This window comes from Bradyrhizobium sp. 22 (assembly GCF_000482425.1).
Classification (GTDB): Bacteria; Pseudomonadota; Alphaproteobacteria; order Rhizobiales; family Xanthobacteraceae; genus Bradyrhizobium; species Bradyrhizobium japonicum_B.
The window spans coordinates 56028-113698 of sequence record NZ_AXVG01000029.1 but is presented as its reverse complement, the minus strand read 5'-3'; the positions used below and the strand labels follow the sequence as shown (position 1 = coordinate 113698).

Genomic DNA, 57671 nt, shown 5'->3' with positions numbered 1-57671 from the left:
CGTGAAGGCGCCACCCCCGGCTGCGTTCGACCCATGGGATATCGCGTTCGGCAGCGCAATCATGAATGATTATATCTTCCGTGGCGTGACGCAGTCCAACCATAAGCCCTCGGTGGCCGCCTATTTCGAGCCTCGATTCAACGTCACGAAAGACCTGCAACTCTACGTCGGTCTGGCCGGAGAGAGCATCTCGTTCACAAACCGTCCTGCCGCGGAAATTGACATCTATGGCGGTATCCGCCCAACGTTCGGAGCCTTTGCCTTTGATTTCGGCGTTTGGGGCTATCTGTATCCTGGCGGTACCTGCGTTTACGGCGCTGCCGCGGATTTCGCGGGAAATCCCCTTGGTGCCGAATGCGCCGCCAACTTCGTACCTAATGGCAATGTGATGAAGAAGGATGTCAGCTTTTTCGAAGTTTATGGCAAGGTCAACTACACGGTTAACGATAACTGGCAATTCGGTCTGAACGAATATTACAGTCCTAGCTTTTTGAACTCCGGCGCATGGGGCAACTATACCTCGATCATCGGCAAGTACACCGCCCCGAGCACGATCTTCGGCAGCAGTGGCGTCGGCATGTATGTGTCCGGCGAGTTCGGGCGGCAATGGTTCGGAACGACCGATTCATTCTACGGGGTGCCAGCTTCTCCCTTGGGGATCCACTATGCCGACTACAATACCTGGAACATAGGTGTTGGCTTCACCTACAAGGTCTTTACGCTCGACCTGCGTTACTCCGACACCAACCTGTCCAAAGGCAACTGTAATGCCTTCACTGGGGATTACACGGCCAAGTTTGATGGCAGCTTCACCCCGATCAATCCGACCGGAGTTGGCTCGAATTGGTGCGGCGCCGCAGGCATTGTCAAGCTCTCGGCTGACCTGACGGCAATTACGAATCTGAAGTAAGCATCCGACTCTGACAGGATCGAAGGGCGGGAGAGAGATCTGTCGCCCTTCTTCATCTTGCGATGCGCGAATTGGGAAAATTGTGCCCTTCGTCGGTCCGCCCCCCCTTCACGACCAACAAAGCCTCAGATGAGGCGTGCTCTTTTTGGACCGCCGGACAAACGCGGCGGCTATCGGCTCCCATAAGCAAATGGTGGGAATCTACGCCACGCGCCTCTCACATTGCCCTACTCAGGGGCGCTTAGGTTGAGTCGAGGTTCCGCTCAGTCGTTCCGCGCGAGGTTGCTGAAAGGGTCTCTCTAATCTGCTCTGGCGGGCCCCGCCCGGCAAGAAACTTGGCCGCCATTTGCTGGACAACGACCGGGACCTCACCATGAGACGCCCGACCTCTTTGGCCTTGCACCCGTGGGCATGACCGCGGGGGGGGGGGGGGTACGCCGTGGGATGGATTTGGAAAAACTGATTGATCTGCGTCAAAAGCGCGTTTGATGATTGATCTAACTTGTTACCTCGTACTGAATTGAACGAGTTCTGGATCAGAGTATGACATCGGGGCTGCTCCGTCGCTCTGATGCCAGCTGACAAATGCGGGCGCATTGTCGTTCGCTCCTTCTCTGGCCCCACTCGTGAAATGCGCGGAGGACAGAACATGCGCGTGTTACTCGTGGTATCTTTTGTATTGGCTTCGTTGGCCCATGCACACGCTCAAGAAGCGATCAAGAAATCTGACTCGTGCAGCTACGAACTAAAGGACGGGCATTCGTACGCGGTACCTGTTGGAGAGGCCCTTTGCTGGCGCGTGCCACCTCCGTTTTCCAAGGACGAGTACACCTTGCTTCGTTGTGATCCCCCGTTTCGGGAAATTGTCCGGGTGCGACGAGGCGACCATCGCTGCACCCAATACGAGGAGCGGCAGTAGATTTCGATTCGATAGTGCGCACCAAGCTCAATTGATTGCCGCTGCGGTTTTCGGATCGATTTGGGACGACGGGTGCGAATTCGATGTGCGTTCTAAGCTAAAGCTCCGCTCGCCGCAGCAATTGCGCGTTAATCGCCACGACTACCGTACTCGCCGACATGAGAATCGCGCCGACAGCGGGCGCGAGGAGAATTCCCGCCCAGGCGAGTACACCCGCCGCGAGAGGAATTGCGAAAATATTGTAGCCCGCCGCCCACCAAAGATTTTGCAGCATCTTGCGATAGCTCGCCCGGCTGAGCCTGACAATGCGCGGGATGTCGCGAGGGTCACTCCGAACCAGCACGACGTCGCCTGCCTCAACTGCAACATCGGTTCCCGCCCCGATGGCGATTCCGATGTCGGCAGTCACCAGTGCCGGCGCGTCATTGACTCCATCGCCAACCATGGCCACACGCTTGCCCTGCGCCTGCAGCTCCTTGATCTTCTCTGCCTTGTCCTCGGGCAGCACCTGAGCAAAGACGGTGTCGATCCTCAATTCCTTGGCCACGGTTCTGGCCACGGCTTCGGAATCGCCGGTGAGCATGGCGACCGCGATGCCCTCCCGGTGCAGCCGCTCAACCGCTTCGTATGATTCCGGGCGAATCGCATCGGCGATAGCAAAGGCAGCGACGACACCGTCACCCTCGATCAGATAGATGGCAGCCTGCCCCTTCTGCCCGAAACGCTCCGCGGCTTCGCGCAGCTCGGGCGCCGGCTGCACGCCCAGGCGTTTCAGCAGTGCAGGGCCGCCCATTTTTAGTTCGCGGCCGTCCACCATAGCCTGGACCCCGTGACCCGCCATGGCCTGAAAGTCCTCCGCGCGGGACACCTGGAGATTGCGCTCCTTCGCGCTCTTGACGAGTGCTTGCGCGATGGGATGCTCCGAGTCGTGCTCCACCGCTGCGGCTAGTCTCAAAGCCTCGTTTTCCTCAATTCCCGCCACCGTGACGGTTTCCACTACTCGGTGCTCTCCAAGCGTCAGCGTGCCGGTCTTGTCGAATACCACCGCGTTAAGATCGCGCGCCTCCTCCAATCCGCGCCGATCCCGGACAAGTAGGCCGGACTTTGCTCCCATAGTGGTGGAGATCGCGGTTACCAGCGGAACGGCAAGACCGAGCGCGTGTGGACAGGCAATCACCAGCACCGTCACCACTCGGGTGATGGTGAAATCAAGCGATGCCCCAAGTATTTGCCAGACTACTAGGGTGGCTCCGCCAGCCGCAATTGCCACAACCGTCAGGAGGAATGCTGCCCGGTCGGCAAGCGCCTGCGCCCGCGACCGCGAGGTCTGCGCCTCTTCCACCAAGCGCATGATTCCCGCGAGAGCGGTCTTCTCTCCGGTCCCTGTCACCTCGACACGCAGCGAACCTTCGCTGTTGACGGTACCGGCAATCACTCTGTCGCCTTCGCCTTTCGACACCAGGCGGGATTCGCCGGTAATCATCGATTCGTTCACCGAACTCTTGCCGGACTTGACAATGCCGTCGGCGGGAATGCTTGCGCCAGGGCGAATCAGAACGAGATCGCCGACGCGTAATTGGTCGACTGTAACCTCCTCCGTTTGGTCATCGTCGGTGAACCGCAGAGCCTTGTCGGGCAACAGCCTTGCAAGCTCCTTGAGCGCGCCTTGTGCCTGGAAGATCGAGCGCATCTCGATCCAGTGGCCGAGCAGCATGATTGTCACAAGAGTCGCTAGTTCCCACCACAGCGCGTGACCACGGAGACCGAGTGTGACGGCGGCGCTGTAGAGAAAAGCCACGCTGATAGCCAAGCTGATCAGGGTCATCATGCCTGGCAGCCGGGCCATCAATTCGCGGACCCCACCTTCGATGAAGATCCATCCACCATAGAAAAAGACAACTGTTCCGAAAATGGCAGGAACGTAAGCCGAGCCGGGGAACGCCGGAGCCCGAAAGCCAAACCAATCTTGGATCATCGGATCCCAGACCAGTGCCGGGATGGTCAGTGCAAAACAAACCCAAAACCTGTTGCGGAACATCTCGACGCTGTGGCCAGCGTGCTTGTCGTGGCCGCTATGATCGGTCTGCGCGCGACGGTGAGTATTGCCTATTTCCGCGTTCTGGGACGAGCGCTGCGGATCAGCCGAATCAGGCCTTGATCGCGTAAGATGCTCCGCGCCGTGGGGGCCATGCTTGCTTGAATTCACGATGGCATTTCCCGACCATATGACGGCATGGAGCCTGGCTTCAGGCGCCTATCATCCCAGTCTGCCGTCAGTAGGTTTTCAGAGCGACTGGGTTCCTTGTCACCTCAGTCCGGTCTATTGTGAGCATAAATCGAGTTCCCCGCAAGTCGCCGCTGGTAGACTGCCCGGGTCCGCGGCGAGAGGCCCGGCCTTCATAGCGGTTTTGCACGAGCTAATCGCACCAGGCTGACGCGGCGGCGCCTACGCTGGGCCGTGAGTGCGGACGCGGAGGGCCCGGAACGTATGGTCGAATAGTTCTTCGTCGAATCCTGGGGCGAGCAGCTTCATCACATATTCAAGGGAAGGCGCACAGGTACCGTTATGGCGAGCACGCGCCCAAGGTCTCGCGCTATCTTGGCGTCGGTCGGTTCCCGCCCTATGAATCACGACCCGACCACTTAGCGTCAGGAGGGGCGCGCGATCGCTTTGCGCGCCAGCTCTTTGTGCAGGCCAGGACCCGAAATTGATTTGGACGGCCGCACTGTGCTGATCACCGGCGCCGCACGGTGATCGGCCGCGCGACGGCGCTTGCCTTCCCAGCGGCGCGCGCTGCGGTCGTGATTGGCGACGTCGATCCGCGGGTAGAAGGCACCGCGCGTGATACAGCGGCCGTCGGCGGCAAGGCGGTCTTCCAAAAGACGGACGTTTCCGACAGCGGTCAGTTCGATCCCCTTCTGCCGATTAGCATCCGGCTCGATCAAGCTCGCGTCGACTGCGAACCTACACCGCGGACAGCCGCGCTTAGCGGACCTTTGCCATCGCCGCGGCTATGCACAGTTTGCTTCGTTGTGATCCCCCGTTTCCGGAAATTGTCCGGGTGCGACGAGGCGATCATCGCTGCACCCAATACGAGGAGCGGCAGAACACGCTGATCTAACTCGCACCTGTCGTCCCGAGTCGAGCCAAAAAACGCAGCGGCAATCAGTTGAGCTTGGTGCGCACTACGGAATCGAACTCTTGATGATTCAAGCTGTTCGCCGGGAGGCCGGCGGGCATGGCGAAACCGCTGTCGATGGACCTTCGCGAACGTCCTTGCCTGTATTGCAGGGGGCATTTCCGGCCGGCAGGGCTGCCGAGCGATTTGGGGCGAGGCGGCGAGCGTGAGCCGCTGGCGAACGCGCGAGCGGAAACAAGGTAGCCTAGAGCCCAAGGCGGCGATCGCAGGTCTCATCGGATCGATGCCGCCAAGCGGCGATCCTGGCAAATAAGGGCCGTAGCCGCGCTGTCAACTCTGCTGCCCTAAGGACGGAGGTGAATGCCGGATCTGACTTCAACAAGAATGGCAACAGCGGTTGCCCAGGCACGACGACGCGGCGCAGGTGAATCCGTAAACCAAACAGGTCAGCAGGTGGCTCGACGCAATCTCAATCGCCAGCCAACGCTGACGGTCCGTCCCGGCTTATCGTCAATCGCGACTTGATCCTGGAACCTTATCGAGTATGAACAATTTGGCACAACTTAAGCTTGAGGTGATTGTCGATGATAAATCTGTGAAGGTTCCCGTCAAAATAAGAACATCGATCAAACCATTGCGAGACGTGGTTGCCAGATGCGTGCGCCAGCGTTCGACTTCTGAGAGTTCAATACCAGGGTATCTCCACGAAACTCCAGCAACGAAGCTCCGAGGTTACAGCTGTAAGTGATGTGCAGAACCCGGCGGCGTGCGTAAGGCTTGCAAGCGCATCCAGTTGCTAAAGAATGGAGCGTGCTATGCGCAAGAAGTGCCGGCCGGTCGGTGTCGCTCGCACGCCATCTCTCGATCATTCGAATGTTGCCGCTCCAACTCTGTGTTCAAGCAATTGAATCGAGCGGCTGAGCGTTGACTGCTTGATTGACAGGACTTTTAGCTGCCCGTCGGAACACTGCCGTAGTCCGCAGCCGCGATGGCGTGTGAAGCTGATTTGGCGGTAGTTCCGAACGCGGACAAGCGCGGAATTTGGCGCAAAATGCTCGGTATTCATAACAGCAACTTTTGGAGATTTCAGCCAAATGTTTTTGCGCAGAAACTTGCGACATTTTTGGTTGCATTCTTGCAAAGGCGAACTGTTGAGGACGTTCACTCCTGCGAAGTAGCCTCTTGAGACATTGATCTGGATCAAAAGACCTCCTTCGGCCTTCAATAGCATCAGCTTCGCGAAGCCAGGAGAAACCGAGTTGGCGGCGGTTCAATGCAAGAGCTTTCGGACCATGTTGCTATCGTCGACGACGACGCGTCCACGCGAGTAGCTCTGGCGCGAGCGCTCGCGGCGGACAGTGTCGAGTGCCACACCTATTCCTCAGCTCGGGCCTTCTTAGCGGCGCTGCCCTTTGCAATGCCCGCATGCCTCATACTCGATGTAGATATGCCAGAAATGACAGGTCTCGATTTGCAGCGCGAACTGCTGAGACTGGGAATAAACATTCCGACTATTGTCGTGACCGGAGCCGACGACAAGGCCATCGCGAACAAAGCGGCCTCCCTTGGTGCGGCGGCATTCCTGCCAAAGCCGGTAAGCCGCGAAGTGCTGATTGCGATCATCGCTTCTGTCACGGAGAAACATGCATGACTGCGCGCGAGGAAATCGTTGGCGCGGCCGATATTCCACGAGGAGATCGACCCACAGCGGGGGTCCAAGCAGCGCAGTAGTCTCAGCGCAATCGCAGGATTTCTGTTCGATGTCGGTAGCGGGCGCTTTACCCCCTCGCCTCGGAGCAGGCGACTCTCCGCACTTTCGAAAGCACGGGAGACCGCGAAGCGGCTGGAAGGTCCGATCGAGGTCGCGCGCGAGAACGCCCTCACGCACACCGAATTCCAAGCTTGGCTCCGGGACCTAGGCTTGTCCCTCGGGTACAAGATCTGGATCGCCGCAGACGATAGAGGGCGGGCCCACGACGGTGCGACGTTGGCCGCCGGGTGCCTTGATCATCTTCCGCCGTTCGTCGAAGACGCCGCCAGCGCGGAGTCGATTCGATTGATCGACGCACTCTGGATTGACGGCGCGAGCAGCTGCGTGTCAGCCGCCTTCGAGGTCGAGCCGACGTTCATCTACTCCGGCATCGTTCGCATGCTCGATCTTGCGCTGAGCAGAGACCTGCATGCGCGGGGAGGACTGTTTCTGGTCGCTCCTGACGGCAGGGAGGAGGAGGTGCGAAACTAGCTTCGCCGGTCTGACTTCAGTCGTGTGGCAGACCTGCAGGTGCGTTTCTTGCTTTACGGTGAACTGGGAGCGCAACAAGGACGCGATCGCCCGTTTCGAAACGGGAATGAAGGGTATTCAGGGCATCGCGCGCCTGCTCTAAGCGGCGCGCGTCGGCCTCGTCCGCCTCCATCGCTTTCAGCCCGCATCTGCCGTACTTAGCGCGGGAAGCAAAGTCTTAAGGTGTCCCCCATTCTCACTTAGTGCTTCATGCTTCGTCCCGCCTCCTCACAGGCGCTCATGCATCGGCGGCACGCTTCTCCGCAGATTCGGCAGTGCTCATGCATCTGGGCGTGCTTTTCGCATTCCTCGGCGCAAAGCCGACACGCAGCAGCACAGGCGTCCAGCATCCTCCGGATCATCTCTTCGTCCGAACCGGTACGTCTGGTAGCGATCCGTCCCGTGATGTTGCAAATGTCGGCACAATCCAGGTTCAGCCGGATGCATTGGGTCAGCGATGTCACCTTCTCCTCGCCCAGGCACGCGTCAGCGCAGGACGTACATGCCTGCGCGCAGGAATAGCACTCCTCGATGCAGCGGATGAGCGCGTCATTCGTCTCTCCGCGAACGCGAGGGTGCGTGCTGATCATCTGATGTACATGCATTGGGAACTCCAAGAGCTGTGGACCAAAGCACACCAATTCCCGAGGAGCGGTAAGGTTCTTATGGGCAAATGGTTGGGAAATATTCACCGCGTCGTCCTTAGGGCGCCTGTGTCGCAGACTGAGGAACCATGATTGGCTGGCCGCTTTGTGGAAACGGATGTCGTTTTGGAAGGAGATGCGTTGTCAGCCGAGCGAACCAAGCCCACTCTTCACGATTTCGAGATTCCCGCGGACGGTTATGCCATCCTGGTAACTTGGCCTGAACTACGAGATGGGAAGCACGTGCAGGAGGTCTGGTACGCGCATCAGGGCGATCAACTCGAGGCTGTGAAAGCCGTACAGGAGGCGTGCGGAGCGCTGAATGATGCCAAGGTAGAGCTTCTTGGCAGCCTCTCCGCGTCCAGTTTGTTCGCGCACGGTGTTCCCAAGGGACGCGTGCGGCGGGCCACGCATTCCCCGATCACATCGTCTCCCTGACCAATTCCGACAGCAACCAGCGGGGCCAATTTCGCGATGCCGGCCTTGCGGTCATGCTCCGAATGCGGAACGCAAGCCAAAGCCAACGGCGCGCATGCTCCGACGTCAGATCCGCACCGTTCGCAGCCGCAGCGCGTTGCCAACCACGCTGGCGGTGGAGAGGGCCATCGCAGCCGCAGTAACGATCGACGACAGCAGCAATCCAAGCGTCGGGTAGAGCACGCCGGCCGCGATCGCGACTCCTGCCGCGTTGTAGGCGAACGCAAAGAAGAGGTTCTGTCTTATGTTCCTCATGGTGGCCTGCGATAGCCTCCGCGCCCGCACGAGGCCGGTGAGGCTCCCTTGAGCAGGGTGTCTCCGGCGCTCTCCATTGCCACGTCCGTGCCCGACCCATCGCGATACCATCTTCGGCGGCCGCAAATGCCGGCGCATCATTGACGCCGGCGCCCGCCGTTGCGACTTTTCGACCCTCCTTCTGTAGCTTGGAGACAACCGCGCTCTTTTGGTCAGGCAGAACCTCGGCTTCCACATGCGGGATACCAAGCCTCCGCGCCACCGCCTGAGCGGTCGTCCGATTGTCGCCGGTGAGCATGATGACCCTGACCCCTTTGACGGCTAGTTCGCGCAGCGCCTCGGGCAGTTGGCTGCTTAACCGGGTCGGCAATGGCCAAGATGCCTGCGAGGCTGCCATCGATGGCCATGTTGATGACGGTTGCGCCTTCGCCACGCTGGCGTTCGGCTTCCGCTTCCAGCGAGGAGGTGTCGACGCCCCGCGAGTACAGGAACGTCGCGTTTCCGAGAAGCACCTCGTTGCCTTCGACGGTTCCGAGGGGCCCCTTGCCGACTGGCGAGTCGAAATCCTTAACGTCGGTCGTCTGGATACTGCGATCCCTGGCCGCGCTGACGATCGCATCCGCCAACGGATGCTCGCTCGCGCGCTCGACGCTTGCAGCGCGCCTCAACACGGTTGCCCCCGAGTACTCGTTTGTGGGTACTTCTGCGACAACCTTTGGCCTGCCCTCTGTCAGCGTACCGACCTTGTCGACCACGAGCGTGTCAATCTTCTCCATGCGGTCCAGCGCCTCGCGTTCTTGATAAGGACGCCCGCATGTGCACCGCGCCCCACGCCCACCATGATCGACATTGGCGCCGCCAGGCCGAGCGCGCACGGATAGGCGATAATGAGAACGCTGCCGCTGCCACCAGGCCGAACGCGAGTCGTGGCTCCGGCCCGTAAACGGCCCAAGCGGCGAACGCCACAAACGCGACCATGGCGGACTCTATCTGCGCAGTTCGAAGCCAACAGGCCGACGGAAGACTTAATTGGCTTCCACGTCCAATTTGCCGGCGTCGTTTGCTAATGCTGCTGCCGGCGTTTGTCGAATCCCAGCAGGGGCCCGGTCGTCGGGTCCGGCGGCGGTGCCCGCCGATCATAGGCCGGATTTCCTGCCGGCAGAGCGGTCGACCGCAGCGGGCCAAGGCCTGCCAAGGAGGGCATGATCGAATCGTGCAAACGCCGCCGCTCGAGGGACCGGGCTATCGGCGGACCTGTTTGACAGGCGCGCTTCAAGCACAATATCGCCGATCAACCTACGTTAATCGGCCGCTCTTCCCGGGGTGCGGCTTGGACAGAACTAGGAACAAAGCTCCGGCGCGGGGGTTCGAAAGACCGGCAGAGCGTGGCCCGACGGGCCGATCGCTTTTCGTCGGGTTCGAACCGGGAGCAACCAAATGAGCAGGCGTTTCGAGGATCGGCATCATCACTCCGGAGACGACATTACCGTCCAGACCTTCGACGACTACCTCCTCTTCATCGGCGACCATCATTCGGACCGGTTGACGGGTGCCGACGAACAGATGAACATAGCCTTCGGCCGCGCCGGGAACGACCACCTCGTCGGTGGAGCGATGGACGACGATCTCATCGGCGGTTCCGGCAACGACCGTCTGATCGGCGGCGAAGGAAGCGACCATCTCGTCGGCGGCGCCGGCAACGACCAGCTGGTGGGTGGCGGCCAGGCCGACACGCTGATGGGCGGCGACGGCAACGACGTGCTGGATGAGGGAGGCGGCCACGGCGATCTCGACGGCGGGCGCGGCAACGACGTTCTGACCGGCGGCCCGGGCGCCGACGCGTTCATGATCTCTCCGGACAGCGGCAACGACGTCATCACCGACTTCCGCGCTGGCGTCGGGATGTTCGACCATCTCGCCGTCATGGACATCGAGCCCGAGCAGTTCCGCTTCAAGGACACGCAGGACGGCGTCCTAATCAGTTGGGACACGAACAAGGGCGACGGGTCGGTCTTGCTCGAAGGCGTGTTCAAGGCGGATCTCGCGCAGGACGACTTCATGTTCGTCGACGACCGCCACCTGATTGACCCGGCGAGCGCCCACGCGGACCGCGTCACCGCCGAGCACTTCGTCAAGGATGAGGGCAGCGAGAGCGCGCCGACGACGGCAGGCGAGACCCCCTCGCAATTCCAGCGCTCCGTCGACGGCAATCTCATCAAATACGGCAGCGATGGACAGAACGACGTCTTCCAGGCCACGGCCAAGAACGACTTCTACTTCGGTCTGAGAGGCGACGACCATCTGTACGGCGGAAGAGGCGACGACCACCTTGCGGGAGATGCCGGCAACGATGTTCTGGGCGGCGGAGACGGGCGGGACGATCTCCGCGGCGGCGACGGGAACGACCAGCTCTACGGCGCAGCCATGGCCGACAACCTGATGGGCGGAGCGGGCAACGATTATCTCAGCGCCGGCGCCGGGCACGACATGCTCGAAGGCGGGGCAGGAAACGACGTCTACAACGGCGGCGACGGCGCCGACGCTTTCATGGTCTCGCACGGCAGCGGCAACGACGTCGTGGTGGCGGGTTTCGACCCGGGGCCGGGCGCGTTCGACCACATCGCGTTCATGGACATTCTCCCCAATGAGGTAAGTGTCACCGATTCGCTATCCCCGCACGGCGACGGTCACACCGGCGTCCTGGTAAACTGGAGCGACGGCTCGATCTTTCTGGAAGGCATCCAAAAAAGCCAGTTGGCCCAGGACGACTTCATGTTCAACGCCGTCGAGGGTGGGGCTTTCGTACCCGACCCCTCGATCAGCACCGAAGGCAGCGAAATGATCTTCCAGGGAACCCACACCGAGTGGCATCTGGTCTAGGAGCGCCGACCGCTCGAAACGGCGCTGAAGTAGGCACCGGATTTCACCGTCTTGCCGCCAGTCGAACGAGATCAAACGGGTGGATGATCGCGTCCCTCGCAATCCACAGAAGGATCAGTGAATGTCCTAGGCCGCTTCGCCGCGATGATAGCCACCACCACAGTGATCATGTTCGGACTGATGTACCTGAACACGTTCGCTACGGATTACGTCTGGTACAGCCAGACCCGCACCTGGATGGCGCTCCTCATGGGCGCGGTGATGGCCATCATCATGCTGGGCTTCATGTGGGGCATGTACAAGAACCGCGCGGCCAATCTGGGCACGTGACCACGAGCGCCCTCCTTTTCGCAGGCGCGCTGTGGCTGGTGCGCAGCCAGCAGACCGTCGCGGACGTCTCCTACAGGAAAGCGATGATTCCGCACCATTCGATCGCGATCCTGACCAGCGAGCGGTTGCACATCAGGGATCCGCGCGTCCGAAAGCTGGCGGACGGGATCATCGAAGCGCAGGTCAGGGAGATCGGCGAGATGAAGAACTTGATCGCCGAACTCGAGCAGAAACCGGTCCCGGACGATGCGAAGGATCTGCCGCCGCGCGCGCCGCAGTAGGGGTTTGCTCGGTTCGGGCCATGGACCAAGCGCGGCGCGAGCGTCAGCCAAACTGCAGACTTGCCTAAAGCCTCGTCAAGTTTGTCATGCCACCATCATCGAAACGCCCTCGCTTACAGTTGTTCGGGAGCTGCACAACCGCCGTTCCATGACCGATCAATAGGGAAAGCTCAACGTGTGCTGTATACCCAAGACAGCACGGAACGTTTCTGATGAATTCGCGAACCCAACTCCGAAGCTTCCAGACACGACGGTCTGGGGAGTTAATTGATATCGTGCGCCAATTTCGGCCATGTTGGTGACGTCTCCGAGCCGTCGGGCCGTTTCGCCATACACGTCTGCGACTATGACGAGATCATTGATCACCGGCTGACTGTAGCCCAAGCCTACCCGATACCGATCGCTCCGTTCGCCCATCGTGCCCGGGCAGAGGGTCATGATTGTGGAACCATGACGCGTTGAAATGTATTCGACGTGGCACGTAGCTGAAAGGCGAATAGCCGCCCAAGTCGAAGGTGCCGATGGGTTTCGTAGCCAAGAACTTGAGTTCTGTCTCGGTACCGCCCGCATCGCGGCCGTACGGCTTCGTCACTCCGGCGGCGACGGACAGCGCCGGAACCCAAATGCTCTCACTGTTAAAATTGTAGAGCCCCTGGACGCGGACGTCCCCCTGGCGGTTTCGCTGGCATCGCGAACCGGTAGGGTGCCTCATCTTGATCTGCGCATTGGGAAAGATTCGGTACTCGACCCGCGGCACCGTCCAGTACCGATTCTTTCCCTCCACGTCCCGAGTCCGGTCGTACCTGAAATAGGTCCGGGCCTCGATCGCGCCCTGCTTCAGGGGGTAAGCATCCTCGACCGTCACCGGGATGCCATCCTCGAGGTTAATGAGTGGGCGGCAGAGCTACGCGGGTCAGGGGGCGTTCGCGGCAGCGACGATCCGCAGGTCGTCCGTGGTGCGCTCGAGCAAATCGTAACCGCCGCGCTCGAGGCCAATGTCATTGCGCGCTAGTCGCCATGCCCATCGAGACGAACCTCCATCGACTGTTCGCGATCAGGAATTGCGTGCCGAAATACTAGCGATAGGCGGTGGCTGCGCTTCCGGCGCCCGCTCGCAGACCATCAGACAGGATCGGATCGCGGATCGGCGCTGATGGCCGGTCCCTGCGTCACACCTCGCTACGTCAAGGCACGAGGGGACCACCGTGACGATCGGTCGTGCCCCGAGCGCACCGCCTCCGGAGGCCGCACCCGACATCCGCGCGACAAAGGCGGCCGGCAGCTGGATTTCGAAGAACCCGAACATCGCCAGCGAAAGGATGACGAGGACCGTGCTGATCACGCTAAGCAGGAGCTTGTCCCGCAGGAGTAAATGCCATTGCCGTGCTTCTCGCACTCTTCGGCGCAGAGCCGACATGCCGCCGCGCGCTTCTGCAAAGCGGCCGCGCCAAGTCTGGAGAGGCTCGTCGCGGAGAATATTGGGGTAAGCCTCATCCATAAGGACTGGCCAATCCTGACCAATGCGTTTTCTACGGCGCTCGCCTGGCCTTGAGAGCTCTATGGAGGCAGGTACGACATGGTTCGCCGCGCGCTGATGGCCATTCCGGAGGCGAGGATCCCGCAGAAGCGGATGCTGGGAGCTATGGCCGCTTCGATGGCGTCGAGACGGCGCGTATGATGGGCCGCCTGTATGCGGCGGCACGGCTCTACGTCAACTTCTTCCAGCCGTCGTTCAAGCTGAAGGAGACGCGTCGCGAAGGGACTAAAGTATCAAGCGCTATCACCTCCCATCGACGCCCTATGAGCGAGCCTTGGCGCATCTCAAGGTGACCGCGGCCGTGAAGAAATGGCTACGCGATCAGTATCGCTCGCTCGATCCGGTTGCGCTGTTGGCGGAGATTCGCGCGACCCAAGAGGAAATAGGCAATCGCGTTGATCGTCGTGCCGGACAGGCGCGCGGCCTGCAACCCGCTCACACTAGCATCCTCCCAGCGACCGCGGCGACGTTCGCGAAGACGCTCGGCAAGACCGACAACTCGGCGAGCCGCGTGTCACACACCGGCGAACTCGTCGGCCCTATAAGACCAGAGTTCGCATGCCGTCCAAGCTCGACCCGCATTGCCACGATCAGGGTTGGCTCGCTGAGGAGCCGCAGCTAACCGCGCTCGCCATTGTCGGCCGGCTGAGCGATAAATGCTCTGAGGAGTTCGGGCCGAGACAGCATTCTATTGTGCAGCGTCAGGGTGCTTGGACGGAAGACTGCTAAGCAGTTGGTCGCGGAGAAGCTGCTTGGCGACGCCGCGACTGTGGCCCCGTTGCCCGGGGCTGTGGATGACTCGGGCTATGCAGGGCCCGACCCGCCCACAGCCCCTCTCCCCGAGCAAGCGGGAAAAGCTACTTGGCGCCACCCATCAGTCGACGTCGCATCGTCATCGGCCACGGCGCTACCGGGGTAACATCTGCAAGTGAGACAATACGTACGTACATCTTCTGCAAGGCTATCACGTCGCGTCCGTTCCTCGACGGCGTGACATGAGTGCGAGGAGACATAGATCGGTTGGCGTCCCGTGGCGGTAAGTGAGTGCTGGCCGGCCGTAAGCCCTGCAAGCTAAAGCACCCGAGTGGCGCCAGGGATCTTTAGCAACGCAGCCGTCGCACCCCAGCTCAATAGCACCGTGAGTACGAAGACGATCAACGCCTTGGCGATCGCTGGCATATCGACGTCGAACAGCCAGTATTGCAGCCAGAGCACGATCGGGTAGTGCACCAGGAACATGCCGTAGGCCGCCGCCTGCATAGGATCGAGCATGCTCGAGCCCAAGCGTTTGAATCGGAGGAAATAGGCAAGAATAGCGAACAGGATGGCGGCGCTGAAGGCGGCGAAGAGCAGGCCGTAGATGATCTCATACCAGTCCGGCAGCCACACGGGATTCCCCAAGATCTCGCGCTTCATGTAGATTAGCACCCACAAGAGGCAATACGGGATCATTGCGGCGATGATCCAAGCCCAATTGCTCTTCGCCAGGCGGCCGTCCGCACTCAAGAGGCCGCGATCGAAATTCGCCGCACCCACACCGGCACCGATGAAGAAGTAGACGGGATAAAGAAGCACGCGGCTGGATTGTAGAGAGAGCGGCCCGAACTCGAACCAGCGGCTCGCACCGAAGTAGACCCGGGCCGGTATATAGACGATGGCGGTCACGATGAGCATGAACACGAAGAACACGGCCGGCCGCTCGTAACCGCGCAAGGAAAGGCGATTGATCGGGTCGACCAGCTTCGGTGAGAGCCGATGTAGTGTGCTGGCCGCGAGGTCGAACGCCAACAGGACTGAGATAAACCAGACCGGTCCACTTGGCCACGGCCCGACGGTCACCGTTGTCCACCAGAAATCAGCAAAGCTTATATGTGGCGCTCGTCGCAGCGCAATGGCGTAATAGGCGATCGGAATGATGGTAAGTGCGGCGATCGCAAGCGGCAGGCCGAGCCGAAGCAGTCGGTCGCGCAAAAAGATCCATGGTTCTTTGTGGGCCAGGCTTGGCCAGATGAACAGTCCCGACAGAAAAAAGAACGTCGCCATAAAGAAGCTGTCAGTGGAAAGAATGATCGCGTCAAAGCCGATCCAAGATTTGGGGTCGGTATGGCCGAAATAGGTGTAGGCAATAACAGAATGGTGGAGCAGCACCACCAGCGTCAGGAAGCAGCGCAAGCGATCGAGCGCCGGGTTGCGAGCTCTGACCTTCAGTGCTGTCTGAAGATCGGTGTACCCAGCCGTTTGCGAAATCGTTGTCATATTAGTATGATAAGAAGGCTCTGAGCGTGGCTTGTTGATCGAGGTCAACTGTCGCCGTTGGGTTCCCTCTCGTGTCATATGGTAGACGGGATCTATCGGCGGCGTTCTCTGAACTTTATGTCGGCCTCAACGACGCGATGAACACTCTGTTCGTAAAAGGACCGCGGGTGGAGAACGGCAAGGCGGGTGGAGGCTCCGCTATGAATCGGGAAGGCATTCCCGGTCCTTTCGGCCGCATCTGGGGGAGACATCACGATTCGGGGGTGTCACTGCTGGCGAATGGCGTCGTCAACAACGAGCTTTGGCTTACGTCCCACCTGGCTTTGTGACCGTCTTTTGTGCCCCACACGACCGTCTATTGCGTTACATGGAAACTGGAATCATTTGAGGTTTCCAGGTTCCGAGGACAGTCGCTCCATAACCGCAATTGCGGCTATCAAACCGTCCGCCGTTTCGGCTGCGCCTTCATCTCCGTTTCAGCGGGGGCGCCGGCCAGTCCGCGATAGAGTTCCGCATAGGCGTGTGCCGAGCGGTCCCACCCGAACTCCTGCCGCATGGCGTTCGATTGGATTTTGCGCCAAGCTATGGTCTGGTCTAAAAGCGAAAGCGCGCGCCTTATGCACGCAATCAATTCGGAGGCGGTCGGTTCGCTAAGGGAGAAGCCCGTGGCGATCCCGTTTCTGATGTTCTTCTGATCGGCATCGACCACGCTGTCGACCAATCCTCCGCAGCCTCGCACGATTGGCAACGTCCCGTAGCGCATGGCGTAAATCGGCGTGAGCCCAGGGTTCGAATCGTGAGGGATGCGGCAGCATGTCGGCGCCCGCGAAAAGGCGGTGGGCGACGCCTTCCTCGTAGCCGATCCCGACCGAGACTTGGCCGGGATAGCGTGTTGCCAGTTCACGGAAACCGCTCTCGTAGCCAGCGTCTCGTCTGCGATAAGTGCGAATTGAATCCCCTCAGCGAGCAGCGACGGGAGTGCCTCTGGGACGATGTCGGGCATCTTCTGAAGGCGAGGAGGGGTGTATCGGGCGACCGTACAAGGTTCAGCTCCTTCTGGCAGCCTTACAAGCCCGCTTAAGAGACACTTGACGCGGCGTAAAGGTCATCGTGAGATGGACGTCGTTGGCGGGATCCCAAATTCCATAATCGGCACCGTTCATGATCCCGCGCAAGCGATTACGTTTCTCGCGCAACAGGCCGTCAAAGCCAGAGCCATACTCGGGCGTCAGCACCTCCCGCCTGCAGTTCGGGCTGACGGTAGTGATCGCGTCAGCCCAGCAGATGCCGGCTTTAAGGAACGAAATCCGCCCATAGAACGCCAGCGTAGGGTAGAGATCGGGTCGTACGGCAAAGCAAGCCGTCCGAGTTCATCGGAGAACGCAATCGTTACGCGCCGGCGCATCGACTTGAGTTCACGCTCAGGGTCCTCGAAGGTACGCTGACAGTCGCGCGGCAAAAATAGTCGGTCCGGCCACAGCGCTCCGGGGTAAAGGCGGTCGCCTTGTCGACCATAGTCCCGCAGATGGGATCCTTGGCGAGTTCATGGACGGCCGCAGCCGGAAGCGCTGCTGGATGTACGTGGGTGTGACTCTGCAGGGGCATTGCACGCCTCGTTAGTCTGCAAAGTCGGCAAGTGCAACTTCGCATCACCCTCGGGCTCTCGTGGGTGATCATCTCTTCGCAGAGTCGCAGCCGAGACTTTAATGTCGATCAAGTATTTGCAGAACTAATCTCTCCGCCGCTTAGAGCTTGCTCTAGCTCAAAGTTTTGCAGGAGCATTGCTTCGATGCTTGCAGTCTCGGAAGAACAAACGGCCAAGAGCAGTTGTCATGGCACGTTCCACAGTTGAGGTGCAGAGAGACAGGCCGAAACTCCGGAGGAGGCCGACCGGCACCCGCGAATGCACCGTTTGCTACGAAGACTTCGCTCCGAATTGGATGATGCCTTCGATCGTTTCGCGCGTCATATTGAATTTCCTTCACTGCACTCGTTGCACCGAATCGCTGACCTTGAGCGCCGACTGCACCACGGCATGCCGCTGAGTTCCATTGCTGCAGCCGTCGAGGTGGTGGAGGAGGACGTCGACGTAGGTCAATACGACTAGGCTCCTGACCAGCGTGTCTTTGAGCGCCCGAGCAACTCAGCTCCTGCGAACTTGGCAAGTGGGCCGTGGCAGTTGGCGTTTTCCGCTACGGTCTCTTTCCAGACCTAAGGGGAGAGGTAGTCTGGTAGTAGGTGGGCGCTGGCTCGATCCTCCGACGCGGGCGATCCCCTGGCGCCGGAGGATCGATCTCGGCCGGACGGAGTTGAGCGGACGGGCGAATTTCCGAGGAGGTTCGAAATGTGCACGTGGCGCGGCCTGGGACTAACGATATCTGCTCTCATTCTGGCATACGGCGCGGTCGATGCGACCGCACAGGAGCGAATGAAGCCGCAGCCAGATCAGCAACAGGCTCAATCCCATTCCATGGAGGATGGGGGCGGTACGACGGGGCAGGGAGGTATGATGTGCGGAGATATGATGGGTCGCGGCATGATGGGTCGCGGCATGATGGGCCGCGGGATGATGGGTGGCGGGATGATGGGTAGCAGCATGATGGGGAGCCGCGCGATGGGGAGCCCGATGATGTTCCGCATGATGTTCGCTCTGATGGACGACGGCGACGGGCAAATTTCATTGCAGGAGTTTCAGGCCGCCCATGAACGAATTTTCAAGGCAATGGACAGTAACAAGGATGGCCAAGTGACCCAGGAGGAGATGCAAGCTTTCATGCACGGGCGGCCGGGTAAGTCGGTTCCACAGCAGTAGCAGGCCGCTTGCTCCTTCACGGTCTCCGAATTGCCCAGTGACGCGCGGCTTTATGGCCAGGCAAGCAATTCGGCGAGGCGCCAAGCAGGACTGACCACGCGTCGCCGACGGGCAACCCCGCCAATTGGGTTGTAAAATCACAGAAGACCGGCCGGTCGACTGGGCAGTGAAGAAGGCCGAGAGGACGCTAAGAACTCGGCACAAGCCTCTGGTGCGTCAGCCGATCACGCATGGTTGTCATGATGAACATGATGGACGGGATGGGATGGGGGATGGGCCTGGTTGGGATTCTCATCCTCGTCCTGCTTCCTCGGCATTGCCGCCCTCGTCAAATATCTCTCGAGGTCGTGACGTCATGCGGCTCGGGTGCAGATCTCGGATGGAGCGTCAGCCCGCTACTCGCGATCAATAGGGACGTGGGGCTCACAAACCCGTGAACTGAACTGCCGTGACGCAGTGCATTTTGCGCGTGCTGCCAACGGCCTAGCCTTTGGCTAGGTTGGTTGTTATCTTAGCTCACATGTTGGAGAAGATCGGCCGCATCATGAGACTGGCACTGGCGCTCACGTTCATCGTGGGGCTGGTTCCGCATGGCATACGTGCAGCGGATGCGGACGTGAAGATGGTCATGGCTGCCGCGACCGACATGCCAATGAAGGGCAAGTACAATGGTTGCGGCGACAGTCAGAAGGAAATGACAGCCGCAGCATGCTCCGCCTCTTGCGGAAGTTTCGTGGCCTTGCCCGTCTTTGTTTCGCTGTTTGACCCAGTTCTTGTCGAGATGGCGCAAGATTTCTCCGGCCCAGCTCTCGCAGGGCATACGATCCCGCCTGATCCATATCCTCCCAGACCTCTCATCCTGAGCTGAGGCGCATCGCGGGTCGCGATGTGTCCTCTGGTGCGCGCGATGCCCACCGCATCGATGACGCGTCGCGATGTTGCACGTGGTTTTTGGCCATGGGCAGCGGATCAATATCCAGGATTGGCTTTCATGCACTCCAGTTTAGGTCCGGCGATCAATCGCCGCGCACTGCTCGTAGGCGGCACCGCAGTTGCGGCTTCTGCCCTGTTCCCGCGAATAGCACGAGCCACAGCGGCAGTACCCAAGGCAATTGAGCTCACCGCTGCGCCAGGTCGCGCGTCCCTCGTTGGCTCGCCTTACCCGCGCACAAATGTGTGGTGCTACGGGGACCGCATCCCAGGTCCCGAAATCCGGCTCCGTCAGGACGAGCCCGTTCGCTTGGCCGTCCGAAACAACTTACCGGAAGATACGACTGTGCATTGGCACGGCATACGTCTGCCGAATGCCATGGACGGCGTTCCCGGCCTCACGCAGCCGCCGATCAAGCCTGGCGAGAGCTTCACCTACGAATTCACGCCCCCCGACGCCGGCACGTTCTGGTACCACCCGCATGCCGACAGCCTGCAGCAATTGGGGCGTGGCCTGGCTGGCGCTCTGATTATTGAAGAGCCGGAACCCGTTCCGGTCGACCGCGACGTTGTCTGGGTATTGAGCGACTGGCGACTTAGATCCGATGCGCAAATCGCGCCCGGCTTCGGCAGCGGCATGGAAGCCGCCATGTCCGGTCGCGTCGGCAACACGGTCACGGTGAACGGTGGGGTGTCCGAAGAGGAGCCAGTACGGGCAGGGGAGCGCATTCGCCTCCGCCTCGTCAACGCCTCGCTCGCGCGCATCATGGCCCTGCGCTTCGAAGGCCACCGCCCAATAGTCGTCGCGACCGACGGTCAGCCTTGCGACCCGCATGAGCCGGACAATGGGCGTCTGCTTCTCGCTCCTGCAATGCGGGTCGATCTCATCCTCGATATGCAAGGTGAACCGGGTCGACGATACCGGGTGGTCGACGACTTCTACGATGAGCTGTCTTATTGGCTCACTCAGCTCGCCTACAACGACGAGCCGCCGCTCCGCGCCCATCCACTCGATGGACCGCTGCGTTTGCCGCGCAATCCGGTGCCGGAGCCGGACTTGACCACCGCCGAGCGGCACGAACTCCGGCTTCAGGGCGGGATGATGAGTGGTGGAGGCATGATGGGGAGGGGCGGAATGATGGGCATGGGCAGCGAAGCCAGCTGGGCCATCAATGGTCATTCGATGACAGGCGACGGTCACGTCGGCGTGCCGCCGCTGTTCACTCTGCGGCGCGGACGAAGCTGCGTGCTGTCGATGCGTAACGAAACAGCTTGGTGGCATCCTATGCATCTCCACGGCCACAGCTTCCGCGTCCTGAGTCGCAATGGCGCAGCGGTGCCGCACCGGCAATGGGCGGATACCGTTCTCGTACGACCGAAACAGACGGTCAAAATCGCTTTTGTCGCCGACAATCCCGGCGACTGGATGCTGCATTGTCACGTCACAGACCATCAAGCGTCCGGAATGATGACCATGCTGCGCGTTGCCTAACCAATTCTAATACTGCGAAGGAGAAGCGACATGAATAGACGGACATTCTGCCTTGGCACTGCGCTAACGACGCTTGTGCTGCCGCTGCCGGTATTTGCCGAGCCGATCAAGGCGACGTTGTACAAGAACCCGCAATGCAGTTGCTGTGAAGGCTACGCCGCATATCTTCGGCAGAACGGGTTCGACGTCGAGGTAAAACCCACCAATGATCTCGCTGAGATCAGCCAGAACGCCGGCGTACCAGCGAAATATCAGGGCTGTCACACCATGTTCGTTGGCGGCTACGTGGTCGATGGGCATGTTCCTGCGGACGTGGTCCGCAAGCTCCTATCCGAGCGGCCGCAGATCGCGGGGATCACGCTGCCTGGCATGCCCACCGGCTCCCCCGGTATGACCGGCCCCAAGACGCAGAAATTCGTCATCTATGTCGTGACCAAGGAAGGCAAGGCGCCGACCATCTACGCCAGCGTGTAATCGGTAGGCGCCGGCGAGGTCAACCAGCACCGCCCACAAGCACGTTGGCCCAGTATCGTCCGAGTGCTTGTGAAACGATGTCGCCAGCGATCAGAGGGTTTGAGCAGCAATGACGCTTGTCTCCTGCATCCGAGGTATCCAGCTCGCGGTTGTTGTCGCAATCGCAATCGCAACGGCTACTCCATTAGCCGCAGCTCAGGAACCAGTAAGAAGGCTGGTCCTGCATGACAGCCCACGATCTGTCGCTGCTGTCCAGTTCACCGATCAGCAAGGCCGCGCACGAAGTCTGGACGATCTTAGGGGAAAGGTCGTGGTCCTCAATATCTGGGCCACCTGGTGCGTGCCCTGCCGAAAGGAAATGCCCGCGCTCGACCGGCTGCAAGGGACCCTGGGCGGCGCCGAGCTCAAGGTCGTGCCTCTCTCGGTCGATCGCGGTGGCCTCGAAACCGTCCGCAAATTCTATTCCGAGATCAACCTTCGCAATGTTGCCATTTACACCGACCCTTCCGGACAGGCCTTGCGCGCCGTGGGTGCCATCGGCTTGCCGACCACGCTCGTTATCGATCGTGCTGGTCAGGAAGTTGGGCGCGCCATTGGTCCCGCCGAATGGGATTCGCCAGAAATCGCCGCGACGCTGCGCGCCGTCATGACCAATACCGGCGGACGTCTCGGTCAGCGGCAAGATCCCGATCGATCCAACTTGCAAGCGTCGCCCGGCCCGCTCCGGCGTGCGTTCGACTGGCTCATGGCGCCTGTTACCGAACTGATCCTTGATAGAGAAACGCCTGATAATTCCTCAGAGAAAAATAGGAGCAGATTGACGAAGGAGAATGAGCATGCAGTCAACGACTAGAATCCTCATTTCATTCGCCCTGGTCTCGGCCGCCGCGATCGTGATGGCTTCGGCTCCCTATGCCGTCGACGATCACGCGCCGTCCAGCTCGACGGGTCCTTTGCGTCAAATGCGCGGACGGTAGCTCAGAGAGGCAAAATTAGCTTTTTGAGACAACAATCAATGACTCCGACGTAAAAACAGAAATAGGGTGGGAAAGAACCAAGGGAGGAGGGGATGGAGACCGTTCGCCGCTTGCGTGCCAGGGCGTTACTGTGCCGACAGGCCGCCGCGTATCATCCAGATAGAAGCTGGAAGCTGCTCGCAGAGGCGGAGTACTGGGAGCACTTGGCCAGCGCGGCTTTGCTTGAGCACTTCAGAGAATGCAATACCCTTTTGCATAATATGGCCACCCCGCAGCACGCGAACGAAACCACCCTGAAACATGGGGCCCCGCAATGGATCAAGGGATGACGTTGCTGTCTTTCTTCGAAAGCGTCTCGAAGCTCTGACTTATCAATGGGCCGAACTGGAGGACCTTCGAGCGCGTGTGATCGAAGCCGAACAGAACAAATTCACCTCTCGTTCGCCTGCGTAACACCGTATGCTTCCGCGCAGTTCAGTCGCGCTCTTCTCGCCAAATCGCAAAATCGGCTTTCGTTCGCTTTCAGGAGAACACTCATGCTATCAAGAAAGCTACAAGCAGGCAGTATTGCGGCAGTGCCTGAGGCGCATTCGCCGGGCGTGGTCAAGTAGCTTGGCCATTCGGCTTTGCCGTGCCGGGCAGGACCGGATTATCGCGCTGTTCCACGGAAGCATAGAACGCATCCATGTCGATATGGATGATCTTGCGATGGGGCGCCGTCGAGACGACTTGCTCCGATCGGATCGGGGCCATAGACGGATTATAGAGTTACCAGTCGAGTCGTCGCAGCCGTTAGACCAGGTTGGTCCGACCGACACTCCGGGCGGGTATCGCCGATCGAATCAAAGACCTCTGCGATGGCGCCCGCGGCCGCCTCGGGAGAGACGCCGACCCGCGCATCCCGACGCGCGACATCGAACGCACGTTCCCGGGCGTGAGGGTAAAGCCGCGATCCTGCATCCAGCCGTGCTCCCTACATTCCCTGTGGCTCCGGCGTCGTTGACCATTGGCCTAGCCGCGCAGCGTCCGGACCGCGGGCTCGAGGCGAATTAAGGCCGGTGGCCACGATATGTTCCACATGTACTTTGAATGAGCTGCAGATTTCCCTTCGCATAGCACAGATTTTGGAATCTATTCCTAGCCGACCAGCTCAGGAGGCGCGGCAAACGCCAAAAGTCCCAAGATCGGCCTGGGACAAAGGGTAGGGGGTCCAGCTAGTCAGGAACTTAGGCGGTTTCGTTTATTTCACTTGTTGCGTTTATTTCGAATATGGCCTATACAAGAGGCCATACAGGGGAGAAAATACGATGACGATGCCAGCCTACGTTGAAGAGCTGGGAGGTACTCGCCTACCTTCTGCGAGCGAGAAGGCGGCAGCCAACCAGCTTCGTCAGATACTCGCTTCGCACGCGACGGGAGATGCCAAACTCCGAGTGCTCGACGATGCACAACAGGCTGCAGAGATAACCTTGTCGCCGGCGCTATCGAGTCTTTTGATGGAATTGCTGCGGCATATCGGTCGCGGCGATGCGGTGACGCTTGTGCCTGTGCATGAGATGTTGACCACGCAGCAAGCTGCCGACATTCTGAATGTCTCGCGTCCGTTTCTGGTCTCGCTGCTCGAGAAGAACGAAATTCAGCACGTGACAGTGGGGCGTCATCGCAGGATTAAGGCAGAGGACCTATTCGCCTATAAGCGCACGCGTGATGAGAAGCGGGGCAAAGCGCTTGCGAATCTCGCTGAGCAGGACGCGGAGCACCTGTAAGCTTGTTTGCAAACCGCTTCACCGCATTCGTCGATGCGTGCTCACTTGCAAGCGCGCTCAAAAGGAACCTGCTTCTCTCCTTGGCGGAAGCGGAGTTTTTTCGTCTCCGCTGGTCGAGCCGCGTCCTGGATGAGACCGAAGCAGCTATCGAGGAAATCTTGAGCGGCAAAGGCTTTGCCGATGCCACAGCGCGCGCAGAGCGGGCGCGCGCCAGTATGGAAGCTGCCTTCGAAGACGCCATGGTTACGGATTTTGACAACTTCTTGCCGGTTGCGGCGGGTCTGCCCGATCCTGGCGATCACCACGTTGTTGCTGCGGCGGCCAAGACGCAAGCCGCAATGATCGTAACGGAAAACCTTAAGGACTTTCCCGCGGCAGTTCTTTCCGACCTGAACATGGAGGCGAAATCGGCCGACGCTTTCATTGCGGATACTATCGCACTCGACGAAGCTCGCGCCGTTGCAGCCATTCGGCGTATGCGCGAACGCTTCAAGAAACCGGAAATGACGCCGGCGGAGTTCTTGCTCGTGATGGAAGCTGCGGGGCTGATTGAGACTGTTGACGTGCTAAGGTCACACGTGGAATCCCTCTAGCTCAGTAACTAACCAGACGGGCTTTTGGCAACACGATCTTGATGCGAACTCGACTTCGGATATTCCATAATGAAAATTATGCGAATAAAATCAATACCTTATCATAACTGCTGAAATAAGCGCTTCGAGCAAGTTTTGCTCACGCGCGCCTAACCAAATAGCCTTTCGCTTTGAACTCCTCGTTCACGAACGTTCCTTTGGACGTCGAGTCGCGGAATTGCTCCCAAACCTCTCGGGTAACGCCACTGTAAATGTAATAGGCTCCACGTTTGAAGATCACGTGTGCCTCACCCTGGTCCTCGTCGTATGCGATTTGGTCGACGCTGCTTGAGTCCACATAGGTGAAATCCATGAACTATCTCTTCAGTTGATGGCGCCAGTGAGTGACAGATCTCATATTGAGCCAGATCAAGTTTCCGGCTGTTCTTTCGCTGTCGGCACAACACGCCGCGATCTCCAAAGAACTGACTCTGGCTGACTCCGAACGATCCAGACAATGTGAAGTGGGGCTGGGGACCGACCGCTGTGGTTGCGCCGCTCTCTTGTGTGTCGGGGAAAACAGTGTACTGGTTAGCCTAATTCTGCGGGCGGAGATGGTGCATCGAGAAGAGGAGAGGGCTTCGTCGCTTCGTGGGCCTCAGAGCGCAGCGGACGTGTCAACACCTCACGTCTGAATTCGTGAGCTTTCGCCCCTTTTCTAATTGCAAGACGCGAGACCGAATTCGCTATACGGCCGAGTGGTCCCGTGAAGTCCGGAAGATCGACCATAGCCAGCAGCAGCCCTGCGGTTCGATGAGGTTATCGCAACAGGGTACTGGATCGCTGAGCCTCGTTGAAAAGCTGACGCCCAAGGGAAGATGACTCGCGGCGTGCCTTGGGGGCGCTCGTGCATGAAGCCGGCACCCTCGCTTAATTCAGATTTATCAACCGCGCATTTTTTCTCTGTGGCCGGAAGGAATTAGGAACGTAGCTCCGGTGCGAAGGTTCCTACGAACGGCGGAGTGCCGCCCGGCGGGGTCGATGCTCGTCGTCGCGTTCAACCGGAGCAACCAAATGAGCAGGCGTTTTGAAAATCGACATCATCACTCGGGAGACGACGGGAACACGCAGACCTTCGACGACTATCTCCTCTTCATCGGCGACCATCACTCAGACCGGTTCACGGGTTCCGACGATCGCATGAACATCGCCTTCGGCCGGGACGGAAACGACCGACTGGTCGGCGGAGCGATGGACGACGACCTCAACGGCGGTGCGGGCAACGATCATCTCATCGGCGGCGGGGGAAGCAATCATCTGGTCGGAGGTGCGGGAAACGACCACCTGATCGGCGGAGATCAAGCAGATACGTTGATGGGAGGCGATGGCAACGACGTCCTGAACGAGGGTGCGGGCCATGGCGACTTGGACGGCGGGCGAGGCAACGACGTTCTCACCGGCGGTCCGGGCGCGGATGCATTCATGATCTCTCCCGATAGCGGGCACGACATCATCACGGATTTCCGCGCCGGTCCGGGGGTGTTCGACCATCTTGCGGTCATGGACATCGAGCCCGAGCAATTCCGCTTCAGGGACACGCACGACGGCGTCCTGATCAGTTGGAATACCGACAAGGGCGACGGATCGGTGCTGCTCGAAGGCGTTTTCAAGGCGGACCTCGCGCAGGACGACTTCATGTTCGTCGACGACCGCCACCTGATCGATCCGACGAGCACTCATTCCGACCGCGTCACCGCGGAACACTTCGTGAAGGACGAGGGCAACGAGAGTGCGCTGCCGACGCCGGGCGAGACGCCGGCGCAATTCCAACGCACGGTCGACGACAATCTTATCAAGTACGGCAGCGATGGACAAAACGACGTCTTCCAGGCGACCGCCAAAAACGACATCTATTTTGGCCTGGGGGGCGACGATCGCCTGTATGGCGGAGAGGGAGACGATCACCTCGCTGGAGACGCCGGCAACGACCTCTTGAGCGGCGGGAATGGACGTGACGATCTTCGCGGCGGCGAGGGAAACGACAGTCTCTACGGCGGAGCCATGGCCGATAACCTGATGGGCGGAGCCGGTAACGACTATCTGAGCGCCGGCGCGGGCCATGACATGCTGGAAGGTGGGCCGGGTAACGATGTCTACAACGGCGGCGATGGCGCCGATGCCTTCATGGTCGCGCACGGCAGCGGCGATGACGTCGTGGTGGCGGGGTTCGACCCCGGACCGGGCGCGTTCGATCATATAGCCTTCATGGATATTATGCCCAAGGAGGTGACCGTCACCGATTCCGTGTCGACACACGGCGATGGCCACACGGGCGTGCTCGTAAGCTGGGGCGATGGATCGATCTTCCTGGAAGGCATCCAGAAGAGCCAGATGGCGCAGGACGATTTCATGTTCAACGCGGTGGAGGGCGGAGCCTTCGTGCCTGACCCGGCGATCAGCACCGAGGGCAGCAATATGATCTTCCAGGGAACGCACGCCGACTGGCACCTCGCGTAGCGGCTTGTCACAAGAAGCGCCTGGCGACTTACAGGGCGCATCTTACAAGGTCGGTTGAAGGCCAATATACCGGCTTTAGCTTGTCGCGACCGCCCTTCGAAGGTAATCGATCGTCGTCTGCGGCACCGCTGACGGCTGTCCGAAGCATGGTCCGCAGTCTTCACCCCTTGCGCTCAACCGAGGAACAACGGCTTTGCGGAGCCGTTGCGACCGAACGCAATTGGAAATCAAGGAGCAAACATGTACCAGAAATCCGCCGCGGCTGCCGCCGCCATCGTCCTGCTCTCCTCACTGGGGACAGCGGTGGTCGCCCAAGACACGATGGGCGCCTACAAGCAGTCGATGGATAAGATGAATTCAGAGATGAAGAAGGGCATGGACGATCCCGACGCCACCAGGTCCTGGGCCAAGATGATGATCGCGCACCACCAAGGCGCCATTGAGATGAACGAGACGGTTCTTAAGGAAACTAAGGATCCGATGATCCGCAAGATGGCCGAGAAGGGCATCAAGGAGCAGAAGGAAGAGCAGAAGCAGCTTGGAGAATGGCTCGCCAAGCACGACAAGTGACGCCGAGCCGTCGCCGACAGAAACGCCATGATCGCTTTCCCCTACGACTACTTCCTCGTTGCTTGGTTCGCCTTCGCGCTGGCGTCGACGGCCTACGTCGCCGTCGATCAGTTCGGCAACAATCCCGAGCCGACGGTGATGAAGTGGGGCTTCATCCTGGTCACGTTATACATGGGTCCTTTCGGACTGCTGCTCTACGTGCTGGCCGACAAGGAGCCGCGGCCAGGCCAGCATGAGGAATTCACGTCGCCGCTCTGGAAGCAGGGTGTCGGCAGCACCATCCATTGCGTGGCGGGAGATGCGACCGGCATCATCATGGCGGCTGTTATCACTGCGTCGCTCGGTCTGCCGATGTGGATCGACTTGATCGTCGAGTATATCGCGGGCTTCTCCTTCGGGCTCTTCATCTTCCAGTCGCTTTTCATGAAGCGGATGATGGGCGGTACCTACTGGCAGAACGTGAAGATGAGCTTCATGCCCGAGTTCATCAGCATGAACGCAATGATGGCCGGCATGGCACCGACCATGAGCTATCTGATGATGGGCCGGGACATGCGGGCGATGGACCCGCTTGAGCTTATCTTCTGGGGCGTGATGTCGCTCGGGGTGATGGTCGGCTTCACGACCGCCTATCCGTTCAACGTTTGGATGGTGAAAAAGGGCATCAAGCATGGCTTGATGACAGAGAGGCCCGAGAAGGAGGGAGGTCAGCAGAAGGACGGCGGTGATGGACATGGGTCACATGGCGGCGGCCATAAGATGAAAAGCGAGGCGACGACGCCACAGTTGGCTGCCCTTGCCGGCGTGACATCCTTCCTGCTGCTGACCGGCATGATCGTGCCCGGCTTCTCGGTCAATTTGCGCTTGAGCGCGCGCGACGTCGACGCCTCGATTATGCCGCCCGGCATGATCAACACGTTCGATCTTCCGGCCGCCGCGATGAAGGACATGGCGGCAGTCAAACCGCGGCAGGCCGGCTTCGAAGCGGCGTCCGACGCGCGTGGGGACCAGCCGCTAGAACCACGCATCGAAAACGGCGTAAAAGTATTCCATATCGACGCCTCCATCATCCGTTGGCACATCCTGCCGGACGTCGCGGTCGATGCCTACGCCTACAATCGTCAAATTCCCGGGCCCCGGCTGCAGGTGACGGAAGGAGATCACATCCGGATCAATTTCACGAACCACCTTCCGGAATCGACGACCGTCCATTGGCATGGCCTGATCGTGCCAAACGAAATGGACGGTCCCGCCAAGGTCGCCCAGCCGCCCATACCTCCTGGAGGCACGTATACGTACGACTACACCGTCGGCCAGCACGGGACCTATTTCTACCACAGCCACGATCATCCGGACCGGCAGCAGGCGCTCGGGCTGTACGGAGCGCTTATCATCGCGCCGAAGAACGCCGCCGACGAGGTCAAGGCCGATCTCGACTACACCATTCAGCTACAGGAGTGGTTGAAGCGCGAATGGCTGACCTATCCCGCGATGCTGATGGAAGGAGAACTCCCAAACTACTTCACGATTAACGGGAAGGCGTATCCGGCAACGGACACCATCAACATGAAGGTCGGAGAGACCATCAAGGTCCGCTTCATCGGCACCAACAACAACTTCGTGCACCCCATGCACATTCATGGCGGTCCCTTCGAGGTGGTTGCGGTCGACGGGGTCACGCTGCAGGAGAGCGCCCGCTATCAGGCGGATACTGTCAACGTCGGACCTGGCCAGCGGTATGATGTCCTCTGGACGGCACGCAAGCCAGGGAAATGGCTGGTGCATTGCCATATCCCGCATCACACGGCCAACAACAACGTCGAGCAGAATGGCGGGGGCGGCTTGATGCTTGTCTTGAACGTCAACTAGAGCGTCTGCGGCACTCTGGCTACTGCGGTTGATCTGCATCAACGACGGACGCGGTGCTCCCTCTATGCTTCGAAAGACCATAGGAGCGCGCAAATGTCGGTGCAGGATCATCCCGGGTATCGAGAACGCCCTCAGGTGGGCATGTCCACCAAGGTCAAGGCCGGCATGGTTCTGCTGGGATTTCTGGCGATCACCGGCGCGCTCCTGTTCACCGAGCATCGGGCCCACGTGCTCGGGTTGCTGGTTTGGTTGCCGCTGGTCGCCTGTCCGCTGATGCACTTCTTCATGCACGGGGGAGAGGGCCACGATCACGGCGGCGGCCGGCCGAGCGATTCAAGGAGCGCGTGATGCATGACACGGCACCCGCCTACGGTCTCTGGAGCCTCGTCATAGTCAATTCCGCGGTGTTCATCCTGTTCGCCTACAGCTTCTTCAAGCCGCAGACGTCCCGGGACTGGCGCTCGTTCGGAGCCTTCAGCGCTTTCCTGGTTGCGCTGTTCGTCGAGATGTACGGCTTCCCACTCACCATCTACTTCCTTTCCGGCTGGCTGCAGTCGCACTACCCGAGCGTCGACTGGTTCTCCCATGACGCGGGCCACCTGCTCGAGATGATGTTCGGCTGGAAGACCAATCCGCACGCAGGTCCGTTCCACATCCTGAGCTTCATCTTTATCGGGGCAGGGTTCATTCTGATCTCGGCTGCTTGGAGAGTGCTGTACGACGCGCAGCAGACCCGCAGCCTGGCCACCACCGGCCCGTACAGTTACGTCCGCCATCCGCAGTACGTTGGCTTCGTGCTGGTCATGTTCGGCTTCCTGCTGCAGTGGCCGACGATCCTCACGCTAGCGATGTTTCCCGTGCTAACGATCATGTACGTGAAGCTCGCGCGCGACGAGGAACGCGAAGCTCGGACCGAGTTCGGCGAGGCCTACGCGAAGTACGCGGCCGAAGTCCCGGGCTTCATCCCGCGCCTGAGCCGAATTCTCGGACCCGGCGCTTCCAGCAGCAGCGTTCACCACGGCTGATCCGGAATGGCATGGATCGGTGTTTTGTTGATCGGAGTCGGCATTACTTCCTTTCCTCCGGCCTGCGCTGCTGCCGGAGGACATTCGGTACATGAACCTCGACCGGGCCGAACTGCAGTCAATCGGACCGAGACTGACATCGTGGCTCACCCAGTATTTCGCGTGATGGATGGCCACGTGGCGGCGGCCGCCGGGGTGCTCGTACTCACACCGACACGCTGGCGTGGACATCCTTCCGCGACCATCGGGCAGTCGCTGCGGCTGGCGCCGTCATCGCCGCGGGCTCTCGTCAGCGATCTGCACTGACCCAGCCCGCTCAGAGTCACGACGCCCGCAGCCCACTCCAACCCCAGACTCCAAGACAGCCGTGATCTGATTTCGATTTCGATTGTAGTACGCGCCTGATTTTGGCACGGCGCCAGCTTTTTCAGCAACCTAACCTATTGATTTCACTGTGCCGATTTTCCGAGCCGTTGGTTGATTTTGGCACGAAAGACCGAAATTTGGCATTGAGAGCCTAGGCGCTACTCAAATCTGGCACTGGCCTGTCATGTGCGCAATGACGTGGCACAAATGGCCGCCGCGTTTGAGCTGGTTTTCCCCGCTTTCTGATGAGAGCGCCGTTGACTTGGGGCTACTTTCGGGTGGGTGGTTGGGTTCGTTTGATGCACCCCAGATCGTGAGCCTCGAATGTTCGACGCGGAGAATGCCGATAGCCAGCTCTTCCTGACCCGGCTGTTTCAGTGTCTCGCCAACCCCAACACCCGCAAGATCGTCGAACTACTGGCGTTAGGACCACGCTCGTTGGGCGAATTTTTGCAAGTCATGGACAGCACGGAAGCTCGCATTAAAGCGGCCATCCAAGTCCTTCAGACGGTCGGTCTGGTGTCCGAAGGGAAGGATAGAGGGGGCACAGCCACCGTCTATCTCCTTAACCGGACCGGCTTGAACCTCGCACAGTCTTGGCTCGATCGCGTCGACTCGATCGCCGGCGATCCGATCAAGAGCGAGAATTAAGCTCGGAGATCGGCATCATCACATCCTTCAATCCATCGCTGGAACCGTCCGCGAAGCCGAAGAGCGCCTCAATGCGTGACCTGACGATTTCCTGGGCAGCCGCAGAGGGCAGGCGGGCGACAGCCGCCGACAAAGTGCCCGCGGCCTTGATCCGAGAGATCACGTCGCCCCTGGTCAGGTCTTCCGCAGCGGATGCCTTCATCTTTTGCAGAACGATCTCATCAAAGGAGGCCGGCCATCGCTTCAATTGGAGGAATCCCGCCGGCGTGTTCTTGGGAGAGATTGCAAGGCTGAGATCTTCCGGCAGCCATCTAAAGTAGCTTAACCACGCGGCAAATTTGAGTGCGTCCAGGCAAGACAGGTTGCTGACCGGGGCGGGCAGTCGGAAATCGTGGTTGAAAAGGTAACGAGCGAGCTCCCTGACTGCAGCGACAGTTTCCGGTGGACTTTGTCTGGGGGCAACTGAACGTAGGTCAAGTTTGCAGACTTGGCACGACCAGACGTTCGGAAGGTTTCTCCACGCCAGCAGGTTAAGACACTTCGGACACCGGTCTAGCAGCGTTTCACCCGTTTCGATGTCGCAAATCAGCCCCGACAGAAGCCAGGCGTTCTTTATCCGGGCGTTTTTGCCATCGGCGGCCATTCGCCCGGGAGCGAGACGGCGGCGTTCGGGAGCCAGCCATCCCACCGGCAAAACGCATCCCATGAACTCGGTGCGATCCTTGAACATACGCCACGCACCTTTCGACAGCTTTGTGTGGTCGAAGGAACCCAAGGCCGCGAGTTCAGCGATCGCGTCAGTTCTCGAAGCGATCGTCGGAACCGATTGGTCGGTCATCCCGAGATGTAACGATAGCAAGGTGTCCGTATCGATTCTGCCCATTGGCGCAAGACGTACGGCGATCGAGGCGATTGCCTCGTCTTCGAATTGCTCGATCGTGCGCAACCATGGAGTGTTGGCTCTCATATGTGCAGATCCACGTGATGTTTCGCGGTGAACACCTCTTCCGGCAGCCGGTTGAGATGCTCGTCCAGGAAGGGATTAAGACCGAGCATGATCTTCTCGTTGCGAAACACACGATCGAACCCGGCGGCGATGTCTGCTTTCGTCAGTTCCTCCGGGTCCGTTCCGTCGGTACGGATGAAAGCATGAACAGTCGCCGCGTCGACGAGAAGGGCGTGTCGGCCCGGCCGTCCCCGCTGAGCGTAGAAAGTAGCGCGCATCGTGAGGGGATCGTCTTCGTTTTCGGTGAACCAATTCTTGTGGTACGGGAGCCGATCTGAGAACGTGCCTACAAACGCATCATGCTCCTCGGTGTTGAATCCGAACGGCTCCAACTTCTTGAAGCCCCCGGATCGTTGCCGGGTGGCGTCGACTTCATCTCTCATGGTCTCGAGGGCGGGCGCGCCGATGACGCACAGAGGCGCATTGCATTGGTTTTCGAACGAAAGAATGAGGCGGCCGAGCTTCACGATGCCTTTTCTGTCGTCAGCCATGTTCTGAGCTTCGTCCAAGAAGACGCCATCGATGCCGTTGTGATTGACGTTTTCTATGAGTGTTCCGACACCCTCGTCTTCACCCAAACGAAGGCTGCTCCGATCGTTGAAGATCTTGTCGTTGATAAGACGTGCCAAAGTGCGCGGCGTGGCGCCTCCCGTAAGATCAGCGTAGATGAACCGCTTTCCATTGCCGGACAACAATTGCACCTTCGCTTTCGATATCTTCTTGCCGGTCTGTTCCCGCAAAAGGCGCTTGACGATCTCGCTCTTGCCGCAACGAGACCACCCTATGACGTACGCACTGGCGTTCTCGCCGTCGTCGCGAGCCGATCCGAGCGACAGGCGAAGCATGTCGCGGGTCTCTTTCGCTTGCGGGTGCTCGACGAAGATCTCCCGGACCGATTTCCGCTTCGCGGCCAATACCGGCGAAGAGAGGATGCTTTGATATCTGCCGTCCATATCCTAGTCGCTCCGCACTTCGTCGACCGGAAACCTCAGCTTCTTTCGCGGCTGCGTCGACGGCGAGGGCGTTACGGCAGCGGTCTCTCCGTTGACGATGGACGGCGGAAGCGGCGCAACCGGCGTGCCGTTGCCCCGCGGGTCACTTCAAATTCCTCCGGGTGCGGTCAGTCAAACTCCTCCACCCCCAAGGCAGGACAGAAGTGGATTGTTAGTTTGACATTGTTTCGCGGGCAAGAGCTTCAGCGGCCTCTTTGAGCCGATAGCTGCGTCCGTCGAACTCAAGCAGATGGCAATGATGCATCAGGCGATCGAGGATCGTCGTGCTCATGGTGTTGTCCCCCAGGTATGTCCCCCAATCCTGCACGACGCGATTGGAGGTGACGATGACGCTGCGGTGCAGTTTGTAGCGCTGATGGATCAGGGTCTGCAGCAAGGCGCCGGCGTCGTCAGGGATGGCGCGTGCGAGGAACAGATCGTCCAGCACGAGGAGATCGCAGTCGATGATGGTTCGCAGGCGGGCCTCGCGCTGCGCCGGGGAGTTCAGGGCGTAGCGGTGGAAGAAGTCGTCGGTCTCAAGATACTGGACCTTGTGGCTTTGCAGGATCGCCTGATAGGCAATCGCCTTGGCGATGTGGGACTTCCCGGTGCCAGGTTTGCCGACGAGCAGCGCGTTCTCGCCGGCGGCAATGAACGCCAGGGTGTGGAGCTGGAAGCAGGTTTGGCGCGGCAATTTGGGATTGAAGGACCAGTCGAACTCGGCGAGCGTCAGTTTTTCGTCGAGTCCGGATTGCCGGTATCGTCGCTCGATAAGGCGGGACTGACGACGGTCCAGTTCGTCCTGCAGGATCAGGGAGAAGGTCTCGAGGAATGGCTGGTTGGCGCCCTGCGCCTGCAGCACGCGCGTCTGCAGCGTGTCTCGGACGCCTGACAGGCGCAGCTGTCGCAGGCAACGCTCAATTTCCGGCATGGTCATCATGTGGCTGGGTCTCCAGTTTGAGGTGAGAAGGCGCAGCGGGAGCGCTCGTGGCGCCGGAGCTGGCCGGGGTTGCGCAGGCGACACGAGCGCGGCTGTCGTGGGCCTCGGCCTGCCGGCCATTGTTGCCGGCATCGTGCCGCACAGCGTGGCTGAAGAGGTCGCCGTATTCGGCGGCGGCGCGGATCAGCGGATGATCCTGGGTGAGCGGCGATGCCGGCTGTGGCGTCGCTCCAACCTGCGCGATCGCCTGTTCGAACAACCGTTCGACGGTCGCACGCACATGCTTGTAACGGTAGATGCGGTTGCCGATGGCGTGCGCGCAGGCTTGCTCGACCAGCCATGCCGGATATTTCCGGCTCAGCCCGACAATGCCCCACATCGCGCGTTGTCCGGGGCGCCCCTCGGTGTCGAACACTTGCTGGCACAGCGCCCTGGTCTGCGGCCCGATGCGCTCGGCGCTCGCCAGCAGCACGGCGGTTTGCCGCGACGGATTGAACGGCCGTTCGCTGGTCGGCAGGACGACAGAACCGGGGTGCGTCGTCCGGGAATGAACACGCAGCAGCGCATGGGTGTGGCGATCACGGATCTCTATCGTGGAGGCGTAGATCCGCACCACGACTTGACTGCCGATGGGTGCAGGCCGCGCGGCGTAATAGCTGCTATCAACACGCACGGTGGTATCGTCGCAGACGGTCCGAACGACCTCGGTGAAGATGCGGAAGGCAGCCACTGGCAACGGCCGCAGGTGTGGCTTCTCCTCCTGGAACATCGCCTCGACCTGACGACGCGTGCTGCCGTGGATGCGCTTGGAGGCCCAATTCTCCTCCCAGTGCCTCAAGAACTCGTTCTGGGCTTCCAGTGTCTCGAAGCGCCGTCCGGCCAGCGCGGTGCCCTGGGTATGTTGAATCGCACTCTCGACGCATCCTTTCCGATTGGGATCGGCTACCCGCGCGGGATCGGCGACCACGGCGTAATGAGCCAGCATCGCGCTGTAAATCGGGTTGAGCTCGGGCTCGTACAAATCCGGCTTGAGGACGCCTTCCTTCAGATTGTCGAGCACGACATAGCTCGGCACCCCGCCAAAATACCGGAACGCCTCTTCGTGGAGCTGCGCCCAGATTTGCTGGCTCGACTTCCAGACCACCCGCCGGAAGCTACGCCGCGAGTAGCGCAGCGTCATCACGAACAGGCGCGGACGACGGTACCGCCCGCTCTTCGGATCAACCGTCGGCGCCCCCTCGCCATAGTCGACCTGAGCTTCCTCGCCGGGGAGGAACTCAAGCCGATCAAACTGCTCGGGATCGGCGTGCCGTAACGTGGGCACAAACCGCTTGACGCTCTGGTAGCTGGACAGAAAGCCAAATTGATCGACCAGGTCCTGGTAAATCGCCTGCGCGTTCCGCTTCAGGCGGACCTGTTCTTCGATCCACGTCCGATGCGCTTCGCAAGCCGAACGGGCTAGGCTGCTGGTGACCGTCGCTTCCGATGCCCCAAAAGCCGGTGGTCGGGGTGGGGGAATTTGGCTGTCCCCGCTCGCCGAGCCGGTGGTCACCTCCCCGGGGGAATTTGCCTCCGCACCGGCCCGCAGCGCTCGGTAACGCCGGATCGTCTTGCGATCGATCCCCGTCAGCCTGTGGATCTCGCGCTGGCTGGCGTTGCGATCGAGTAATGTAAATACAGTGCTTTGCAGGTGTGGCTTCAAGACGTTCAACTCCCAGTCCCCTTGCTGGATAAAAGGGGACGAAAATAAACGTCCTGCCGGACCGGCTACCGCTGTTCAGCGGCGCTGCCGGCGATCATCAGGTGGGGGAGTTTCAAGTGACCATACCCGGGGGATTTTGACCGACCCACGGGGGTTGTGGGTCATCTCGACGGAGCGCGGCTTGAAAGTCCCGAATTTTTCGATCAGTTCTTCCGTGCGCGCCAGCGCCGGTTGTTCGGCACCATAGGCCAGCACTCCAGTCAGGCGCGGAAGTCGTGCATCCGGAAGATCGGAGGTCTTCGGCGGCACTTGGTCCAGGGGCACCATGCCCATCGTCTCCAGTGCAGTGTCGAACAGATGGTTGAATCCTTCCTGGTGAGAGGCGTGGCCTGTCGGGGCGTGCTTTTTCGCCAGAATGAACTTCCGATGCATCTGCCACTGAAAGCGATTCAGGCCATGAGCCCGCTCATCCGTCGATTTCACATCGAATTCTTTCGGAAGATGCTCGTTCCCATGATCAAGGGCGGTCGGGTCGGCAACGATAGCGCGGCCGACGTCGAGGAGTGGGATGCGGATCCTAACAGGCGTCGGCACCTGCTCTCTCGGACCGAAGCAGCCGGATCGAGCCCTCATCGCCTGTAGTTGCTTGGACTGGTACACGATGTTGTCGCGTTGAATGCCGTGCCGGTCGGTAGTCGCATCGACTTCGAGTGACGGGATCAGATCCCAGCGCTCCATTTCCTCCTTGGTCATGACCTGGGGTCGATGCGAAGGAGACGTCGCGCCGGCGAGCCAACGTTCCTCGGGGGTATCGTAGTCCATTCCGCGCTGCTTGCGGCGCGCATAGACCTCGATGAGCCACATGTGCAGCAACATGATGAAGTCGTCGATGGTGATGATGGCTTCCAGCTTGGGCCGTCTGGCGCCCCGATGTTGCGGACTCGATCCGGTCGATCCCTTCAGCCAGTCGATGAAGTCCGATTCCAAGGTTCCAAACCAGCGCTCCACATACGGTTTCGTGTCAGGCTGGTGCGGGACGGCATGCTCGAAACCGATCTGGACACGCGCGAGAGCCCTACGCATCTGCTCGCTAACGAACTCTTTCGCGTTGTCGTATCTGATCTTTCTCGGCTTACCGTAAGCGAGCCATGAACCTCTGATTTGAGGAAATCGCTTCGCGAGCCAATGCTTCGGCCTGATGGCGTTGTCCAACGCCATCAGAGCGGGGTAGAGGCCGCCCGGCTCGAAGGATGGAAACAAACCGAGCGGATAGCCCGAGTGGGTGTCCAAGATGACGCAGACCCAAAAGCGGGGAATCGCTGCAGCCGACCAAGCTTTGCCAAACGGCGTCTGTCCGAGAATGCCGAGAAAATCGAACTTGTGGTGGTCGATTTCGGCGACGTCCAAGATGCGCGTCGGCCGCTCGAACTTGCCCGAGCCGCCGAACTCGAGGTCGGCCGCCTGTTTGCCTTTGTCTTTCGCCAGCCTGATCCAAGCGTTGTAGCGACGAAATTCGGTTTGAACCGTCGTCAGTTTGGCTTCTGGAAGAGGTTTTTCGAGCGGCTCCTTCTCGGCCTCTCCGTTCGCAATCCGCTCCTCGTTCGCGGCGTTGCGCGCCTCCGTCTCCCTATTCCTGTCTAATAGGGGCGCATTCCGTTTTGATATCTCGAGGTTGACGCGAATGAGAATCTTGGTCGGCCCGAACTTTGGCGAGATGTCGAGCATCTTCCTGATTTCCAGGGCGATGATGCTGAAGATCTCGTCCGGCAGCTTGCGCTTCCGGGCTTTGATCGCGTTCAGGTGCACGCAGGCGCGTTCCTGCATCTGCGTTTCCAGCTCCTTCTTCACCCAGCGCAGCAAGGAGCGGCTCGAATTGTTCGGCTGGAAGATCTTCCTGCCGGCGGGGAGGGCCTGGTTCTCCGCGAAGATCTCGGCGTTGACCTGCTCGATGATGAGGTCGGCGTTATGGTGGCTTCGATCGAACGGCTTCCCCGGCGGCGCGATGAGCATCCGGTTCACGAAGGCGGCGATGTACCGGTATTTCGTCTCCGCGAGGGTTCGCGGTCCTTGGTTGATAGTGCCGTAGGCCTTCGCGATCAGCGCGCGGGCCTCGTCCAATGATTTGGAGACGTCGAACGTCAGCCGCATTCGGCCCGGATGATAGTATTTTTCTTCGTCGAGCAGCTCGAAGAGTCTGGTGGTCGAATAGCGGGCGACTTCGCCGCGATCGACATTCAGGAAGAGGTGGGGGCCCTGGTCGGGCATCTTGCGCAAGAATCTGTGCGCAGCGTTGTCGATCAGGACGACCTGGTCGGCCTCGAGACCGTCGAACAGGATCGAATCCAATGAAGGCTCGATGTCGTTGCCTTCGGTCGCATGATAAGGAAGCGCAGTTTGCGGTTGTTCGGTGACGATATCCAGCATCAGACGTGTCCCTTGCGGACGATCGTGTCGCCGTCGATCGGCGAGAACGTGTCGATCGAGACGATATTTTCCGGGATGCGCGAGAGCACCACGCCGCGCGGGAAGATGGTCTCGGCCAGGATGGTTTCGCAGTGAGACATCGGCAATGAGCCGCCTGCCTCCATCAATGCCGAGACGAGCCGGTTCAGGTCCTCCGGTTCGATGTCCCAACGATCGTTCGCGATGATCTCATCGACGATATCCGGATCGCCCCAGCGCTTTGCAAGCCCGCGCTCCGTGACCACGCGCCAAGGCACGCCAGCGAGCCGGTAAGCGAGCCGGACGCGGCGTAGGCGAGCCCGCAGAAGCTTGGCGTCCTCCCATCTCGCCCTTCCGTCCTCGTCCCAATCCGCGGGCCTTGGCGGCCTGAGCTCCTCCCAACCCTTGACTTCGTAGCGCACGAAACGGGCAACCTTGACGGGGTATCGCACGAACGCCCCGTCTTCCTCGATCAGGTAGTCCGGGGTGTAGATCTCGTTCCGATGTTCGCCGAACAGATTCATCCGGATCGTCTCCGGTTGAGCCCAGACCCGCTTTACGCGCAGGAGGCAGTCGGCCGCCCTGACCAGACGTTCCTCGAACCCTCCTTCATGGATCAAGTGACGCCCCATCTTGCGGCTGAAATGGCCCCCGACCACGTGATTGCGCCGGCCAGTGATCACCTGCCGCGTGGCCTCGTTGTCTTCCAAACGGAAGACCTCGACGCCGTCGCAGAGATGCTCCCAGACCGGCGCGATCTTTCGACGATTACGTGGCATCGCGACCTTCGTCGAGAAGACGCATGGCCCGCGTTTCTTCGATATGATCGAGAAACGCCGTCAGGTACCTGACGCTGATGAACTCGATCGACCCATCGGTGTAGATGCGAGCCGGCCTACCGAATTGACCGTCGTGTCCATCTACGAACCGTTCGAGCTTCGCGAAGAAGCGCTCGGCTTCAGTCTTGCGGGTGAGCGAAGGGATAACGGGCATGGAAGACCTTTTCGCCAGAGAGTCGGAACGTGCAGCCGCTTGACGCTGCACGGATTCGGTCCGGCAAAAGATCACCAAGAAAGACTCTTGCGACTTGGAATCGGACGTGCGATTCTCGGTCGGCCAAGAGGATATCTTGGTCGTTCTGCCGAATGGTGACCGGAGACAATCCGGATATTGGCGGACATGGGTCTAAGGCTGGCTTTTGTGGGCGCCGAAGACCTTTCTAACTACGCGCGATCGGAGTCCGCTCCGGTCGCGCGTCTACGCAAGCTGGTGCATGATGTTGTCCTTGCCGCGCCGGTATGGCGCATCGCATTGAATAACATGCGCGTTTTGGAATCCTATCGAAATGAATCTGGTGGATTTCGGATGCGGTTTTTCGGTCGTTTTGCGGAAAATCATCTGAGTGGTCCTGATAGTGTCGCCAAATTTTGCGCCTATTGACTCTTGTCTTCGTTTGCTGCACGCGCGCGCGAAGTATGCGGCACCCCAGGCGCTAAGCGTCCCTCGTCGTAAAATATCGCCACGCACTCGCGATGCCGATTCCCAGCGCCGCTGCGACGACCTCGGGCGCCGCTCCGGATCGCGCGAGATCGAAGCCGATCGTGTTACGTAGCGAAGTCGGGACGGCCGAACGTGAGACCCCGGCTAAGCTCCTCGATCGACGGAAGGCGAGTTGAAACGAGCGCGCCGAAAGCCGGGTGCGCCGCTTGGTCACGAACAGCGGATCGTCGTCGCCGAGCTCGAACGGGACGTGATCGAGATATCCGTTTAGCCGATCGATCGCTTCTTGCGAGATCGTGGCCGGTCGAGGCTCGAGATGCGACTGGCGGACGAGGACGGCGGCAAGGATCGGGCTGAAGTCGCGAAGGTTCAACCCAACGATTTCGGCCGTCGTCAAGGCTGAAGTGGCTGCGACGTGGATCGCAGCCGAGTCGCGCATGCGCGTCCAGCTATCCTCGTGGTCCCAAGTCGAGAGAATAGTCTCGATGGATTCTTTCTCGACCGGTTCTCGGTGCACCCTGCCGCAAGGAGGAAGGCGGCAACTCAAGAGCTTTGAGCAGTCGTGCGACCCCTCCTGAGCAAGAAAGCGTGCGAAGTTTCGTAGACCTGCAAACCGCCTGTAGATGGTGGAGGCGGCGGCGCCGTCAGCGCTCCAAAGCTCCGCGACACGGTCGGCTGCCGACTGGTCCATCGCGACGACTGCGGAGATGTCGATGCTACCGATGGCCTCGGCGACATCCCTTAGATCTCGAGCGTAACAGTCGACCGTCGACGGGGCCGAGCCCGCCGTGGCAATGGCGTCGAGCCAGAAAATGCTGTCTGGAACGAAAGGTAGCGTCTGTTCCTGCGTGACCATGGAAACTCGCCAAGTTAGACTTCAAAAGTCAGGCGCCCGAGCCACCGCCGTAGCGCGTTCGGCAAGCGGCCATACCGAATGATGGCGGTCGTGCCTCTCGACGCGGCAGGCGCCGACCCGGGGCCGGCATGCCGGTCAAATGATTGGCGGCCTCCGCCAAGTCGATTTCGCAGCTCGAGATCGACGCAGAAGCGGAAACGTTCGGTATCCGGAGCGAACCTACGACACGCCCGCCTGGTTCGAACCCGCCAGGGCCGATCTCCACTGTTACGCAAAGCATATACGCCTCCATCATTTGCCTAGGGATTTTGAGTTCCGGGACGACGGTTGTCCTCGAACAGGATTCGGATCGCCTCGCCGGACAGGTGCCGCTTCTCGGCGAGGGCATTTGCGACGGCGACGATGGCGTCTTGATTACCCCGGACCAGCCGGGCGGCCCGCTTCTGCAGGCGGACCAGATCGGTTTCTACGCGCCGGCGCAGCGTCTTGTCCCGCGAAACGGCCTTGAGAACGCGACGGTAATCCGACGTAAAAGCGAGATCGTCTCCCAAACCCGTCGCATGAAGCGATGCGATCATCCGAGTGGCGATCGCCATGTCGCTCTCCTCATCAAGACCGCTGCCAACGGAAACTTCTCCAATCAGCAAATGCTCGGCAGCCCGACCGCACAAGGTAGCCACGACGCGGGCCTCGAAGTCGCGTCTTGTCGGAAGATCGCCGTCATCCTGGACTGACGTCGTCTGTCCGGCGGCGCCATCCCGCGTCCGGACGACGATGCCGCGCAGGGTGGCGCAACGCAGGACCAGGATGCCGACGGCGTGCCCGGCCTCGTGCACGCAGATTCGGCGCAAGCGCGCGGGTGGAATGGCCTCGTCGGGCAGCGCGACCGCACGGACGTCATCGGCGCGGAGCGACCGGTCCTCGCGACGGGCGATCCGTCTCGCATCGCGCGTCACCATCATGAGTTCGGCGCCCGTTGATCCCTCGAGGAGCCGTCCGAGCTCGGCACGCTCGCCGCTCTCGATCTCCGGCAGATAGTGGGAGAGAATGTTGATCGTGCCGGCGAGATCAGGACGCCGGACCTCGATGGCCTTTTCGTAGCGTCCCGGGCGCAAGAGCGCCGAGTCGATGCGATCGAGATAATTTGTGCAGGCGATGAAAATTGTCTCCTCGCCACGACCGCTGCCGCCGCGCGAAAAAGCATCGTCCAACCTGAGCATGAAGTTGGTCAAAACGGGTAACCACCAGTCACGGCCTCTACTAGAAATTGTGGATCGGTCTGGCAACGCGTCAAGCTCGTCCAATAGAAAAACACAACTATGGGTAGATATCATTTCGAACATGGCATTGGTCGCCTGCACGACCCCGCCGAGCGCTCCATCCGACCGAGCGAAAAGATCTGCGACCGAATAAGCGAGGAGGGGGCGATTCATATGCTTCGCCACCAGTTTTGCCAGGGTCGTCTTACCGGTTCCGGTTTCGCCGAACAGCACTACTGAACGGCTCAATTGGCTGAAAGGAACACGGTCTTTCAGATCGGTAGCCAAGTCTAAAAAAAATCGGCGAGCCGCGCCGTATTCGATGGCTGTCTGGAGTGACGGCAATCGATCGTCGCCTTCAGAACCGATCCGCCGCCTTGTGGCTCGCTCCATGCGGGTGACGATCTGGCGGGAGGTCGATCCGGGCCGGAAGGCGGCAGCCAAATCGTTGATGTCCAGGCCGGTGCCCACAAGAGCAGGCACGTCCGCGGTGACGGTACGGCTTAGATGCCTTTCGAGCACCTGCCGGAGGGCCTCGCCGGTTGGCGAGGACAAACGGATCGTGTGGTCCGCGCTCGCGATCAGCGTCGAGGGGAGGATATCTGACGACGTGGCGATGCCTACGACCGAGCGGCCGTCGACCAGAACCCCAGACACGCTGGAGTTTCCGACCGTCCCCTTGTGTTCGGAGCGGGAAGACCCGTCCCTGGCGATGATGTGCCAACGATCGCCGTACCGACGCTTCCAGAACCTTTCACAGGGGGAAACCCATGTCGCAGCGGGCACGATCACAATGATCGCTAACGGCGCCTTGCCGGAGACGGAGCGCCGCAGCGCCGACGTCAACGCTTCCTCGAATGCGACTTCGAGGATAGCGTCGGTCGGCAGGCGTTTTTTGTCGCCGGGCATTTCACTCTCCGGAATGTCGACTTCGATCGGACGCAGATCCCGAAAGCTCACTCGCGCAGTCTCGTCAGAGTTCTCGGTCCGAGCGGCGCCGATACAAGGTCCAGTGCGATGAGATCGATGCAGGCGAGAGCCATCACCGACGGCACCGGATCGCGGTCGGTCCGCAGGCTTTTCAAGAGATCCGCGAGCGGCATGGCTCCTTCGTCCGTCAGGGCGCCGAGGATCTGCAGGCGCAGGCCGATTTCGACCGAGTGGTCTGCGTGTTTCCAGACCATCCTCGCGTTCGTGCAGCCGGGCTCGTTGAGGATCTCGGACTCCGTCCGGACCAAAGGGCGAAGACCCAGATCGAGAAGGCTCTGCGCGACGAGTAGGCGCTGCGCCGTGGAGCGGCGTGGCCTGGCTTCGACGACATCCAAATGATAACGACCGTCGTCGCGCTGGATGACGACGGCATCTATCTTCGTCAGCGCGGTGGCGATCTGATCCTCCGACAGATACTCGATCGATCTAACAGTGGGGTCGAGCGAGGCCTGTACCAGCGCGTCCCGCATAAGATGATGCCGCACTGGTATCGCTCGGCCGCATTTTGCCGACACGAACTGACCCTTGCGGTCGAAGCCGCCACTCATCCTTTCGATGCGCATGAGTTCACCCACTTTCGCCGTGCGGATAACCGAATGAGTGGCTGGGTTCTTCCGCCAGGGCACGGAAAAGGCGCGGAAGCCGCAACCCGCGCTGCCAATCGATGGCTCCCATCTTCACGTCTCCTCGGTGCCGAACGGAGCGACGTCGACGAACGTGTCGCTCTCGCGGTCGTATCGGCCATGCAGGATACTCCGACGCTTTCCCACGACGCGCTCGAAGACGTAAGTGTCGTCACCAGGCTGAACCCGGACCGGTCGACGGCCCTCCGCGTGGGCCCCGCAGCGGGTCGTCACCCAGCGGCCGCCGTGCAGCCTGCCGGGTCCGCCGCAGACCTCGCAGGTGACAGCGCTCCGGGCCTCGGCGAGATCGACAGCCTCCTCGACCTTGGCGGCGGTCTCGGGAGAGAGGTCGCCCTCCCAATAGAAACGCAACGTTCCGAACTTCTCCTTGACTTGGATCGTATGGAAAGAGCCGCCGTCCGCCAGCACCGCGGCTCGGATCCGCCCGCACGCACGTGCCAGCAAGTCTTCCCAGCCGTCGTCGACCGACGGCCAGCCCTGGGCGCGCGGGGGATCGCCGACCGGCTGAAAGAGGTCGGCGTAGGTCGTTACCAGATCGGCGCGCCAGTCCCGACTGCGGTCAGCCATGGCGCTTCTCCTTCGCGATGTTCTCCGCCGGCGCGTGCACGAACGCGTCCGACGCCCAGTCGTATCGGACGCGTTCGAGAGTGGAGCGCCGTCTCACGATGCCCCGGCGCAGAAAGACATCGTGGAATCCCGAAATGACCGGAACGGCAGTACCCTGCTGGTGGCCCTTGCAGGCCGGGAAGATACGGAACGCGCTCGCGAACAGGCGACCCTGGGCGCCGCACTCGGCGCATGTCGAAAGCGATCGGGCCTCCGCGAGAGCAACGGCTTCTTCGACCTTGAGCGCCGACCGCTGCGGGAGCTCCGAACGGCTGGTCCAGTGGACGCGGAGAGCTCCGTGCTCAGCAACCATGTGCGTGAAGTAGACGGTGCCATCGCCCGACACGGCGGCCACGCGCTCGGCGAGCCGCGCCACGACGTTCTGCCAGCCATCGTGACACCTTGGATAGCCGGGTGCGAACGGCACGCCGCGAAAGGATCGCACGAACAGATTCGGATATCTCCGGATGAGGTCGTCTTGCCATGTCATCTCTTGGCTCCTGCAACTGGCGGCTTCACGAATTCCGTCGGCCTGTTCTCTGCTGCCGCAAAGCACTGGCCGCGCAACGCGATCAAGGCATCGGGCCCGAATTTCATGGAAAGGTCGGAGACGAGAGCGCGCCTGCACATCAGCGAGCACACGACGGGGAACGCATTGTTCAAGCCGATCGCACTGCCCAATTCCTTGATCGACATGCGCTGGTAGCTCAGGGCAGTCTCGATATCGGCGCGCAGGCTACGACCGACATCCAGTCCGCGGTGACCCCAGATGCGGTCGCTGTTGGTTGCGCGAGGCTCCGCCTGGATAGTATCCGCGTCGACCTCCACCCGAGCGATGCGATGCAGGTCGAGCGCGATCAGCAGCATTCCCTCGGAATCGAGATCGCGGTACTCGCGCTCGTCCACGATGTCGTATGCGACCGCTGTCTGCTTGAATTGCGCGACCAACATCCCGATCTCGACATCCCGGCCTGCGACCGACAACGACTCCACAAGCTCTAATGAGAGCACATCCGGATCGAGCGTCAGCTGGACAGCGAGTCTGTGAAGATTCGTGGCGCGGCCGGAACCGATCTTGGCTCGGCCGCTCGCCGAAAGGAGATCGATCGCCCGATATCGAGCTTGGGACTTTGAATGCGCCACCAATGTCTCCGACCTGTTCGGAAGGCGAAGTCTCGCAAAGGCGACGTGTTCGCATGGGGTCACCAGGCTTCGTCCTTGCGTGGGCAGATAGAGAGCAGGTGTAGTGCAGGGAGTCAAGATAGTTAGCTATCTAGAACTGGATGGGTAGCTATCTATGAATGCTGATGGCCTGTGGATATCTTCAAATAGCGGAAAATCCGGGCTTTCGCCCAAAGTGGCACAATGTTAGAGAGTGTATCAGATAGTCAGCTATCTAACGTCGAAGGAGAGGATCGTGCGCGCACCGAAGAAGGGAGCGTCCAAGGCTCGGAAACGATCGGACAAGAGGAGCCAACTCCTTGTCTACCTCCGGCCGACTCTCATCCGTCAGCTCAAGCTCGCCGCACTGGCGATGGGGCAGCCGGCGTACGAGCTTGCGGAGACCGCCATTGCGGAATGGCTGGAAAAGCGCCAGAGCGAGATCAGGCGGGCGGCCGCCGAGATTGCTGATGGCAACAAATGATCCTGCGGTCATGACCGGGCCCATTCGCTTCAATGCGGACCGCTACGTCGAATCCGGCTCTGCCGGCTTGTCCGTCCTGACTGGAAGATATAGGGACCGGTCAGGTAGGGGAGCCACCAGCCGCAGCGAGGCCTCTTTCGTCGGCGGAAACTGGGGTCTCAGCGGCGTTCCGGGGCGAGCCTGGGTATCAGGTCGTCTTCGGACGTCGTGATTGCCTTGCGCCGCCCGCCGCTGCAGGGCCTAAGAAGGATGCCGGATCCGACCTATAGTCCGCCGCGCCGATGATCTGATGCGCCGCAGGGGGCCTTTCACGGATATCTAGCACTGCCGTTCCGGTTAGCGTAGTAGTCTCGCCGCGGTGCCACCGAGTACGCGAGCGCGATCGGCGTGCGTCAGGAAGGGAAGCCCGAACCGCATATGATCAAGACATTCAAGATAGGTGCACGGTCGACGGGTAAGATCGGAGCCCCACATGATGCGGTCCGTACCGAAGGCGTCGAAGGTGCGTTGCGGATAGGGCATTAGCCGGCGAAACGGATAGGAGTCGTCGGTAGAGCAAGGCAGCGAGCTTGCCTTGACAGCGACGTTCGGAAGTCGCGCCTGGGCGAGAATCTCATCGAGATCGGCAAAACATTGCTCGTCACGCAATGCGCTTTGCGCCGTTTGCCGAACGCCTCAACTGCGCTGCCCTGGCCGCCACATTTCTTCCGCCGCTATTTCCTGGTTTTTTCCGAGGATAGCGACCGGGAGCGAGCCGAGACAGCCGTCGCAGCCTTCGCCAACATCAGGCGGCCAATATCGGCGTGATCATGCTCCGGCCGGACGGTGCGAAGCCGATAGTGCTGCTCGCGCCGAGTGGGCTGCCGTCCCCGACAGGCGACATCGGCTGCAGCGCCTCTGCCATCGCGGTAGATGGCGCGATGATTGGGTCGCTGCGCCAGTGGTGGATGAGTTCGACGAGAGTCGCGAACCGGCAACGTCCTTCCGCCGCTGACCTCACGCGGAATCACTGAACGTTTAAGACCAACATCAGCCCACCCCCACCGCCCTGCTCGACGTTGTTGTTGGCCGTGTGATGAGGGATATGGCAGTGGACCAACCACTTCCCCGGCCGGCGAGCGGTCCAAACAACGTCGTACCGTTGGCCCGGACCAACGTTCACGGTGTCCGCCTGATAACGGGCGCTTTCGGCGAGCGTGACGCCATCCACCGCCACGATCTCAAAAGGGCCGCCGTGCACATGCATGGGGTGGACGAAGTTGTTGTTGGTGCCGATGAAACGCAACTTTATCGTCTGGCCAACCCTCATCTGCACGGTGTCGGTCGCAGGAAAGGCCTTTCCATTGATGGTGAAGTAGTTGGGGAGCGCGCCCTCCATCAGCATCGCGGGATAGGTGAGCCATTCGCGCTTCAGCCACTCCTGAAGTTGTATCGTGTATTCAAGGTCCGCTTTGACCTCGGACGAGGGGTCCGCCGGCTGGATAATGAGCGCACCGTAGAGACCGAGTGCCTGCTGACGGTCGGGATGATCGTGGCTGTGATAGAAGTATGTGCCGTGCTGTCCGACGGTGTATTCGTAGCTGTGTGAACCGCCGGGCGGGACGGGCGGCTGGGTGATCTTTGCCGGCCCGTCCATCTCATTTGGTACGATTAGTCCGTGCCAATGCACCGTCGTGCTCTCGGGCAGCGCGTTGTGAAAGTTGATCCGGACGTGATCGCCTTCCGTCAATTCCAGCCGAGGCCCCGGAATTTGATGGTTATACGCGTAAGCCTGAACCGCAACGTCCGGTAAGATATTCCAGCGGATCGCGGAAGCCTCGATATCGAACACCTTGACGCCATTCTCCAGCCTTGGCTGAAGCACCTGGTCGCCGCGCGCCGTCGGCGGCGCTTCGTAGCCGACCTGTCGCGGCTTCACCGCTGCCATATCCCGCATGGCAGCGGCCGGCAGGTCGAACGTGTTGATCATTCCGGGCGGCATGATCGGGCCGTCCACATCGTGCGCGCTCAGGGTGAGGTTCACGTAGAAGCCCGGCCATACCATTCCGGTGACAAGCAGCAATGCTGTCACCCCCGCCAAAGCGGCCAGTTGCGGAACGGTCGCCTGGCTCCTCATCCCGGCGCGCCCATGATCATCACCGTGCCGATCGTGATGTCCGCCGTGTGCGTCGGACCGTTCGGTCATGAGCCCATGCTTGATGCCGGCGTGTACCATCCAAACGTTGAACGGATAGGCCGTGATGAACCCGACGATCACGCCAAGGGACATCACGCCCCAAAACGTCAGTTCGAGGGGATCCATGGCGCGCATATCACGCCCCATCATCAGGAAGCTCATCGTCGGCGCCATTCCCGCCATCATCGCATTCATGCTGATGAATTCCGGCATGAAGCTCATTTTCACGTTCTGCCAGTACGAACCGCCCATCATCCGCTTCATGAACAGCGACTGGAAGATGAAGAGCCCGAACGAGAATCCCGCCAGATATTCCACGATCAGATCGATCCACATCGGCAATCCGAGGAAGGCCGTCGTCGCTGCGGCAAAGATGATGCCGGTCGCGTCTCCGGCCACGCAGTGGATTGTGCTGCCGACCCTTGCTTCCACAGCGGGGAAGTGAATCGTTCGTGTTCTCCTGGCCGCGGCTCTTTGTCGGCGAGTACGTAGAGGAGCAGGCCGAACGGCCCCATGTAGAGCGTGATGAGGACGAACGCCCATTTCATCACGGCAGGCTCGGGATTTCCGGCGAACTGGTCGTACGCGACGTAGGCGGTCGAGATGACTGCTATAACGAACCAGCCGAGCAGAAAATAATCGTAGGGAAGGGCGATCACGGCTGCTCCAATGCGTTGTTCGTGACGAAACCGTCGCATAGGGTCTTCGTTCCTTTCTGACTCGAAGTGAGAAAATGTTGGGTTTTGCTGTAATATTTTTGACCCGCGAACGTCGCGGGCGCTCGGATATGCGCGATGTGGATCGACAAGCATGATTGAAACGATGCTGTATCCGGGCTCGACGGACCTATTGCGCGTGTTGATCGAGCGATGGCGACAGGACCCTGGGTCGACCTATCGCACGTGGTTCTTGTGGGATGAGCGCCTGAAGAACTTCAGGTCGATTCGGCGCGGCATCGCTCAGGTGGTCGAGGAGATCGGGGGCGGAACGTTCGGCAACGTGTACAGGGGCTCCTCCCTCGAAACGATCGTGGGGTCGATCGCGGAGCAGAGGCAGATCTTCAAAGGAGCCGATCACGCCTTCCTATGGAAACCGAAGCTTCGGATCCCGGACATCTATGAGGATGCCGGAAATCAGCGGGCTTTCGGTCAACTCCTGCATCACTGTTCTTGCTGCAGTACCGAGCAGGAGCTCGTCGAAGGAATCGACACGATCGATCGACTGAAGATCAAGGGTCTCGGGCCCGCTGTCGCCAATCTCCTGTACTTCCTGCACCCGACGCTGATGCCGCCATTCAACACCGCGATCGTGAACGGCTTCAATGCGATCACGGGCGCCAAGGTGAAGCTCGGCCGATGGGATCAATATCTTGGGATGCGAAGCGGCATCCTGGAGCTGAACCGCGCTTATCGGGATATTCTCTCCAACGATCTCGGCGCAATCGCGGGATTTCTGTTCGATGTCGGTACCGGGCGCTTCAGCGCGCCTCCTGTCGGCAATGGCGAGACAGCAAGAGACGCTTGGCTATCCGAGTTGTCGAAGGCGCGCGAGACCGCAAAAAGGCTCGAAGCTCCCATTGCGGCGGCGCGCGAGAACGATCTTACCCATACGGAAGTCCAAGCCTGGCTCCGCGACCTGGGCCTGGCGCTCGGTTATCGGATATGGATCGCTTCGAACGATCGGGGACGCTCATACAATGGCGCCATGTTGGCATCCGGTTGCATCGACCGTCTGCCCTCATCAATCGAAGATGCCGCGGGCGCAGAATCGATCCGGCTCATCGATGTGCTCTGGTTGGATGCCGCGAGCGATCGCGTGGTCGCTGCTTTCGAGGTCGAACACACGACCTCGATTTATTCCGGGATCGTCCGCATGCTCGATCTGGCGCTAAGCGGCGACCTGCATACCGCGGGCGGACTGTTTCTGGTCGCTCCGGACGGCAGGGAGGACGAGGTGCGTAATCAACTTCGTCGGCCGGCGTTCAGTCGCGTCGCTGACTTGCAGGTACGCTACCTGCCGTATGGCGAGCTGGAGCGGAACAAGGATGCGATCGCCCGCTTCGGGACAGGCATGAAAGGCATTCAGGCGATCGCGCGACTTCTTTGACCCGTCAGACCCGCGTCGTCCGCAGTCGCAGCGCGTTGCCGACCACGCTGACGGAGGACAGCGCCATCGCGGCCGCAGCGACGATCGGCGACAGCAGCAGTCCCAGCGTCGGATACAGGACTCCGGCCGCAATAGGGATACCTGCGGCGTTGTAGGCGAAAGCAAAGAAGAGGTTCTGCCTGATGTTCCTCATGGTGGCGCGTGACAACCGCCGCGCACGGACGATGCCGTTGAGATCTCCCTTGAGAAGAGTGACGCCCGCGCTCTCCATCGCCACGTCCGTTCCCGTGCCCATGGCGATGCCCACTTCGGCCGCCGCCAAAGCCGGCGCGTCGTTGACGCCGTCGCCCGCCATGGCGACGCTTCGTCCGTCCTTCTGCAGCTTTGCGACGACCGCACTCTTCTGATCGGGCAGTACCTCGGCTTCGACATCCGCAATGCCGAGTCTCCGGGCGACCGCCTCGGCCGTGGTCCGGTTGTCGCCCGTCAGCATGATGACCCTCACGCCCTCGGCGGCCAGGTCGCGCAGCGCCTCGGGCGTCGACTGCTTCACGGGATCGGCGATGGCCAAAATGCCCGCGAGCCTGCCGTCGGCGGCCATGTTGATGACGGTTGCACCTTCACCGCGCTGACGCTCGGCTTCGCTTTCGAGGGCAGATGTATCGACACCCTCCGAACGCAGGAAAGTCGCGTTGCCGAGGAGGATTTTCTTGCCCTCTACCGTTCCGAGGGCGCCTCTGCCGACCGGCGAGTCGAAGTCCTTGACGTCGGCCGTCTGAATTCCGCGATCCTTGGCCGCATTGACGATGGCATCCGCCAGCGGATGTTCGCTGGCGCGTTCGACGCTGGCGGCGAGCCGCAGCACGTCCGCCTCCGAATATCCACTGACCGGTACGATCGCGACGACCTTCGGTTTGCCTTCGGTCAAAGTGCCGGTCTTGTCGACGACAAGAGTGTCTATCTTCTCCATATGCTCAAGCGCCTCGGCGTTCTTGATGAGCACGCCCGCTTGTGCGCCGCGCCCGACCCCGACCATGATGGACATCGGGGTCGCCAGGCCGAGCGCGCACGGGCAGGCGATGATGAGAACACTGACCGCCGCGACGAGACCGAAGGCGAGGCGGGGCTCTGGACCGTAGACGGCCCAAGCGGCGAAAGCCGCGACAGCGATCACGATGACCGCCGGAACGAACCAACCCGCGACCTGATCCGCCAAACGCTGGATGGGCGCGCGCGAGCGCTGCGCCTGCGCCACCATCTGCACGATCTGAGACAACATCGTATCGCTGCCGACCTTTTCGGCCCGCATGACGAATCCGCCGGAGCGGTTGAGCGTGCCGGCGATCACCTTGCCGCCGACCTCCTTGCTGACCGGCATGGATTCGCCAGTCACCATCGACTCGTCGAGCGAAGATCGGCCCTCGACGATCTCGCCGTCGACTGGCACCTTTTCCCCCGGGCGGACGCGCAAACGATCGCCCGGCCGGAGCTCCGCGATCTGGACTTCCTCGTCAGAGCCGTTCTCCCGGATGCGGCGTGCCGTTTTCGGCGCGAGGTCCAATAGCGCCTTGATCGCTCCGGAAGTGGCTTCTCGCGCGCGCAACTCGAGCACCTGCCCGAGAAGCACCAGTACCGTGATGACCGCGGCCGCTTCGAAATACACGGCCACTGCGCCGTCATGACCCCGGAACGTCGAAGGAAACGCAGCGGGAAGAACCGTCGCCACCACGCTGTAGACCCAGGCGACTCCCGTACCCATCGCGATCAGCGTGAACATGTTCAGATTGCGCGTCACGACCGACTGCCAGCCGCGGACGAAGAACGGCCACCCTGCCCATAGGACGACCGGCGTCGCGAGAACGAACTGGATCCAATTGGAAAGCGACTGGTCGATCCAACCGTGAGCACCGACGAGGTGAGCGCCCATCTCGAGGACCACGACCGGAACGGAGAGGGCGAGACCCACCCAAAACCGACGGGTCATATCGACCAGCTCGGGATTGGGCCCCGCGTCCGCGGTGGCGAGCTCGGGTTCGAGCGCCATGCCGCAGATGGGGCAATTGCCTGGTCCAACCTGGCGGACCTGCGGATGCATCGGGCAGGTGTAGATCGTGCCTTCGGGCACGTCAGCCTGCGTTTTCTTCATCTCTCCGTGTAGATATTTCGCCGGATCTTCCGCGAACTTCGTCCTGCAACGGTCCGAACAGAAGTAGAAGCTCCGACCTCCGTGCTCGGCCTTGTGACGAGCCGTGTCCGGGTCCACCTCCATTCCGCAAACGGGATCCACCGTGGTCCCCTGCGCGCCACCATGATGATGGTGGTGAGCATGGTGCTCGGAAGCCGATGCGGTGGACTGGCAGTGTCCGCAGCAGTTCTTGTCGGTCTTCTCGGAATTCGGCGTGTCTGGCCGAGCCATCGTCAGCTCCATCTTGCGGAATGTACCCTAGGGGGGTATATACGTGGCATGAGAAACGACATCAAGGCTACGTGCCAGAAACGTTTGAACCGCATCGAAGGTCAGGTTCGCGGCCTGGCGAAGATGGTCGGAGAGGATCGGTATTGCATCGACATCGTCACCCAGATCTCGGCGGTCAGGGCGGCGCTTCGCCGCGTCGAGGAAGAGATCCTGCGGGATCACGTGTCCCATTGCGTGGAACATGCGATCCGCAGCGGCGACAAGGCGGATCAAAGGCGAAAGATCGCCGAGCTGATGGACGTCGTGGGCCGAGCGAACAGGTAGCGCCGATGGGATCACCAATGATTGAGCTGGATCAAAGATTCTGCATGTCCCTGGGCTATGGTATCCTCCGGGCTGATAAGGTGTTGTCCGGCTAAGGAAGTGATGGCGAGCAAGTAACAACGATGCGGTTCGTCCGAACGATTCTGGCATTCGCGATTGCCGCCTCCTTGGCGCTGGCGCCGCTCGGCGCGTCCGCGACGGGCTTGGCTATGACCGCGTCGGACAGCACTTCCACGATGCAAATGGAAGCGTCGGCCGACATGTCGATGGATTGCTGCCCGGACGACACGACAGGCACGCCCATCCACAGCGAACACCACAAGTGCGGTTCGGGATTTTGCTGCGTAGGCAGCCTGACCGCGCTTGGAGACGTGCGAAGCATCGCGTTCCGTTTCGACCCTGCCGCGGAACGTAAAGCAGCCATCCCGGCGGACCAGATCGTCACGGTCCAGGCAGGCAATCCTCCTTTTCGACCTCCTCGAATCTGATCTCACAAAGCCCGACGTCGCGCAGCAGCCTGCGACGACTGACGTGCGCGCTCCTAGCGCCACGACCGAGATCACATCATGAGGACAGGACAATGCTTTCCAAGTTCAGCACCGCGGCTTTGGCCGCCACGATTTCGCTCGCCGCGTCGGCCGCCATGGCGGGCGCCGGCGACTACGCCTTCGAACCCGTCAATCCGGAGATGAAGAAGGGCGACGATGTCACGCTCGCCGTTCGCTTGACCAACAAGCAGACCGGCAAGCCGGTATCGGACGCCGTGATCTTCAGGACACGGGTCGACATGGCTCCGGACGGGATGGCCGAAATGGAATCGCCGGTCGAGCCGCTGCCGTCAAAGGAGCCCGGCGTCTACGCTTTCAAGACCGATCTGCCGATGGCCGGCCGCTACCAGGTCACGCTCTCGGCGAAGGTTCAGGGTGAGGCGGAGACCGTCACCGGCAAGCTGATCGTCAAGGCGATCAAGTAGCACCCATCGGGTGCCGCTCGCCGGCGCCCGACATCCCGTTTTTCAGTCGTTCGGATGCGCGCTGCTGCGCGCGAGGACAACACGCCATGAATACCTTTCGTTTTCTGACTACTCTCGCGGTGGGCGGCGGCTTGAGCTTGGGGGCCTACTGGTACTTGAACGATGGGCGCTGGCCCGTCCGTACCGACATGGCTGCGGTTGCCGCAGCGGCAGACCGAACGCCGCTCTTCTATCGTGATCCGGGCGGAGAGCCGTTTTGGTCTGCCGGACCGAAAAAGGACGACCACGGACGGGATTATCTGCCCGTCTACGATGACGGCCAGACGGTCGACGAGCCGGCAAAGCCAAGGCAGCAGGCGAATTCTTCCCGCAGGATCCTCTACTATCGTAATCCGATGGGTCTCCCGGACACCTCGGCCGTGCCGAAGAAGGATCCGATGGGGATGGACTACGTCCCCGTTTACGAAGGCGATGACGCCGACGACGGGTCCGTGAAGCTGTCGCCCGGCAAGATTCAGCGCACCGGCGTCAAGTCGGAGCCGGTCGAGCGGCGCGCGATCCGAGTCTCGGTGAAGGTGCCCGGTACGATCCAGCTGGACGAGCGTCGGGTGTCCGTAATCGCCATGCGAGCCGAAAGCTTCCTCCAGAAGGTCGCGGACGTGACCACCGGAACGCGCGTCCGGGCGGGCCAGCCGCTGATGCAGATCTACAGTTCGGCGGTGGCTTCCGCGGCCGCGGAATACTTTGCGACGGTCACTTCCAAGACGGTAGGGGGCGTCGAAGTGTATGGCCGTGGGTCGCGCCAGCGACTTACGAACCTTGATGTGCCCGACCAATTCATCGCCGAGATAGAGAAATCTCACGTCGCGCCCGTCAACGTGCAGTGGTTGGCTCCGCGGGACGGCATCGTGCTCGAGCGCAACGCCATCGAGGGTATGCGGGCCAACCCAGGCGACGTGCTGTTCCGGATCGCCGACATCTCGGTGGTCTGGGCCCTGGTCGACGTGGCCGAACGCGATCTCGGGAACATCGCGGTCGGTCAGCCGGTCGAGGTCCGCGCCCGGAGTTTCCCCGGGCGGAGCTTCGCCGGAAAGATCTCGGTCATCTACCCGCAGGTGAACCGCGACACGCGGACCGCACGCGTCCGGATCGAACTCACCAACCCGGACTTCGCGCTGCTGCCCGATATGTATGTCGATGCCACGATCGACACCGCGGATGCCGCGCCAGTTCTGGCCGTGCCGGACAGCTCGGTGCTCGACACCGGCAGCCGGCAGGCGGTTCTGGTTGACAAGGGAGAAGGGCGCTTCGAGCCGAGGGAGGTGCAGCTCGGCCGCCGCGGCGGCGGCTACATCGAGGTGCGGAACGGCCTTGCCGACGGCGAGGCGGTGGTTACCTCGGCCAACTTCCTGATCGATGCGGAAAGCAACCTGAAAGCGGCGCTTAAGGGGTTCGCAGAAGCTGCGCCACAAGATCCCAGTGCCGCCGGCGACCACGCAATGGGAGAGCACAAATGATCACCCGCATCATCGCCTGGTCCGCCCGCAACCTGCTGCTTGTACTGTTCGGCACCGGCTTCGCGGCCGCGGCCGGACTATACGCGCTCGTCCACCTTCCACTGGATGCGATTCCGGACCTCTCTGACACGCAGGTCATCGTCTACACCGAGTATCCCGGCCAAGCGCCGCAGGTAATCGAGGACCAGGTCACCTATCCGTTGACGACGGCGATGCTGACGGTACCGAAATCGAAGGTCGTGCGCGGCTTTTCGTTCTTCGGGGTATCGTTCGTCTACGTGATCTTCGAGGACGGCACCGACATCTACTGGGCGCGATCGCGCGTGATGGAGTTTCTGAACAGCGCGACGTCGAGATTGCCCGCAGGTATCACTCCGACCATCGGTCCTGACGCCACGGGGGTCGGCTGGGTCTACCAGTACGCCGTCATGTCCAAGGAATTGAATCTCGCGGACACCCGCACGATCCAGGATTGGAACCTCAAGTTCGCACTGGCCAAGGCCGAGGGCGTCGCCGAGGTCGCCAGCATCGGCGGGTTCGTCAAACAGTACAACGTCGTGCTCGATCCGCAGCGGATGCGGGACCGTGGCATCAGCATGCAAAAGGTCCGAGAGGCCATCCGCGCCAGTAACGCCGACGTCGGAGGCCGCACTGTCGAACTGTCCGAGTTCGAGTACGTCATCCGCGGCAAGGGCTACGTCAAGAACATCAACGATCTCGGCAACATCGTGCTGAAGACCTCCGGAGGCACCCCGGTGCTGCTCCGGGACGTCGCCAACGTCGAGCTTGGGCCGGACGAGCGGCGTGGTATCGCCGAGCTGAACGGCGAGGGAGAGGTCGCGAGCGGTATCGTGCTGCAGCGCTTCGGCGTCAACGCTCTGGACGTCATCGAGAACGTCAAGAAGCGGTTCAAGGAGATCGCGAGCAGCCTGCCGAATTCGGTCGAGATCGTGCCGGTCTACGATCGGTCCAACCTTATCTTCGCCGCTATCGATACCCTCAAGCACACGCTCTTCGAGGAGAGCATCGTCGTCGCGCTGGTCTGCATCGTGTTCCTGCTGCACGTCCGCAGCGCATTGGTCGCGATCCTTATGCTGCCGGTCGGCGTTTTAATGGCGTTCGGCGCCATGATGCTGCTGGGGTTGGGCTCAAACATCATGAGTCTCGGCGGCATCGCGATAGCGATCGGAGCCATGGTGGACGCCGCGATCGTCATGATAGAAAACGCTCACAAGCACCTCGAACGTGCGAAGCCGGATCAGTCACGGGTTCAGATTTTGATCGACGCTGCCTCCGAAGTCGGGCCGGCGCTGTTCTTTAGCCTGCTGATCATCACGGTGTCTTTCATGCCGATCTTCACGCTGGAATCGCAGGAGGGACGGCTGTTCAGTCCGCTGGCATTCACAAAGACCTTCTCGATGGCGGCCGCGGCTCTGCTATCCGTCACCTTGGTGCCGGCTCTCATGGTGATCTTCGTGCGCGGCCGGATCGTCCCCGAGAGCAGAAATGTCATCAACCGCTTCCTGATTTGGATCTACCGGCCGGTAATCAAGGGCGTCCTGCGAGCCAAGACGCTGGTCATCCTCGCTTCGGTGGGAGTCCTTGCAGCTTCGGTCTGGCCCGCGCGACAGCTCGGTACCGAGTTC

At 60.7% G+C, this 57671-nt stretch carries 54 protein-coding genes and 3 pseudogenes (2 of these 57 cut by a window edge); 31 read left to right on the top strand and 26 right to left on the bottom strand.

The window, feature by feature from the left end; genetic code table 11:
* On the top strand, positions 1 to 910 hold the 3' portion of the coding sequence (locus tag K410_RS0100580; protein WP_028133043.1) for a TorF family putative porin. 80 nt of this gene lie to the left of the window's left edge; only the last 910 of its 990 coding nucleotides appear in the window; its start codon lies off the left edge, out of view; its stop codon occupies positions 908 to 910.
* A 1016-nt stretch (positions 911 to 1926) separates the two neighbouring features.
* On the opposite strand, the gene K410_RS0100575 is transcribed toward K410_RS0100580, so the two are convergent.
* Entirely contained in the window at positions 1927 to 4035 is a 2109-nt protein-coding gene (locus K410_RS0100575; protein WP_245269297.1) for a heavy metal translocating P-type ATPase, read from the bottom strand.
* A 443-nt stretch (positions 4036 to 4478) separates the two neighbouring features.
* Complete coding sequence (locus K410_RS0100570; RefSeq protein WP_028133041.1) at positions 4479 to 4775, bottom strand: hypothetical protein; 297 nt, start codon at positions 4773 to 4775, stop codon at positions 4479 to 4481.
* A gap of 535 nt (positions 4776 to 5310) precedes the next feature.
* Here K410_RS0100570 and K410_RS40895 point away from each other — a divergent pair.
* A pseudogene (locus K410_RS40895) lies at positions 5311 to 5517 on the top strand (TrbI/VirB10 family protein); the annotation flags it as partial.
* Between the two features lie 317 nt (positions 5518 to 5834).
* On the opposite strand, the gene K410_RS39175 reads toward K410_RS40895, so the two are convergent.
* Entirely contained in the window at positions 5835 to 6173 is a 339-nt protein-coding gene (locus K410_RS39175) for a hypothetical protein (protein WP_155253169.1), read from the bottom strand.
* Between the two features lie 69 nt (positions 6174 to 6242).
* Between K410_RS39175 and K410_RS36260 the strand changes: the two genes are divergently transcribed.
* Together K410_RS36260 and K410_RS0100560 are read left to right on the top strand one after the other, a co-directional pair.
* The gene (locus K410_RS36260) at positions 6243 to 6620 is read left to right on the top strand and encodes a response regulator transcription factor (RefSeq protein ID WP_049819843.1); all 378 of its coding nucleotides are present in this window, start codon (positions 6243 to 6245) and stop codon (positions 6618 to 6620) included.
* An 18-nt stretch (positions 6621 to 6638) separates the two neighbouring features.
* Complete coding sequence (locus tag K410_RS0100560; RefSeq protein ID WP_049819842.1) at positions 6639 to 7211, top strand: type II restriction enzyme NmeDI-related protein; 573 nt, start codon at positions 6639 to 6641, stop codon at positions 7209 to 7211.
* 239 nt (positions 7212 to 7450) lie between these two features.
* Here the strand turns inward: K410_RS0100560 and K410_RS40890 are convergent, their stop codons facing one another.
* Positions 7451 to 7855, bottom strand: a complete 405-nt coding sequence (locus K410_RS40890; protein WP_028133040.1) for a four-helix bundle copper-binding protein — start codon at positions 7853 to 7855, stop codon at positions 7451 to 7453.
* Positions 7856 to 7987: 132 nt separating this feature from the next.
* On the opposite strand from K410_RS40890, the gene K410_RS39170 reads away from it, so the two are divergent.
* Positions 7988 to 8332: a hypothetical protein gene (locus K410_RS39170; protein WP_155253168.1), complete on the top strand. Its 345-nt coding sequence runs from the start codon at positions 7988 to 7990 to the stop codon at positions 8330 to 8332.
* Positions 8333 to 8437: 105 nt separating this feature from the next.
* Here the strand turns inward: K410_RS39170 and K410_RS36255 are convergent.
* Positions 8438 to 9601, bottom strand: a pseudogene (locus K410_RS36255) (heavy metal translocating P-type ATPase); the annotation flags it as partial.
* Between the two features lie 462 nt (positions 9602 to 10063).
* On the opposite strand from K410_RS36255, the gene K410_RS0100535 reads away from it, so the two are divergent.
* The 3 genes from K410_RS0100535 to K410_RS41480 all read left to right on the top strand — a co-directional run bounded on the left by K410_RS0100535 (position 10064) and on the right by K410_RS41480 (position 12117).
* A complete protein-coding gene (locus K410_RS0100535; protein WP_028133036.1) occupies positions 10064 to 11506 on the top strand; it encodes a calcium-binding protein in 1443 nt (480 codons plus the stop codon).
* Positions 11507 to 11623: 117 nt separating this feature from the next.
* Positions 11624 to 11836, top strand: coding sequence for a hypothetical protein (locus K410_RS41485; RefSeq protein WP_433994190.1), 213 nt, complete (start codon positions 11624 to 11626; stop codon positions 11834 to 11836).
* Complete coding sequence (locus tag K410_RS41480; RefSeq protein ID WP_433994189.1) at positions 11833 to 12117, top strand: DUF305 domain-containing protein; 285 nt, start codon at positions 11833 to 11835, stop codon at positions 12115 to 12117. Before K410_RS41485 ends, K410_RS41480 begins: the two co-directional genes overlap by 4 nt.
* Before the next feature lie 1054 nt (positions 12118 to 13171).
* On the opposite strand, the gene K410_RS0100520 is transcribed toward K410_RS41480, so the two are convergent.
* A complete protein-coding gene (locus tag K410_RS0100520; protein WP_028133035.1) occupies positions 13172 to 13615 on the bottom strand; it encodes a cytochrome c biogenesis protein CcdA in 444 nt (147 codons plus the stop codon).
* Between the two features lie 313 nt (positions 13616 to 13928).
* On the opposite strand from K410_RS0100520, the gene K410_RS39165 reads away from it, so the two are divergent.
* Positions 13929 to 14276 (top strand): hypothetical protein, encoded by a 348-nt coding sequence (locus tag K410_RS39165; RefSeq protein WP_155253167.1) that lies wholly within the window; start codon positions 13929 to 13931, stop codon positions 14274 to 14276.
* 449 nt (positions 14277 to 14725) lie between these two features.
* On the opposite strand, the gene K410_RS0100505 is transcribed toward K410_RS39165, so the two are convergent.
* From K410_RS0100505 to K410_RS41475, 3 genes are all read right to left on the bottom strand, one after another.
* Positions 14726 to 15910 carry an acyltransferase family protein gene (locus tag K410_RS0100505; RefSeq protein ID WP_028133034.1) on the bottom strand — a complete coding sequence of 395 codons (1185 nt, stop codon included), beginning with the start codon at positions 15908 to 15910 and terminating at the stop codon, positions 14726 to 14728.
* Positions 15911 to 16346: 436 nt separating this feature from the next.
* On the bottom strand, positions 16347 to 16631 hold the full coding sequence (locus K410_RS39160; RefSeq protein WP_155253166.1) for a hypothetical protein: 285 nt from the start codon (positions 16629 to 16631) through the stop codon (positions 16347 to 16349).
* A 325-nt stretch (positions 16632 to 16956) separates the two neighbouring features.
* Complete coding sequence (locus K410_RS41475; protein WP_433994192.1) at positions 16957 to 17178, bottom strand: hypothetical protein; 222 nt, start codon at positions 17176 to 17178, stop codon at positions 16957 to 16959.
* Positions 17179 to 18254: 1076 nt separating this feature from the next.
* Between K410_RS41475 and K410_RS40205 the strand changes: the two genes are divergently transcribed.
* From K410_RS40205 to K410_RS0100450, 8 genes are all read left to right on the top strand, one after another.
* Positions 18255 to 18722 (top strand): EF-hand domain-containing protein, encoded by a 468-nt coding sequence (locus tag K410_RS40205; RefSeq protein WP_028133032.1) that lies wholly within the window; start codon positions 18255 to 18257, stop codon positions 18720 to 18722.
* A gap of 520 nt (positions 18723 to 19242) precedes the next feature.
* A complete protein-coding gene (locus tag K410_RS0100485; protein ID WP_028133030.1) occupies positions 19243 to 19590 on the top strand; it encodes a hypothetical protein in 348 nt (115 codons plus the stop codon).
* A 123-nt stretch (positions 19591 to 19713) separates the two neighbouring features.
* A complete protein-coding gene (locus K410_RS0100480) occupies positions 19714 to 21144 on the top strand; it encodes a multicopper oxidase family protein (RefSeq protein ID WP_028133029.1) in 1431 nt (476 codons plus the stop codon).
* A 30-nt stretch (positions 21145 to 21174) separates the two neighbouring features.
* Positions 21175 to 21618 (top strand): DUF411 domain-containing protein, encoded by a 444-nt coding sequence (locus K410_RS0100475; RefSeq protein WP_028133028.1) that lies wholly within the window; start codon positions 21175 to 21177, stop codon positions 21616 to 21618.
* A gap of 109 nt (positions 21619 to 21727) precedes the next feature.
* Positions 21728 to 22471 (top strand): TlpA family protein disulfide reductase, encoded by a 744-nt coding sequence (locus K410_RS37925; RefSeq protein WP_155253165.1) that lies wholly within the window; start codon positions 21728 to 21730, stop codon positions 22469 to 22471.
* A gap of 216 nt (positions 22472 to 22687) precedes the next feature.
* On the top strand, positions 22688 to 22924 hold the full coding sequence (locus K410_RS0100465; RefSeq protein WP_049819840.1) for a hypothetical protein: 237 nt from the start codon (positions 22688 to 22690) through the stop codon (positions 22922 to 22924).
* Positions 22925 to 23902: 978 nt separating this feature from the next.
* Positions 23903 to 24361 carry a helix-turn-helix domain-containing protein gene (locus tag K410_RS0100455; RefSeq protein ID WP_028133026.1) on the top strand — a complete coding sequence of 153 codons (459 nt, stop codon included), beginning with the start codon at positions 23903 to 23905 and terminating at the stop codon, positions 24359 to 24361.
* A 2-nt stretch (positions 24362 to 24363) separates the two neighbouring features.
* Positions 24364 to 24954 (top strand): VapC50 family PIN domain-containing toxin, encoded by a 591-nt coding sequence (locus K410_RS0100450; protein ID WP_028133025.1) that lies wholly within the window; start codon positions 24364 to 24366, stop codon positions 24952 to 24954.
* 139 nt (positions 24955 to 25093) lie between these two features.
* On the opposite strand, the gene K410_RS0100445 is transcribed toward K410_RS0100450, so the two are convergent.
* Positions 25094 to 25306 carry a KTSC domain-containing protein gene (locus K410_RS0100445; RefSeq protein ID WP_028133024.1) on the bottom strand — a complete coding sequence of 71 codons (213 nt, stop codon included), beginning with the start codon at positions 25304 to 25306 and terminating at the stop codon, positions 25094 to 25096.
* 668 nt (positions 25307 to 25974) lie between these two features.
* Between K410_RS0100445 and K410_RS0100440 the strand changes: the two genes are divergently transcribed.
* The 6 genes from K410_RS0100440 (at position 25975) to K410_RS36235 (ending at position 31931) form a co-directional block, all read left to right on the top strand.
* Positions 25975 to 27450, top strand: coding sequence for a calcium-binding protein (locus K410_RS0100440; protein WP_245269296.1), 1476 nt, complete (start codon positions 25975 to 25977; stop codon positions 27448 to 27450).
* 240 nt (positions 27451 to 27690) lie between these two features.
* A complete protein-coding gene (locus K410_RS36240; protein WP_049819839.1) occupies positions 27691 to 28020 on the top strand; it encodes a DUF305 domain-containing protein in 330 nt (109 codons plus the stop codon).
* A gap of 27 nt (positions 28021 to 28047) precedes the next feature.
* Positions 28048 to 29889 (top strand): multicopper oxidase domain-containing protein, encoded by a 1842-nt coding sequence (locus K410_RS0100430; RefSeq protein WP_028133022.1) that lies wholly within the window; start codon positions 28048 to 28050, stop codon positions 29887 to 29889.
* Positions 29890 to 29982: 93 nt separating this feature from the next.
* The gene (locus K410_RS0100425; protein ID WP_028133021.1) at positions 29983 to 30237 is read left to right on the top strand and encodes a DUF2933 domain-containing protein; all 255 of its coding nucleotides are present in this window, start codon (positions 29983 to 29985) and stop codon (positions 30235 to 30237) included.
* The gene (locus K410_RS0100420) at positions 30237 to 30914 is read left to right on the top strand and encodes a methyltransferase family protein (RefSeq protein WP_028133020.1); all 678 of its coding nucleotides are present in this window, start codon (positions 30237 to 30239) and stop codon (positions 30912 to 30914) included. The genes K410_RS0100425 and K410_RS0100420 overlap by 1 nt, the downstream gene beginning before the upstream one ends.
* 690 nt (positions 30915 to 31604) lie before the next feature.
* Positions 31605 to 31931 (top strand): ArsR/SmtB family transcription factor, encoded by a 327-nt coding sequence (locus K410_RS36235; protein ID WP_049819838.1) that lies wholly within the window; start codon positions 31605 to 31607, stop codon positions 31929 to 31931.
* Here the strand turns inward: K410_RS36235 and K410_RS0100410 are convergent.
* The 7 genes from K410_RS0100410 to K410_RS0100380 all read right to left on the bottom strand — a co-directional run bounded on the left by K410_RS0100410 (position 31915) and on the right by K410_RS0100380 (position 40084).
* The gene (locus K410_RS0100410; protein ID WP_028133019.1) at positions 31915 to 32898 is read right to left on the bottom strand and encodes a TniQ family protein; all 984 of its coding nucleotides are present in this window, start codon (positions 32896 to 32898) and stop codon (positions 31915 to 31917) included. The genes K410_RS36235 and K410_RS0100410 overlap by 17 nt on opposite strands.
* The gene (locus K410_RS0100405) at positions 32895 to 33890 is read right to left on the bottom strand and encodes an ATP-binding protein (RefSeq protein WP_028133018.1); all 996 of its coding nucleotides are present in this window, start codon (positions 33888 to 33890) and stop codon (positions 32895 to 32897) included. Before K410_RS0100405 ends, K410_RS0100410 begins: the two co-directional genes overlap by 4 nt.
* A 211-nt stretch (positions 33891 to 34101) precedes the next feature.
* Positions 34102 to 34869: an IS21-like element IS1631 family helper ATPase IstB gene (gene istB / locus K410_RS0100400; RefSeq protein WP_028133017.1), complete on the bottom strand. Its 768-nt coding sequence runs from the start codon at positions 34867 to 34869 to the stop codon at positions 34102 to 34104.
* Positions 34847 to 36580 carry an IS21 family transposase gene (gene istA / locus K410_RS36230; protein WP_155253162.1) on the bottom strand — a complete coding sequence of 578 codons (1734 nt, stop codon included), beginning with the start codon at positions 36578 to 36580 and terminating at the stop codon, positions 34847 to 34849. The genes istB and istA overlap by 23 nt, the downstream gene beginning before the upstream one ends.
* Before the next feature lie 66 nt (positions 36581 to 36646).
* Positions 36647 to 38995 carry an integrase catalytic domain-containing protein gene (locus tag K410_RS0100390; RefSeq protein ID WP_028133016.1) on the bottom strand — a complete coding sequence of 783 codons (2349 nt, stop codon included), beginning with the start codon at positions 38993 to 38995 and terminating at the stop codon, positions 36647 to 36649.
* A complete protein-coding gene (locus K410_RS0100385) occupies positions 38995 to 39723 on the bottom strand; it encodes a hypothetical protein (protein WP_155253161.1) in 729 nt (242 codons plus the stop codon). The genes K410_RS0100390 and K410_RS0100385 overlap by 1 nt, the downstream gene beginning before the upstream one ends.
* Positions 39724 to 39781: 58 nt before the next feature.
* Positions 39782 to 40084, bottom strand: coding sequence for a hypothetical protein (locus tag K410_RS0100380; protein ID WP_155253160.1), 303 nt, complete (start codon positions 40082 to 40084; stop codon positions 39782 to 39784).
* A gap of 108 nt (positions 40085 to 40192) precedes the next feature.
* Here K410_RS0100380 and K410_RS39145 point away from each other — a divergent pair, with 108 nt between their 5' ends.
* Positions 40193 to 40453, top strand: coding sequence for a hypothetical protein (locus K410_RS39145; protein ID WP_155253159.1), 261 nt, complete (start codon positions 40193 to 40195; stop codon positions 40451 to 40453).
* Between the two features lie 52 nt (positions 40454 to 40505).
* Here K410_RS39145 and K410_RS0100370 read toward each other — a convergent pair whose 3' ends face one another.
* The 6 genes from K410_RS0100370 to K410_RS0100345 form a co-directional block, all read right to left on the bottom strand.
* Positions 40506 to 41369, bottom strand: a complete 864-nt coding sequence (locus K410_RS0100370; protein WP_028133013.1) for a tyrosine-type recombinase/integrase — start codon at positions 41367 to 41369, stop codon at positions 40506 to 40508.
* Positions 41370 to 41668: 299 nt separating this feature from the next.
* Positions 41669 to 43588, bottom strand: a complete 1920-nt coding sequence (locus K410_RS36225) for an AAA family ATPase (RefSeq protein ID WP_049819837.1) — start codon at positions 43586 to 43588, stop codon at positions 41669 to 41671.
* On the bottom strand, positions 43585 to 44181 hold the full coding sequence (locus K410_RS0100360) for a hypothetical protein (RefSeq protein ID WP_245269295.1): 597 nt from the start codon (positions 44179 to 44181) through the stop codon (positions 43585 to 43587). Before K410_RS0100360 ends, K410_RS36225 begins: the two co-directional genes overlap by 4 nt.
* A gap of 114 nt (positions 44182 to 44295) precedes the next feature.
* On the bottom strand, positions 44296 to 44829 hold the full coding sequence (locus K410_RS36220) for a hypothetical protein (protein ID WP_049819836.1): 534 nt from the start codon (positions 44827 to 44829) through the stop codon (positions 44296 to 44298).
* Complete coding sequence (locus tag K410_RS0100350; protein WP_028133011.1) at positions 44822 to 45358, bottom strand: hypothetical protein; 537 nt, start codon at positions 45356 to 45358, stop codon at positions 44822 to 44824. Before K410_RS0100350 ends, K410_RS36220 begins: the two co-directional genes overlap by 8 nt.
* Positions 45355 to 46011, bottom strand: a complete 657-nt coding sequence (locus K410_RS0100345) for a hypothetical protein (protein ID WP_028133010.1) — start codon at positions 46009 to 46011, stop codon at positions 45355 to 45357. The genes K410_RS0100350 and K410_RS0100345 overlap by 4 nt, the downstream gene beginning before the upstream one ends.
* Before the next feature lie 274 nt (positions 46012 to 46285).
* On the opposite strand from K410_RS0100345, the gene K410_RS36215 reads away from it, so the two are divergent.
* Complete coding sequence (locus tag K410_RS36215; protein ID WP_049819883.1) at positions 46286 to 46513, top strand: hypothetical protein; 228 nt, start codon at positions 46286 to 46288, stop codon at positions 46511 to 46513.
* A 336-nt stretch (positions 46514 to 46849) separates the two neighbouring features.
* Here K410_RS36215 and K410_RS41470 read toward each other — a convergent pair whose 3' ends face one another.
* Both K410_RS41470 and K410_RS0100330 read right to left on the bottom strand, forming a co-directional pair.
* Complete coding sequence (locus tag K410_RS41470; RefSeq protein ID WP_080672073.1) at positions 46850 to 47161, bottom strand: amidohydrolase family protein; 312 nt, start codon at positions 47159 to 47161, stop codon at positions 46850 to 46852.
* 358 nt (positions 47162 to 47519) lie between these two features.
* Positions 47520 to 49348 (bottom strand): annotated as a pseudogene (locus K410_RS0100330) (multicopper oxidase domain-containing protein).
* 151 nt (positions 49349 to 49499) lie between these two features.
* Between K410_RS0100330 and K410_RS0100325 the strand changes: the two are divergent.
* Entirely contained in the window at positions 49500 to 50795 is a 1296-nt protein-coding gene (locus tag K410_RS0100325) for a type II restriction enzyme NmeDI-related protein (protein ID WP_210164224.1), read from the top strand.
* A gap of 4 nt (positions 50796 to 50799) precedes the next feature.
* Here the strand turns inward: K410_RS0100325 and K410_RS0100320 are convergent, their stop codons facing one another.
* Entirely contained in the window at positions 50800 to 53211 is a 2412-nt protein-coding gene (locus K410_RS0100320; protein ID WP_028133008.1) for a heavy metal translocating P-type ATPase, read from the bottom strand.
* A 48-nt stretch (positions 53212 to 53259) separates the two neighbouring features.
* Here K410_RS0100320 and K410_RS0100315 point away from each other — a divergent pair, with 48 nt between their 5' ends.
* The 5 genes from K410_RS0100315 to K410_RS0100295 all read left to right on the top strand — a co-directional run.
* Positions 53260 to 53535 (top strand): metal-sensitive transcriptional regulator, encoded by a 276-nt coding sequence (locus tag K410_RS0100315; protein WP_028133007.1) that lies wholly within the window; start codon positions 53260 to 53262, stop codon positions 53533 to 53535.
* 122 nt (positions 53536 to 53657) lie between these two features.
* Positions 53658 to 54023: a hypothetical protein gene (locus tag K410_RS0100310; RefSeq protein ID WP_028133006.1), complete on the top strand. Its 366-nt coding sequence runs from the start codon at positions 53658 to 53660 to the stop codon at positions 54021 to 54023.
* A gap of 92 nt (positions 54024 to 54115) precedes the next feature.
* Complete coding sequence (locus tag K410_RS0100305; RefSeq protein WP_028133005.1) at positions 54116 to 54508, top strand: FixH family protein; 393 nt, start codon at positions 54116 to 54118, stop codon at positions 54506 to 54508.
* 86 nt (positions 54509 to 54594) lie between these two features.
* The gene (locus K410_RS0100300; protein WP_028133004.1) at positions 54595 to 56025 is read left to right on the top strand and encodes an efflux RND transporter periplasmic adaptor subunit; all 1431 of its coding nucleotides are present in this window, start codon (positions 54595 to 54597) and stop codon (positions 56023 to 56025) included.
* Positions 56022 to 57671, top strand: the 5' portion of a protein-coding gene (locus K410_RS0100295) for an efflux RND transporter permease subunit (RefSeq protein ID WP_028133003.1). 1521 nt of this gene lie beyond the right edge of the window; only the first 1650 of its 3171 coding nucleotides appear in the window; it begins with the start codon at positions 56022 to 56024; its stop codon lies off the right edge, out of view. The genes K410_RS0100300 and K410_RS0100295 overlap by 4 nt, the downstream gene beginning before the upstream one ends.

Coding starts and splice junctions, on each gene's coding strand:
- K410_RS36260 (WP_049819843.1), top strand. CDS start 6,243: ATGCAAGAGCTTTCGGACCATGTTGCTATCGTCGACGACGACGCGTCC.
- K410_RS40890 (WP_028133040.1), bottom strand. CDS start 7,855: ATGCATGTACATCAGATGATCAGCACGCACCCTCGCGTTCGCGGAGAG.
- K410_RS0100535 (WP_028133036.1), top strand. CDS start 10,064: ATGAGCAGGCGTTTCGAGGATCGGCATCATCACTCCGGAGACGACATT.
- K410_RS0100520 (WP_028133035.1), bottom strand. CDS start 13,615: ATGGATGAGGCTTACCCCAATATTCTCCGCGACGAGCCTCTCCAGACT.
- K410_RS0100505 (WP_028133034.1), bottom strand. CDS start 15,910: ATGACAACGATTTCGCAAACGGCTGGGTACACCGATCTTCAGACAGCA.
- K410_RS40205 (WP_028133032.1), top strand. CDS start 18,255: ATGTGCACGTGGCGCGGCCTGGGACTAACGATATCTGCTCTCATTCTG.
- K410_RS0100485 (WP_028133030.1), top strand. CDS start 19,243: ATGTTGGAGAAGATCGGCCGCATCATGAGACTGGCACTGGCGCTCACG.
- K410_RS0100480 (WP_028133029.1), top strand. CDS start 19,714: ATGCACTCCAGTTTAGGTCCGGCGATCAATCGCCGCGCACTGCTCGTA.
- K410_RS0100475 (WP_028133028.1), top strand. CDS start 21,175: ATGAATAGACGGACATTCTGCCTTGGCACTGCGCTAACGACGCTTGTG.
- K410_RS37925 (WP_155253165.1), top strand. CDS start 21,728: ATGACGCTTGTCTCCTGCATCCGAGGTATCCAGCTCGCGGTTGTTGTC.
- K410_RS0100465 (WP_049819840.1), top strand. CDS start 22,688: ATGGAGACCGTTCGCCGCTTGCGTGCCAGGGCGTTACTGTGCCGACAG.
- K410_RS0100455 (WP_028133026.1), top strand. CDS start 23,903: ATGACGATGCCAGCCTACGTTGAAGAGCTGGGAGGTACTCGCCTACCT.
- K410_RS0100445 (WP_028133024.1), bottom strand. CDS start 25,306: ATGGATTTCACCTATGTGGACTCAAGCAGCGTCGACCAAATCGCATAC.
- K410_RS0100440 (WP_245269296.1), top strand. CDS start 25,975: ATGCTCGTCGTCGCGTTCAACCGGAGCAACCAAATGAGCAGGCGTTTT.
- K410_RS36240 (WP_049819839.1), top strand. CDS start 27,691: ATGTACCAGAAATCCGCCGCGGCTGCCGCCGCCATCGTCCTGCTCTCC.
- K410_RS0100430 (WP_028133022.1), top strand. CDS start 28,048: ATGATCGCTTTCCCCTACGACTACTTCCTCGTTGCTTGGTTCGCCTTC.
- K410_RS0100425 (WP_028133021.1), top strand. CDS start 29,983: ATGTCGGTGCAGGATCATCCCGGGTATCGAGAACGCCCTCAGGTGGGC.
- K410_RS0100420 (WP_028133020.1), top strand. CDS start 30,237: ATGCATGACACGGCACCCGCCTACGGTCTCTGGAGCCTCGTCATAGTC.
- K410_RS36235 (WP_049819838.1), top strand. CDS start 31,605: ATGTTCGACGCGGAGAATGCCGATAGCCAGCTCTTCCTGACCCGGCTG.
- K410_RS0100410 (WP_028133019.1), bottom strand. CDS start 32,898: ATGAGAGCCAACACTCCATGGTTGCGCACGATCGAGCAATTCGAAGAC.
- K410_RS0100405 (WP_028133018.1), bottom strand. CDS start 33,890: ATGGACGGCAGATATCAAAGCATCCTCTCTTCGCCGGTATTGGCCGCG.
- istB (WP_028133017.1), bottom strand. CDS start 34,869: ATGATGACCATGCCGGAAATTGAGCGTTGCCTGCGACAGCTGCGCCTG.
- K410_RS0100390 (WP_028133016.1), bottom strand. CDS start 38,995: ATGCTGGATATCGTCACCGAACAACCGCAAACTGCGCTTCCTTATCAT.
- K410_RS39145 (WP_155253159.1), top strand. CDS start 40,193: ATGGGTCTAAGGCTGGCTTTTGTGGGCGCCGAAGACCTTTCTAACTAC.
- K410_RS0100370 (WP_028133013.1), bottom strand. CDS start 41,369: ATGGTCACGCAGGAACAGACGCTACCTTTCGTTCCAGACAGCATTTTC.
- K410_RS0100360 (WP_245269295.1), bottom strand. CDS start 44,181: ATGCGCATCGAAAGGATGAGTGGCGGCTTCGACCGCAAGGGTCAGTTC.
- K410_RS36220 (WP_049819836.1), bottom strand. CDS start 44,829: ATGGCTGACCGCAGTCGGGACTGGCGCGCCGATCTGGTAACGACCTAC.
- K410_RS0100350 (WP_028133011.1), bottom strand. CDS start 45,358: ATGACATGGCAAGACGACCTCATCCGGAGATATCCGAATCTGTTCGTG.
- K410_RS0100325 (WP_210164224.1), top strand. CDS start 49,500: ATGATTGAAACGATGCTGTATCCGGGCTCGACGGACCTATTGCGCGTG.
- K410_RS0100320 (WP_028133008.1), bottom strand. CDS start 53,211: ATGGCTCGGCCAGACACGCCGAATTCCGAGAAGACCGACAAGAACTGC.
- K410_RS0100315 (WP_028133007.1), top strand. CDS start 53,260: ATGAGAAACGACATCAAGGCTACGTGCCAGAAACGTTTGAACCGCATC.
- K410_RS0100310 (WP_028133006.1), top strand. CDS start 53,658: ATGCGGTTCGTCCGAACGATTCTGGCATTCGCGATTGCCGCCTCCTTG.
- K410_RS0100305 (WP_028133005.1), top strand. CDS start 54,116: ATGCTTTCCAAGTTCAGCACCGCGGCTTTGGCCGCCACGATTTCGCTC.
- K410_RS0100300 (WP_028133004.1), top strand. CDS start 54,595: ATGAATACCTTTCGTTTTCTGACTACTCTCGCGGTGGGCGGCGGCTTG.